Annotated in this window: 40 protein-coding genes and 3 tRNA genes (2 of these 43 cut by a window edge); 15 read left to right on the forward strand and 28 right to left on the reverse strand. The window is 57.8% G+C overall.

Going from position 1 to position 57671, the window contains the following annotated elements; genetic code table 11:
• The 4 genes from RQ593_RS05410 to purL all read left to right on the forward strand — a co-directional run.
• A protein-coding gene (locus tag RQ593_RS05410; protein WP_311450021.1) for a 3-methyladenine DNA glycosylase crosses the window boundary here: on the forward strand, nucleotides 1-362 show its 3' portion. The gene continues 589 nt to the left of window position 1, outside the view; 362 of the gene's 951 nt are visible here — the last part of the coding sequence; its start codon lies beyond the left edge, outside the window; it ends in the stop codon at nucleotides 360-362.
• A 122-nt stretch (nucleotides 363-484) separates the two neighbouring features.
• Entirely contained in the window at nucleotides 485-736 is a 252-nt protein-coding gene (gene purS / locus RQ593_RS05415; RefSeq protein WP_005507194.1) for a phosphoribosylformylglycinamidine synthase subunit PurS, read from the forward strand.
• Nucleotides 737-741: 5 nt separating this feature from the next.
• Nucleotides 742-1554 (forward strand): phosphoribosylformylglycinamidine synthase subunit PurQ, encoded by an 813-nt coding sequence (gene purQ / locus RQ593_RS05420; RefSeq protein WP_012904196.1) that lies wholly within the window; start codon nucleotides 742-744, stop codon nucleotides 1552-1554.
• 25 nt (nucleotides 1555-1579) lie between these two features.
• Nucleotides 1580-3898, forward strand: coding sequence for a phosphoribosylformylglycinamidine synthase subunit PurL (gene purL / locus RQ593_RS05425; RefSeq protein ID WP_060823960.1), 2319 nt, complete (start codon nucleotides 1580-1582; stop codon nucleotides 3896-3898).
• A gap of 130 nt (nucleotides 3899-4028) precedes the next feature.
• Here the strand turns inward: purL and RQ593_RS05430 are convergent, their stop codons facing one another.
• Complete coding sequence (locus RQ593_RS05430; protein ID WP_311450022.1) at nucleotides 4029-4691, reverse strand: biliverdin-producing heme oxygenase; 663 nt, start codon at nucleotides 4689-4691, stop codon at nucleotides 4029-4031.
• A 236-nt stretch (nucleotides 4692-4927) separates the two neighbouring features.
• On the opposite strand from RQ593_RS05430, the gene RQ593_RS05435 reads away from it, so the two are divergent.
• From RQ593_RS05435 to RQ593_RS05465, 7 genes are all read left to right on the forward strand, one after another.
• Complete coding sequence (locus RQ593_RS05435) at nucleotides 4928-7267, forward strand: HtaA domain-containing protein (protein ID WP_311450023.1); 2340 nt, start codon at nucleotides 4928-4930, stop codon at nucleotides 7265-7267.
• A gap of 184 nt (nucleotides 7268-7451) precedes the next feature.
• On the forward strand, nucleotides 7452-8615 hold the full coding sequence (locus RQ593_RS05440; RefSeq protein WP_096740814.1) for a hemin ABC transporter substrate-binding protein: 1164 nt from the start codon (nucleotides 7452-7454) through the stop codon (nucleotides 8613-8615).
• A complete protein-coding gene (locus RQ593_RS05445; RefSeq protein ID WP_070688105.1) occupies nucleotides 8615-9694 on the forward strand; it encodes an iron ABC transporter permease in 1080 nt (359 codons plus the stop codon). The genes RQ593_RS05440 and RQ593_RS05445 overlap by 1 nt, the downstream gene beginning before the upstream one ends.
• Nucleotides 9691-10461, forward strand: a complete 771-nt coding sequence (locus tag RQ593_RS05450) for a heme ABC transporter ATP-binding protein (protein WP_311450024.1) — start codon at nucleotides 9691-9693, stop codon at nucleotides 10459-10461. The genes RQ593_RS05445 and RQ593_RS05450 overlap by 4 nt, the downstream gene beginning before the upstream one ends.
• Before the next feature lie 257 nt (nucleotides 10462-10718).
• Entirely contained in the window at nucleotides 10719-13280 is a 2562-nt protein-coding gene (locus tag RQ593_RS05455; RefSeq protein WP_311450025.1) for an HAD-IC family P-type ATPase, read from the forward strand.
• Between the two features lie 570 nt (nucleotides 13281-13850).
• Complete coding sequence (locus RQ593_RS05460; RefSeq protein WP_311450026.1) at nucleotides 13851-15941, forward strand: glucose PTS transporter subunit IIA; 2091 nt, start codon at nucleotides 13851-13853, stop codon at nucleotides 15939-15941.
• Nucleotides 15942-16170: 229 nt separating this feature from the next.
• Entirely contained in the window at nucleotides 16171-17205 is a 1035-nt protein-coding gene (locus tag RQ593_RS05465) for a dihydrodipicolinate synthase (RefSeq protein ID WP_311450027.1), read from the forward strand.
• A 216-nt stretch (nucleotides 17206-17421) separates the two neighbouring features.
• Here the strand turns inward: RQ593_RS05465 and RQ593_RS05470 are convergent, their stop codons facing one another.
• The 11 genes from RQ593_RS05470 to RQ593_RS05520 form a co-directional block, all read right to left on the reverse strand.
• On the reverse strand, nucleotides 17422-19125 hold the full coding sequence (locus RQ593_RS05470; RefSeq protein ID WP_311450028.1) for an ABC transporter family substrate-binding protein: 1704 nt from the start codon (nucleotides 19123-19125) through the stop codon (nucleotides 17422-17424).
• Nucleotides 19126-19379: 254 nt separating this feature from the next.
• Complete coding sequence (locus RQ593_RS05475; RefSeq protein ID WP_311450029.1) at nucleotides 19380-21080, reverse strand: ABC transporter family substrate-binding protein; 1701 nt, start codon at nucleotides 21078-21080, stop codon at nucleotides 19380-19382.
• A 332-nt stretch (nucleotides 21081-21412) separates the two neighbouring features.
• Complete coding sequence (locus RQ593_RS05480; protein ID WP_311450030.1) at nucleotides 21413-23122, reverse strand: ABC transporter family substrate-binding protein; 1710 nt, start codon at nucleotides 23120-23122, stop codon at nucleotides 21413-21415.
• Between the two features lie 443 nt (nucleotides 23123-23565).
• The gene (locus RQ593_RS05485; RefSeq protein ID WP_311450031.1) at nucleotides 23566-25266 is read right to left on the reverse strand and encodes an ABC transporter family substrate-binding protein; all 1701 of its coding nucleotides are present in this window, start codon (nucleotides 25264-25266) and stop codon (nucleotides 23566-23568) included.
• Nucleotides 25267-25705: 439 nt separating this feature from the next.
• Nucleotides 25706-27439, reverse strand: a complete 1734-nt coding sequence (locus RQ593_RS05490; protein ID WP_311450032.1) for an ABC transporter family substrate-binding protein — start codon at nucleotides 27437-27439, stop codon at nucleotides 25706-25708.
• 366 nt (nucleotides 27440-27805) lie between these two features.
• The gene (locus tag RQ593_RS05495) at nucleotides 27806-29503 is read right to left on the reverse strand and encodes an ABC transporter family substrate-binding protein (protein ID WP_311450033.1); all 1698 of its coding nucleotides are present in this window, start codon (nucleotides 29501-29503) and stop codon (nucleotides 27806-27808) included.
• 430 nt (nucleotides 29504-29933) lie between these two features.
• Entirely contained in the window at nucleotides 29934-32027 is a 2094-nt protein-coding gene (locus tag RQ593_RS05500; protein WP_303979609.1) for an ABC transporter ATP-binding protein, read from the reverse strand.
• Nucleotides 32027-33028, reverse strand: coding sequence for an ABC transporter permease (locus tag RQ593_RS05505; RefSeq protein WP_005507216.1), 1002 nt, complete (start codon nucleotides 33026-33028; stop codon nucleotides 32027-32029). The genes RQ593_RS05500 and RQ593_RS05505 overlap by 1 nt, the downstream gene beginning before the upstream one ends.
• On the reverse strand, nucleotides 33025-34020 hold the full coding sequence (locus RQ593_RS05510) for an ABC transporter permease (protein ID WP_005507218.1): 996 nt from the start codon (nucleotides 34018-34020) through the stop codon (nucleotides 33025-33027). The genes RQ593_RS05505 and RQ593_RS05510 overlap by 4 nt, the downstream gene beginning before the upstream one ends.
• Before the next feature lie 526 nt (nucleotides 34021-34546).
• On the reverse strand, nucleotides 34547-36289 hold the full coding sequence (locus RQ593_RS05515) for an MDR family MFS transporter (RefSeq protein WP_311450034.1): 1743 nt from the start codon (nucleotides 36287-36289) through the stop codon (nucleotides 34547-34549).
• Between the two features lie 132 nt (nucleotides 36290-36421).
• Entirely contained in the window at nucleotides 36422-37093 is a 672-nt protein-coding gene (locus RQ593_RS05520) for a TetR/AcrR family transcriptional regulator (RefSeq protein ID WP_230457276.1), read from the reverse strand.
• A 113-nt stretch (nucleotides 37094-37206) separates the two neighbouring features.
• Here RQ593_RS05520 and cls point away from each other — a divergent pair, with 113 nt between their 5' ends.
• Nucleotides 37207-38685 (forward strand): cardiolipin synthase, encoded by a 1479-nt coding sequence (gene cls / locus RQ593_RS05525; protein WP_049340251.1) that lies wholly within the window; start codon nucleotides 37207-37209, stop codon nucleotides 38683-38685.
• Between the two features lie 115 nt (nucleotides 38686-38800).
• Here the strand turns inward: cls and RQ593_RS05530 are convergent, their stop codons facing one another.
• Both RQ593_RS05530 and RQ593_RS05535 read right to left on the reverse strand, forming a co-directional pair.
• Nucleotides 38801-39901, reverse strand: coding sequence for an ElyC/SanA/YdcF family protein (locus tag RQ593_RS05530; RefSeq protein WP_311450035.1), 1101 nt, complete (start codon nucleotides 39899-39901; stop codon nucleotides 38801-38803).
• A 252-nt stretch (nucleotides 39902-40153) separates the two neighbouring features.
• A complete protein-coding gene (locus RQ593_RS05535; RefSeq protein WP_311450036.1) occupies nucleotides 40154-41350 on the reverse strand; it encodes an RNase H family protein in 1197 nt (398 codons plus the stop codon).
• Nucleotides 41351-41644: 294 nt separating this feature from the next.
• Between RQ593_RS05535 and RQ593_RS05540 the strand changes: the two genes are divergently transcribed.
• Entirely contained in the window at nucleotides 41645-41923 is a 279-nt protein-coding gene (locus RQ593_RS05540; protein ID WP_005509231.1) for a putative quinol monooxygenase, read from the forward strand.
• A 114-nt stretch (nucleotides 41924-42037) separates the two neighbouring features.
• On the opposite strand, the gene RQ593_RS05545 is transcribed toward RQ593_RS05540, so the two are convergent.
• Nucleotides 42038-43072 carry a 2-oxoglutarate dehydrogenase gene (locus RQ593_RS05545; protein ID WP_311450037.1) on the reverse strand — a complete coding sequence of 345 codons (1035 nt, stop codon included), beginning with the start codon at nucleotides 43070-43072 and terminating at the stop codon, nucleotides 42038-42040.
• Nucleotides 43073-43337: 265 nt separating this feature from the next.
• Complete coding sequence (ilvD, locus tag RQ593_RS05550; protein WP_311450038.1) at nucleotides 43338-45182, reverse strand: dihydroxy-acid dehydratase; 1845 nt, start codon at nucleotides 45180-45182, stop codon at nucleotides 43338-43340.
• Between the two features lie 427 nt (nucleotides 45183-45609).
• Here ilvD and RQ593_RS05555 point away from each other — a divergent pair, with 427 nt between their 5' ends.
• Nucleotides 45610-47457, forward strand: a complete 1848-nt coding sequence (locus RQ593_RS05555) for an alpha,alpha-phosphotrehalase (RefSeq protein ID WP_311450039.1) — start codon at nucleotides 45610-45612, stop codon at nucleotides 47455-47457.
• 144 nt (nucleotides 47458-47601) lie between these two features.
• Here the strand turns inward: RQ593_RS05555 and RQ593_RS05560 are convergent, their stop codons facing one another.
• From RQ593_RS05560 to RQ593_RS05590, 7 genes are all read right to left on the reverse strand, one after another.
• Nucleotides 47602-48582, reverse strand: coding sequence for an ABC transporter substrate-binding protein (locus tag RQ593_RS05560; RefSeq protein WP_311450051.1), 981 nt, complete (start codon nucleotides 48580-48582; stop codon nucleotides 47602-47604).
• 5 nt (nucleotides 48583-48587) lie between these two features.
• On the reverse strand, nucleotides 48588-49286 hold the full coding sequence (locus tag RQ593_RS05565; protein WP_311450040.1) for an ABC transporter permease: 699 nt from the start codon (nucleotides 49284-49286) through the stop codon (nucleotides 48588-48590).
• Nucleotides 49287-49289: 3 nt separating this feature from the next.
• On the reverse strand, nucleotides 49290-50069 hold the full coding sequence (locus RQ593_RS05570) for an ABC transporter permease subunit (RefSeq protein WP_311450041.1): 780 nt from the start codon (nucleotides 50067-50069) through the stop codon (nucleotides 49290-49292).
• Entirely contained in the window at nucleotides 50066-50995 is a 930-nt protein-coding gene (locus RQ593_RS05575) for an ATP-binding cassette domain-containing protein (RefSeq protein WP_311450042.1), read from the reverse strand. The genes RQ593_RS05570 and RQ593_RS05575 overlap by 4 nt, the downstream gene beginning before the upstream one ends.
• A gap of 248 nt (nucleotides 50996-51243) precedes the next feature.
• Nucleotides 51244-51316: transfer RNA gene (locus RQ593_RS05580), tRNA-Phe, on the reverse strand.
• 73 nt (nucleotides 51317-51389) lie between these two features.
• A tRNA-Asp gene (locus tag RQ593_RS05585) sits at nucleotides 51390-51463 on the reverse strand.
• A gap of 68 nt (nucleotides 51464-51531) precedes the next feature.
• Nucleotides 51532-51604: transfer RNA gene (locus tag RQ593_RS05590), tRNA-Glu, on the reverse strand.
• A gap of 938 nt (nucleotides 51605-52542) precedes the next feature.
• Here RQ593_RS05590 and RQ593_RS05595 point away from each other — a divergent pair.
• Nucleotides 52543-53124 carry a hypothetical protein gene (locus RQ593_RS05595; protein ID WP_005507238.1) on the forward strand — a complete coding sequence of 194 codons (582 nt, stop codon included), beginning with the start codon at nucleotides 52543-52545 and terminating at the stop codon, nucleotides 53122-53124.
• 368 nt (nucleotides 53125-53492) lie between these two features.
• Here the strand turns inward: RQ593_RS05595 and RQ593_RS05600 are convergent, their stop codons facing one another.
• The 5 genes from RQ593_RS05600 to RQ593_RS05620 form a co-directional block, all read right to left on the reverse strand.
• A complete protein-coding gene (locus RQ593_RS05600; RefSeq protein ID WP_311450043.1) occupies nucleotides 53493-54896 on the reverse strand; it encodes an FAD-dependent oxidoreductase in 1404 nt (467 codons plus the stop codon).
• Between the two features lie 276 nt (nucleotides 54897-55172).
• The gene (locus tag RQ593_RS05605; RefSeq protein WP_311450044.1) at nucleotides 55173-55562 is read right to left on the reverse strand and encodes a DUF2218 domain-containing protein; all 390 of its coding nucleotides are present in this window, start codon (nucleotides 55560-55562) and stop codon (nucleotides 55173-55175) included.
• A 161-nt stretch (nucleotides 55563-55723) separates the two neighbouring features.
• Nucleotides 55724-55930, reverse strand: a complete 207-nt coding sequence (locus RQ593_RS05610) for a hypothetical protein (RefSeq protein ID WP_257604973.1) — start codon at nucleotides 55928-55930, stop codon at nucleotides 55724-55726.
• Between the two features lie 239 nt (nucleotides 55931-56169).
• On the reverse strand, nucleotides 56170-56922 hold the full coding sequence (locus tag RQ593_RS05615) for an ATP-binding cassette domain-containing protein (protein ID WP_311450045.1): 753 nt from the start codon (nucleotides 56920-56922) through the stop codon (nucleotides 56170-56172).
• A gap of 6 nt (nucleotides 56923-56928) precedes the next feature.
• Nucleotides 56929-57671: the 3' portion of a hypothetical protein gene (locus tag RQ593_RS05620; RefSeq protein WP_311450046.1), read on the reverse strand. Its footprint extends 1228 nt past the window's final position; the window shows 743 of its 1971 coding nt (coding positions 1229-1971); the start codon falls outside the window, past its right edge; the stop codon is at nucleotides 56929-56931.

The raw sequence follows: 57671 nt of genomic DNA on the forward strand, positions 1-57671 counted from the left end.
TGCCGCAGGCGGCACCGATGAACGAGCTGCAGCCGACCCGCGAGACGCAGCGTGTCCTGGAGCAGCCGGCATGCCTGCACGCGAACATGGACGTGTACAAGTGGGCGTACAAGCTGCTGCCGCTGGTTGATTCGACCCTGGTCATGGATTGTTTCGACCTGGCGTGGGATGCGCGCGAACTGGATATGCGCGCGGCCCCCTACGATATTCGTGACTGGGGGTATGAGCCGATTCCGGTGGAGACGACCGAGGGTAAGGCTGAGTACGTGCGGATTCAGCGTGGGCTGTCGGAGCGTTCGATTGAGCTGCGTGAGCGTCTGCTGCGGGTGTGCGAGCGCTATCTTCCACCCCTCGAGGCGTAAAAGACGTGATTCGAGCCTCTTAGGGTATCCACCAACCGAACACATACCCCCGTTACGGTCGTTAGTACGGTAAGATGAGATACGGCTCATACAGAACCCACGCACCCAAGGAGTGCCCACACATGGCCCGTATTGTTGTTGATGTTATGCTCAAGCCCGAAATTCTTGACCCGCAGGGTAAGGCTATTTCTCACGAGCTGCCCCGTATCGGCGTTGATTCTTTCGTTGATGTTCGCCAGGGTAAGCGCTTCGAGCTGACCGTCGAGGGTGAGGCAACCGAGGAGCACCTCGCAGCTGCCCGCAAGGCTGCTGAAGAGTTGCTGTCGAACCCCGTCATCGAAGATGTTGTGAACGTTTCGGTTCTGGAGGACTAATACCTATGGCAGAGTCCCTCGCACCTACTGAAGTCCCCCTGGTTGGCGACTTTTCTACTTACTCCCCGAACCCCGCTTTCGCTGATGCACGCGTTGGCGTGGTGACTTTCCCCGGCACTCTGGATGACCGTGACGCTGCACGTGCTGTCCGTTTGGCTGGCGGTACCGTCGTTGAGCTGTGGCACGACGACGCTGATTTGAAGAACGTTGATGCCGTCATTATTCCTGGCGGTTTCTCCTACGGTGACTACCTGCGTGCTGGCGCTATTGCTGCGAAGGCTCCTGTGATGCGTTCGGTGATTGATGCCGCTAACGCTGCTGGTACCTCCGGTTCCGCACCTCTGCCTGTTCTGGGTATTTGCAATGGTTTCCAGATTCTGACTGAGTCTCACCTGCTGCCCGGTTCGATGATTAAGAACGATCACCGCAAGTTCATTTGCCGTGACCAGATTCTGCGCATTGAGAATAACTCCACCTCCTGGACGAGCAACTACGCTGCTGGCCAGGAGATTGTTGTTCCTCTGAAGAACCAGGACGGTCAGTATGTTGCTGACCAGAAGACTCTGGAGGCGCTGGAGGCTGAGGGTCGCGTGGTGTTCCGCTACGTTGGTTTCAACCCGAACGGTTCCCGTAACGACATTGCTGGTATCAGCAATGAGCGCGGTAACGTAGTCGGTCTGATGCCGCACCCGGAGCACGCTGTGGAGCCTGGCTTCGGTCCTTCCTCTTCTGGTTTTGGTGAGGTTTCTCTGCGCGGTGGCGCCGATGGTCTCGGCGTGTTCACCTCCGTTCTTGCCAACCTGATTAACGCCCGCTAACGCACGACAAGGATTCAAAGAAGTTATGAGCGAAAAGCAGTTTAACCTCGACACCGTCGAGCACGCGGCGGCAACCCCGGACACCGAACTCCCCTGGGCTGAGCTGGGCCTGAAGGAGAACGAGTTCGAGGATATTAAGGAGATTCTTGGTCGCCGTCCTACCGCGGCTGAGCTGGCAATGTACTCGGTCATGTGGTCCGAGCACTGCTCCTACAAGTCTTCTAAGGTTCATCTGAAGCAGTTCGGTGCGAAGGTCACCGATGAGATGAAGAAGGACCTGATGGTCGGTATCGGTGAGAACGCCGGTGTGACCGATATTGGTGACGGCTGGGCTGTTACCTTCAAGATTGAGTCCCACAACCACCCCTCGTACGTGGAGCCCTACCAGGGTGCTGCGACCGGTGTGGGCGGTATTGTGCGTGACATTATTTCCATGGGTGCACGACCGATTGCTGTGATGGATCCGCTGCGTTTCGGCGCGATTGATCACCCGGACACCGCCCGCGTTATTGGCGGCGTGGTTGCCGGTATTGGTGGTTACGGCAACTCCCTGGGCCTGCCGAACATCGGCGGCGAGGTTGAGTTCGACTCCTGCTACCAGGCAAACCCGCTGGTCAACGCACTGGCTGTGGGCATTATGCGCCACGAGGACATCCGCCTGGCGAACGCATCGGGCGTGGGCAACAAGGTTGTTCTGTTCGGTGCACGCACCGGTGGCGACGGTATCGGCGGTGCGTCGGTGCTGGCGTCCGAGTCTTTCGATGACACCAAGCCCTCGAAGCGTCCTGCCGTTCAGGTGGGCGACCCCTTCGCAGAGAAGGTTCTGATTGAGTGCTGCCTGGAGCTGTTCAAGGGCTCCGTGGTGGAGGGTATTCAGGACCTGGGTGCTGCGGGTATTTCCTGCGCAACCAGCGAGCTGGCTTCTAACGGTGAGGGCGGCATGCACGTGGACCTGACCAAGGTTCTGCTGCGTGACCCCACCCTGACCCCGGGCGAGATTCTGATGTCTGAGTCTCAGGAACGCATGATGGCTGTTGTCTCCCCCGAGAACGTGGAGCGCTTCGAAGCGATCATGAACAAGTGGGGCGTGGAGTACTCCTTCCTCGGTGAGGTCACCAACTCTGGCCGCCTGGTCATTGAGTGGGACGGCGAGGTCATCGTGGATGTTGATCCCCGCACTGTTGCACACGACGGCCCGACCTACGAACGTCCTTACGCACGCCCCGAGTGGCAGGATGACGTTCAGGCTAACCACTTCACCGGTTCGGCTGCTGACGATTCCCGCCCGCGCGGTAAGGAGCTGGGCGAGGCAATCAAGGCGTTCATGGCGTCCCCGAACATGTGCTCCAAGTCCTGGATCACTAACCAGTACGACCGCTACGTTCAGGGCAACACCGCCCTGTCCATGCCGGATGACGGCGGCGTGGTGCGCGTGGACGAGAACACTAACCTCGGTGTTGCTCTGGCGACCGACGCCTCCCCGCGTTTCACCTACCTGGATCCGTACGAGGGTGCTCGCGCGTCCTTGGCTGAGGCGTACCGTAACGTTGCGACCGTTGGTGCACGCCCCGTTGCTGTGTCTGACTGCTTGAACTTCGGTTCTCCCGAGGATCCGGACGTCATGTGGCAGTTCGCTGAGGCTGTTCGCGGCCTGGCTGATGGCTGCATGGAGCTGGGTGTTCCGGTGACCGGCGGTAACGTGTCCCTGTACAACCAGACCGGTGGCAAGGCTATTAACCCGACCCCCGTGGTGGCGATGATGGGCGTGATGGATGACGTCACCCGCCGTACCCCTTCGGGTTGGGCCCCTGAGCATGACGGTCAGGCTATCTACCTGCTGGGTACCACTCGCGATGAGCTGGACGGCTCCGAGTGGGCTCGCTTCAAGGGTCACCTGGGCGGTCAGCCGCCGAAGGTTGATCTGGCTCTGGAGCGTCAGCTGGGTGACATGCTGGTGAACATGTCTCGTGACGGCATGATTGATGCCGCGCATGACGTGTCTGCTGGTGGTCTGGCTGCGGCGCTGTCGGAGGCTTGCCTGCGTTTCAACACCGGTGCCCGCATTGGTCTGGGTGAGGTTGCTGAGCGTGACGGCCTGGACCTGTTCACCCTGCTGTTCTCGGAGTCCCTGGGCCGCGTTGTGGTTTCGGTTCCGCGTTCTGAGGAGGTGCGCTTCAAGGATATGTGCACCGCTCGCCAGTTCCCCTTCGCACGTATTGGTGTGGTGGATGCTGAGTCGAACGCTCTGGACTTCCAGGATGAGGTTTCTATTGACCTGGATGAGCTGCGTGCAGCTCACGAGGGTACTCTCGCTTCTTACTTCGGTGAGGTTGCGAAGGGCTAGTCTTCGGCTAGTTTGAGACAAACGCCGAAAGGGGCGGATGCTTGTGAAAGCATCCGCCCCTTTTGTTATGCCCGCAGGCTTGTGCCCGCGAACTTGTACGTTGGGTGTTTAGGCGTTGAGGCGTTTAGGTTTATGCCTCGGCGACCTCGCGGCCCAGCTGCGCGAACAGGGAGGCGTTGATGCGGAAGCCTTCGATGCATTCGTCGATGAGGGCTTCGCGCTGTTCGTCGGTCATGGGTGCATTGTCGAGCAGTTCGCGGTAGCCGTCCTTGAAGACCTTGGGCTTGGGCAGTTCGGTGAAGCGGTACATGCTCAGTGCTTCGGCGGGGATGCCGTAGTGGCGGCTGACCAGCGCTGCGACTGCCTGGCCGCCGGAGAGATCGCCAAGGTAGCGCAGGTAGTGGTGTGCGAGGTAGCGTTCGGGGGAGTTGACGGTAGCGCGGATGCGCTCTACGTATTCTGCGGTTGCGGGCAGGGGCGCGTCGATGTCGCCGTCCTGGCCGAGTGCGCGGATGTCTGCGCGGATGTATTCTGCGCGGTCGAGGCCGGGGTGGGTGAAAGGTTCGGTGATGGGGTTGGGTTCTGCGCGGTAGTGTGCGGAGACTGCTTCGAGTGCTTCGTAGATGTGCACGTACTGGTTGATGAGGCGCAGGTATGCCTCGGTGTTGAGGGAACCGCCCATGAGGTCTTCCATGAAGGTGGAGTGTTCGGCGTTGTCGTGGACGTGCTTGGTGCTTTCCTTCAGGCGTGCGGAGAAGCGTTCCTGGGTGGTTTCGGGGGCGGTCACGGTCATTGTGAGTTCCTAAAGTGGGTTGTGGGTGAACAATAAATGTTTTAGTGACATGATGTCACCAAAACCTGATAATGACATATTGTCACCAAAAACCGGTTTTGGCAATAGTTTTCAAAAACTTTTGCTAAGGTATACCTCATGCACAAGTCACCCTAGGCATTAAGTTACACAAACATAGGCTAATAGGGCTAGACTTGATACGAACACCACAATCACAAAATTCAAGGAGACACCGAATGTCTACCCCCTCTCTCACCAAGCGCACCTGGGCGTTCTTGGCTTCAGCAACCATCGGTCTCAGCGGCGTCGCTGGCGTACCCGCGGCCTTCGCAGCTGAAACCAACTCCCACATCAGCGCCGGTGAGGTAACCGCAGCCTCAGAGCAGAGCCTGCAGGACGTCACCGTCAACTGGGGCCTGAAGAAGTCCTTCCGCTCCTACATCAACGGTCCCTTCTCCCAGGGCTCCCAGAAACTGACCGGCGTCACCACCAACGAAGACGGCTCCTACCACTTCACCTCCGCCGAAGGCACCGTAGCCAACGGCGAATACTCCGTCACCTTCACCGGCTCCTCGATTCACTACACCGCACACCACGGTCTGCTGGAAGTCATCATCTCCGACCTCTCCGTCACCATTAAGGACGGCGTGGGCACCGTGCGCGCCAACGTTCAGTCGCGCCCCTACAACGGCAACACCACCCCGAATGACCTGCTCGAGACCAAGAACATGACCATTGGCACTTTCAACGCCTCCGGTCTGAAGGTTGAGGGTAACACCATCACCCTGCCCAGCGTTGACGAGGAAAATGGCACCCGCGTCAAGCTTTCCGAAGAGGCAACCGGCGCCTTCGCGGGCTTCTACAAGGCAGGTCAGGAGCTGGATGCACTCGGCTTCTCCGCAACCATCGTGACCAAGGAAGCACCCGCGCCGAGCCCTGAGCCCAGCAACGAGCCGACCGCAGCGCCCTCCTCCGCGCCGACCAGCGAGGCGCCCAAGCCCGCTGACCCCAAGCCCGCAGAGCCCACTTCTGCTGCGCCGAGCGCAGCACCCACCTCCGCGGCGCCCTCCTCCCCCGCCGCAACCACCGAGCCCAAGCGTGACGAGAAGGTCACCGGCAACGTCGTCGAGTCCGGCACCCTCAGCTGGGATATCCGTGAGTCCTTCCTGAAGTACCTGACCGGCTTCGCGCACGGCTCCGTGAACGTTGAGGGTATGGAGAAGACCCCGGCTGGCGGCTTCAAGTACACTCAGGCATCCGGCGTGTACAACCCCGAGACGAAGACCGGTCAGATCAACTTTGCGGGCACCGCAGAGTTCACCGGCCACAACGGCCAGCTCAAGAGCACCATCAAGAACATGCGCCTGGTCGCCGTCAACGGCAAGGGCACCCTGGTCGCTGACGTGGACGCGCTGACCCTCGACGGCAAGTCCGTTTCCAAGACCGGTCTGGTATTCGCTGAGGTGGACCTCTCCGGCGCGAGCGTGAAGGACGGCGTCTTCTCGGCGCAGAACGCGGCAGTCACCCTCACCGATGAAGGTTCCACTGTGCTCTTCGCGGGCCAGTACCGCGGTGCCGACAAGGCCATGGCACCGCTGAGCTTCTCCGTAAAGCTCAGCGAACGGACCGCAGAGAACACCGTTGAGGTTCCCCGCGTCTCTGAGAACAAGTCCTCCGATAACAAGGGTTCTGAGAACGGCTCCTCCGATAACAGCTCCTCGAACTCCTCCGATAACTCCGGCGCTAACGGCTCCGGCTCTAATGGTTCGGCAGGCACCTCCGGCAGCGTTTCTAACGGCGGTTCTTCCTCAAACGGCTCTGTCAGCAACAACCCGGCACAGCCGGTCTGCGTACCCGTCACCCGCACCCGCGAGGTGCAGGAGCAGGGCGCATCCGACGGCACCATTAAGAGCGCAAACCTTGGCTGGGGCGTGCGTGATTCCTTCCGCAACTACGTGCGCGGCGGCATCGCAAACGGCAGCTGGGAGCTGAACGGCACCTCCTACTCTTCGGATGCGTTCAACTGGTCTAACGGCACCGGCACCTTCAAGGGTGGTAAGGGTTCTATCTCCTTCAGCGGTTCGGTTCGCTTCACCGGTCACCACGGCATTTTGGACACCACCATTGCGAACCCGCGCCTTGAGATTAACGGCAATTCCGGCACTCTCTACGCAACCATGAACAGCAATGACCCCTCCGGCAAGGCAACTAACTATGGTGAGGTGGCACTGCTGAAGGTGGATCTTTCGGGTCTGCAGAGCTCCTCTGACGCTGTGAGCGTCAACGGTGCGGCAACCACCCTGACCGCTGAGGGCGCGAAGGCGTTCGCTGGCTTCTACGACGCCGGTAAGGACATGGCTCCGCTGAGCTTCTCCGCGGCGATTAACGGCGCGAAGACCACCACCAAGACCGTGTCCGAGACCGTCTACGAGGGTGAGGGTTGCGACCCGGTCACCGGCAAGCCTCTGGCTTCCACCGGCGCCTCCGGTGTTGAGGGCACCCTGGTTGCAGGCTTCATCGCTGTTGCAGCCGGCGCGGGTACCGTCGTGTACACTCGCCGCCGCAAGAAGGCATAACGGCACCTCACGAGGATGCCCACACTGTCGGCTCGCCTGTGAGACTCAACCATGAGGTTCACCGGTGAGCCGACACGGTCCGTGCGGGGGTGCAGATTTTCACTGCGCCCCCGCTTCAGGTGCCAGGTTTTGCCCCGGCGCCTACTCCAGTTTTTCTAGCTCCCCTTTTTTCTACGAGACTACGATGTTTTCTTCCCTTTCCTCTTCTGCCCTGAACCGCCGCGATGCAATGAAGTATGCGGCATTCTCCATCACTTCCGCGTTCCTGCTGAGCTCATGCGGTGTGGGTACTCAGAACCCGGCCGCTTCTTCAAGCACTTCGCAGGCTGTGGTGGATGAGCAGAGCACCCGCACCGTTTTGGAGAACCTGGCGGATCAGCTGCGTTCTTCTATTGCCCCTGATCAGAAGGCTCTGCGCGGCCCCAACAGCGCCGCGGACACCCCCGAAATTCAGCCGATGGTCGACACCCCCACTCCGGCTTTCCCGGTGACGTTCAAGGATTTCAACGGCACTGAGGTGACCGTTAAGTCCGCTGACCGTGTGCTGGCGCTGGATCTGTACGGCACTCTGGCTCAGCAGATGATTGCGCTGGGTCTGGGCGGTCGCCTGGTCGGTCGTGTCACCTCCTCGACCGAGCAGTCGCTGGCTCATCTGCCGCTGGTGACCCAGAACGGTCACGACCTGAACGCTGAGGCGATTCTGGCGACCTCCCCGGACCTGGTGCTGTGGGATAAGAGCAACGGCCCGATTGAGATTGTGGATCAGCTGCGCGCAGCGGGTGTGACCGTCGTGGTCTTCGATCATGAGCGTCGTATGGATAAGATCATTCCGCAGCTCAAGGCTGTTGCGCAGGCACTGGGTGTTCCGGAGGCGGGCGAACAGGTTGCTGCCCGCGTGCAGAAGGACCTGGATTATGCTCTGCAGGTGCTCAAGGACGTTGCCCCGAAGGGTGAGCAGCAGGTGTCGTTCGCGTTCCTGTACGTGCGCGGTACCGCTGGCGTGTTCTTCGTGCTCGGCAAGGGTTCGGGCGCTGACGATTTGATTCAGGCTATTGGCGGCAAGGATGTGGCGTCTGAGCAGAACGCAACGAATATTATTCCGGCGACCAGTGAGGCGCTGGTGAAGCTGAACCCGGACGTCATTCTGACCATGAGCGGCGGCATTAAGTCCACCGGCGGTTTGGATGGTTTCTTGGCTCGCCCGGGTGTGGGTGAGACGACTGCCGGTAAGAATAAGCGCATTATCGATATGGGTGACGGCCAGATTCTGTCCTATGGCCCGAATACTCCGGCGGTGCTTTTGTCGCTGGCTAAGGCTGCGTACTCGACTCCTGCGGGGGGCCAGTAGTGGCTACCGTAAAGAGTGCGGCGGGTGCGCGGGATTATCGTGCGTCGCGTCGGCGTCGTGCCGGTCTGACGTTTACGTTTTTGGCGGTGGCACTGTGCGTTGTGATGGTTCTGTCTGCGGGTTTGGGTCAGTACAATATCCCGACTGATCAGGTGGTTGCTTCTGTGGGCCGCCGCCTGGGTCTTGCGCCGGAGAACCCGGCGATGCAGCTGGCGGATAGCACTCTGTGGAATATCCGTTTCCCGCGTGTGCTGTTGGGCGTGCTGGTGGGTGCCGCTTTGGGTACTTCCGGTGCGGTGATGCAGTCGGTGTTTGGTAACCCGTTGGCTGAGCCGGGCGTGATTGGTGTTTCCTCGGGTGCGGCAGTTGGCGCGTGTTTGTCGATTGTGTTGAACCTGCAGTTCTTCGGTATTTTCACGACTCCTGCATTCGCGTTTGTGGGTGCGCTGGCGGCTACCGCGCTGGTGTATTTCCTGTCGCGATCTTCGGGCCGCGCGAAGGTTCTGTCGATGATTTTGACGGGTATTGCGGTGACTGCGGTGGCGAATGCGATTATTGCGTTCCTCATGTTTATTGCTGATACGACGAGCCGCGATCAGATTGTGTTCTGGCAGATGGGTTCGCTGAACGGCTCCACGTGGAAGGCTGTGGCGAGCGTGTGGCCGGTTATTCTGATCGGTTTGGTGGCGTGTTTTGTGATGGCTTCTTCGCTGGATGTTCTGGCGTTGGGTGAGCGTGCGGCGCAGCATTCTGGCGTGAATGTGGAGCGTCTGCGTGCGGTGTCTATTGCGGCGACGGCTTTGTTGACAGGTGCTGCGGTGGCGTATGCGGGCATTATCGCGTTTATTGGTCTGATTATTCCTCACCTGTTGCGCATGATTTTGGGTCCGTCGAACCGTGTGTTGTTGCCGGCTTCGGCCTTGGGTGGCGCCCTGTTGATTGCGCTGTCTGATTTGGGTGCGCGTACGCTGGTACCTTTTGCTGATTTGCCGATTGGTATTTTTACGGCTTTGGTGGGCGGCCCGACGTTCTTCGTGTTGTTGCGTCGTTCCCTGGGTCAGGGCGGAGGTGCTTCGTGAGTGAGTTGTTGAGCCTGTCCGGTGTGTGTTTTAACGCTGGTGGGCGTCAGATTTTGAATGATGTGTCTCTGTCTGTTGCTGCGGGCGAGGTTGTGTCGCTGATTGGCCCTAATGGTGCCGGTAAGTCGACTCTATTGGGTGTGATTGCTGGTGATATTGCGCCCAGTAACGGTGAGATTCTGCTGGATGGCGCCCCTCTGGGTTCGATTCATGCCCGTCAGATGGCGCGTCAGCGTGCGATGCTGCTGCAGAAGTTGAATGTGGCGTTTTCGTACACGGTGCATGAGGTGGTTCAGATGGGCCGCACCCCGTGGAAGGGTACGGAGCGCGCTGAAGAGGATGACGCCGTGGTTGCTTCGATGATGGAGCGTACGTCGGTGACTCATTTGTCGGATCGCGATATTACGACTCTGTCCGGTGGTGAGAGTGGTCGTGCGCATTTGGCGCGTGTGTTTGCTCAGCAGACTCCGCTGATTCTTTTGGATGAGCCGACTGCGGCTCTGGACATTACGCATCAGGAGCAGACGTTGCGGGTGAGCCGTGAGTTGGCTGCTGAGGGTGCTGCGGTGCTGACGGTGCTTCATGATCTGGATGTGGCGGCTGCGTATTCTGACCGTATGGTGTTGTTGCGTGGTGGTGAGGTGGTTGCTTCGGGCGCCCCTGAGCAGGTGTGTTCGGCGGAGTTGTTGTCTGAGGTGTATCAGCATCCGATTGAGGTGTTGAGGCATCCGGTGACGAATCGTTTGTTGATTCTGCCCGAGCGCTGATTCTGCCGGAGCGCTAACTCTGCTAGCGCGCTGATTCTATGGGGCGTTAGCGAACTGTCCCGCATACACTTTCCACCTCAAAATATACCAGTATTCGCATATATTAAATCTCCGTTCTGGAATGACTGAAATATCAGCTCATTCCAGGGCGGAGATTATCTTTATCCCCTTCTACACGGATACACTGAAAGGTAGTGTCCGCAATACTGAACTCTATTCAGTTCAGCATTCCATCCATTCGAGAAAGAGACCCCCGCATGGATCCTCAGCAGAAAACGGCAGCGTCTGCCGTTGCCGGCTACATTCCCGAATATTCTGAAACACCGCACAGCGGATCTTTCGATATCGCCCAGCACGGTTTAAGCAGCGATGATGTCGCTCGCCTGACTGCTGAGGGTAGAGTCAATACCCAGAACAATAAGTCTTCTCGCACGCTGTGGAGCATTATGCGTGCGCACCTGTTCACGGTCTTCAACTTTGTGTTGGGTGCCTGTGGCGCTGTGGTGATTATGTACCAGCGTTGGGCTGATTTGCTCTTCCTGGGAGCCGTGATTGCTAACGTGGTGATTGGTTTTGTGCAGGAGTACAAGGCGAAGCTTGAGCTGGACCGCATCTCCCTGCTGGATCGTTCCCCCGCTACTGCCGTGCGTGACGGTAAGAGCGTTGAAGTTCCGATGGAGCAGCTGGTTGAGGGTGACGTTGTCATCCTCAAGCGCGGCGATCAGGTTCCTGCGGACGCTATTGTGCTCACCTCCGATTCTTTGGAGCTGGATGAATCCCTGCTGACCGGTGAGAACGACCCGATTGCTAAGCGCCCCGGCGATATGGTGCTGTCGGCGTCGAGTGTGCTGGGTGGTACCGGCCGCGTCCTGCTGTCTCATGTGGGTGCGAATTCTCGTGCAAGCAAGATTTCTGATGAGGCGCGCCAGTTCTCGCGTATTCAGTCTGAGCTGCGTGATGCGCTGAACCGTGTGGTCCGCTGGATTACGGTGGGTCTTGCGGTCATTATTCCTGTGGTGTCGTGGGGTCAGATTCAGGCGGCTGGCGGCCTGGAGACCGTGCAGCAGAACCACCTGTGGGAGCAGGTTTCTATTGCTGTGGTGTCCTCGGTTGCTTCGATGATTCCGCAGGGTCTGGCGCTGATGACTACCCTGGCGTTTGCGGCGGCGGCTGTGGCGCTGGGTCGTAAGCACAACATCCTGGTACAGGAGCAGCCTGCAGTTGAGGTTCTGGCTCGTGTGGATGTGGTCTGCTTCGATAAGACCGGCACCCTGACTGAGGGTGGCGTGATTTTTGATTCGGTGCGCCCGCTGGACACCGTTGCTGAGGCTGAGGGCCCGGATGCTGACTCTGCCGAGCATACTTCCTGGCGTGCTTCTCTGCCCGCCGGCTGGGATGAGGCGCTGGCGTGGTTTGGTCACGATGAGAACGCGAACCCGACCGCTGCGGCTCTGACCGGTGGTTTCCCGGATAACTCCTCGGCGTCGGTGAGCGGTATTGTGCCGTTCTCCTCGGCTCTGCGTTTTAGCGCGATTGAGTTTAAGGATTCAGGTGCGTGGCTTCTGGGTGCTCCGGAGGCGCTTCTCTCCAAGGGTACCGCTGAGCGTGAGCGTGCCGCTGAGCTGGCGGCGCTGGGTCTGCGCACGATGGTTTTGGCGCATGCTTCTGCGGTGGTTCGCAATGAGAAGGATGAGCCGATTCAGAAGATCCCGTCGGATGCTGCCCCGGTTCTGTTCGTGATTTTCCGTGAGAATGTGCGTGCGGATGCACCTCAGATTGTGGAGTATTTCCACCGTCAGGGCGTGACTTTGAAGGTCTTCTCGGGTGATAACCCGTTCACTGTGGCTGCGGCTGCAAAGACTGCGGGTATGGATACTTCTGCGGGCGCAGTTGACGCGTCGACTCTACCTGAGGACGGTCCGGAGCTCGCTGAGGCTGCGGCTACCCACAATATTTTCGGTCGCGTGTCGCCCGAGCAGAAGAAGAACATGGTGATTGCTCTGAAGGAGCGCGGCCATGTGGTGGCGATGACCGGTGACGGCATTAATGACGCTCTGGCGCTCAAGCATGCAAGCTTGGGTATTGCGATGGGTAACGCCGCTCCGGCGACGAAGGCTGTTTCTCGCCTGGTTCTGCTGGACGGTAAGTTCTCGTCTCTGCCGGCTGCGCTGGAGCAGGGCCGTCAGGTCATTACGAACATTGAGATGGTGGCGAACCTGTTCTTGACGAAGACTGGTTTCGCGATTCTTCTGGGTGTTCTGTTCAGCCTCTTTGGTTTGACCTTCCCGTTCTTGCCGCGTCAGTACTCGACTGCGGACTTCTTGATTGTGGGTGCGTCGTCCTTCGCGTTGACCCTGTTGCCGAATTCGCGCCGTTATGTGCCGGGCTTCTTGCGCCGCGTGCTGAATTACACGGTTCCGAACTCGATTATTGTGGTTGCGATGCTGTTGGCGGTGACGTTCACGGCTCGTGGCATGGGTGTTGAGGATATCCGTCAGATTCAGACGGCTTCGTTCATTACTTTGGTGATGATGGGCCTGTGGAACTTGGCTGCGGTGGCTCGTCCGTTCAACCGTGCTCGTATTCTGCTCTTTGGTGCGTTGCTGGCGGTGTTCTTCGCGGCGCTGTTCGTGCCGGTTCTGGTGGAGTACCACCAGTTCGTTACGGTGCTTCCGCACCTGCTGTGGACGGCTCTGGGTGCCGGTGCTCTGGGTGCCGCGCTGATTGAGGTGAATGCGCATCGTAACCGCCGCTGGCAGAAGCGTCATTACCCTGAGCTGGAAGTTGCTCCGCTGAATTTCTTCCCGGCTAAGAAGTAGTTAGTCGGAGGGTAGCTGCTTCGGTAGCGTGTGGGCCCCGTATCCTGTGGATGCGGGGCCCTTTCGCGTCTTCGGAAAGCTCCCCGTCCGGTGCGTGTCGGGGTGTTTCAGTGAGTGTTGGAGTGTACCGGGGCACACCAAAGTCCTGCCGAAGTCCTACCGGGAGGCTCCCTACACGCGGTGCTGAGAGCGTGTCTCAGCTATCACTTGGATGAAACATTTAACAGCTTCTGATAGCTTTTGCCTCTCACCTTGCTCTTAACCTGGGAAAACCCTTAGAGTTACAGGGAACTATTTGAGAAGGGAAACCTTCTTCAGGGTTGTTACTGGTTTGGCAGGCAAGACCTGAGTTACTCAACACCGTATGGGACGGCAGTATTTACCTGCCGAGAATCCCCTCTATTTGCTGTACCGAAGCTCCATAGTGGGCACGAGTGTAGTGCTTCCGGTGGTCGAGAGACTCGGGTCTTTTGTGTTTTCTGGGTTTCCCCGCTTCTGGGGTTCTCTCAGCGAGCGCAGCCTCCTGTAGCAACGTTTGGTAGACATTGACCGCATATCTAAGGAAGTATCGTGAATAACCGCGAACTTGGCGAGAAGATTCTTGACGGCCTGGGTGGCCCCGAGAACATCGCGCACATTACTCACTGTGCAACCCGCCTTCGTGTCACTCCTGTGTCCAACGATGCAGTGCAGAACAAGAAGATTGAGGGCCTGCCCGGCGTTCTCTCTGTGATTGAGCAGTCCGGCCAGACTCAGGTTGTTCTGGGCGAGCGCGTTGAGGCTGTGTACAACGAGATCAACGCTCTGCCTTCTATGTCCGGCCACGCTGAGGGTGACACCAAGGTTGAGGCTGAGGGTAAGAAGTCCGGCTGGCTTACCAACGTCTTCGACGTTCTGTCTGACTCCTTCCGTCCTCTGCTGTGGGCACTTCTGGGTACCTCGATGATTCTGACCCTGATTGTGTTCCTGCAGCAGCTGGGCTTCTTCGGCCAGTACACTGACTTGACCGGTCAGAGCGTGAACATCGACATCATTAACGGTGCTCGTGTGGCTGACCCGGAGGCTGCTAAGGCCCTGAACACCCAGTGGATGCAGCAGTTCGCTTTCTGGTACATCCTGAAGGCTGCTTCGCTGTCGGTTCTGAACTTCATGCCCATCATGCTGGGCGCTACCGCTGCTAAGCGTCTGGGCGCGAACATGTGGGTTGGTGCGGCTATCCCCGCTGCGCTGATGACCGGTACCTTCACCGATCTGACCGCTCTGGCTGACCCCGCCACCAAGATTCTGAATGTTCCGTTCTTCGGTCTGGATCTGCCGCTGTACGCATTCAGCTACACCGGCCAGGTCTTCCCCCCGCTACTGGCTGTTGCTCTGCTGGCTCCGTTTGAGCGCTTCCTGAAGAAGGTTATTCCTTCGATGCTGCAGATGGTGTTCGTGCCGATGATTTCGGTCATCGTTCTGGTTCCGGTGACCGCGTTCCTGGTTGGCCCCATCGGTATCGGTGTTGCTATGGGCATCTCTGACTTCCTGAAGATGGTTAACGACCAGGCTCCGGCTCTGGTTGGTGCTCTGATTGCTGGCCTGTACCTGTTCATGGTTCCGCTGGGTCTGCACTGGCCGCTGAACGCTGTCATGATTAACAACCTGCAGACCATGGGTACTGACTTCATTCAGTCCCCGATGGGTGCTTACAACTTCGCTGTGTTCGGTGTTGTGACCGGTGTGGCTATTAAGGCTAAGCACGACCGCGAGCTGCGCCAGACCGCTGTTGGTGCGTCGATGTCCGGTCTGCTCGGTGGTATTTCTGAGCCGTCCCTGTACGGTGTTGTGCTGCGTTACAAGCGCGTGATTCCGATTATTCTGGTTCCCGCTGTTATTGGTGGCGCTACCATTTCCTTCCTGGGCGTTAAGTCCTACGCGTTCGCGTTCACCTCGCTGCTGTCGATTCCGGCGATGCAGCCTTCTCACCTGTACGTGATTGGTCTGGCTATTGCGTTCTTCGGCGCTATGACCGGTATTCTGCTGTTCGGTTACGAGTCAAAGGCTGATGCTGTGAAGCATGCTGCTCAGCGCGCGGCTGAGGCTGCTGAGGAGTCCGCTCCCAAGGCTGAGGCTGTTGCTGCTAAGGCTGCTCCGGCTGCTGCCGCTACTGCGACCACCGCTGTTGCTGCTGAGGCTGCTGCACCCGCTGCTTCCGCTGGTGAGGTCATTGAGCTGCACTCCCCGATTGAGGGTACTGCTGTTGCTCTGTCTGATGTTCCGGACCCGATTTTCGCTGCAGGCAAGCTGGGCGAGGGTGTGGCTATTGAGCCGACCGGTACCACTGTGGTTGCTCCCGCTGCCGGTAAGGTTGCTGCAACCTACCCCTCGGGCCACGCTGTTGGTCTGAAGCTGGAGAACGGTATTGAGCTACTGATTCACGTTGGTCTGGATACCGTGAACCTGGATGGTAAGGGCTTCAGCGTGAAGGTTGCTAAGGGCGACGTTGTTGCTGCTGGCGACGCTCTGATTGAGTTCGATCCTGAGGTTATCAAGGAGGCGGGTTACCCGCTGATCACCCCGGTTATCGTGACCAACACCCGCAAGTTCGCTGAGGTTAAGGGTCTGCCGGGCGTTGCTCACCAGAACCTGAGCACTGTCCTGAAGGTAACCACTAAGTAGTTCACTTTCTAAGGCTCTAAGGGGCCCCACCATTGTGGTGGGGCCCCTTTCCTTATGCCCTGTTTCTCCCTTATGCACTGCTTCCTTATGCGCTGTTTCTTTGGGCGCTGGTACATTGGGCAGTGATTCTTTGGGCAGGGTTTGCTTGGGCGTATCCACTAGCCGGGGGGTATTTCTGCTAATGTGATAATAAGCTCAACAAGGAAGTTCTCAAGTGATAGGGAGTACGATGATGTCTTCTGATACTAGGATGATGTCTTCTGATACTGGGGTGTGGGAAGAGCAGCAAGAAGAGTTACGCGCTCTTTCTCCTGTTCGGCGGCTGATGCGCCGGCTCAATCTTGAGGCGCTCGTCTACGAGTCCGCGCCGTTCCCGGTTCTGTTGCGTAAGCTCTCCGCGCTGATTCCAGCGTGCCTTCTGTGGTGGGTTATCTACGAGCCGCACCGGCTTGCTTCCTCCACCAGCCTCCCCGAGGGTGCTCACGCCATTACACTGCTCCCCGGAGCCTGGGGTGACCCCGCTACGGGGGCTTATGGGGGTCTTCCTGAGCTGCCGGGGGTCCTCTTGCGCTGGGTGCTGTGTATCGCGGCAATGGTGGCTGTCGTTCACCTCTGCGGCGTCAAGGCGAAGGGCCAGAGCTTCACGATTCCTCACGATGCGCGTTCACGGTTGATTGCGCTCATGCAAACTCTCGGTATTTTCGGTGCCTTTGCGCTGGTCGTCTGGATCGAATACATGATGACTCCGCTGACCCTCATGTTTGAAACCGTGTATGCGGGCCCCACCGCAGCCTATAGCGGCGACGGCATGATTCCCCTGCACCTATTCCTGTCCTCGTCGTTGAGCGCTATTTTCTTGGGCTATTTTTGTGTGAACATTCTTGCTTCGCTGAATATCCCCGGGTATCTGGGTATCCCCGCAATTATTTACGTGGGTGCGCTCCCTTGGGCGCAGGCGGAGCGGCACCAGTTCACCTTGGCGCTGGCGTGGGTCATTGCGGTGACGCTGGTGAGTTGGCTGGTGCGCGGCATGTGGGGTACTGTGCTGGCCTGCGTGGGCTATTCTCTGTGGATTGTGTTGGTGGCGACCAGCGGTGATCCTTTTGATCTGTCCGCCAATATGAGTCGTGTGCTCGTGATTTTGGGTTTCCCGCTGGCTTTCATCGTCGCTGGAGGCGGCATTTACCGCATCTTCTACCTGCGGCAGAACCCGAACCTGCTAAGGTACCTGCAGGAGCGCGCCCTGTATCTGGGCGAGTGGTAGCAACCGGTTAGGGCGGCGTTCCCCTCCCCCCTCGTTTTTTTGTAATTACATATCCCGCTAGAGGACACAAAAACTTAGAGGACGCAGAAACTTACAGGACACAGAAATTTAGAGGGCACAGCAAAATCCCGGGCACTCTCTCATGAGAGTACCCGGGATTTCGAGTCCTATAGGACGGCTAAAGCATTACCGAAAGCGGTATTACTTTCGCCTACTCTATTCCTGCCAGCCAACGTTGACCCAGTAGTCAGCGCTGGTGTAGCTCTGCTTGAACAGGGACGGACCGTAGTTCGCGACCTTTGCCTTCACAGCGGCGTACATCGGGCCGTTTGCGTAGGGCAGGTACACTGCGACCTTCTCGTAGTAGAGCTTCTCCGCCTCGTTAGCGATCTTGATGCGCTCGTCTTCCTTCTCGGTGTTCTGCAGCTTCTCGATGAGCTTATCAACTTCGGGGTCACCGACTCCGAACACCTCGGTGGTGAAGAAGTAGGGTGCCGAGGAAGCCAGGTCGGGCAGAACGCCCCAACCGGTGAAGATTGCTTCGTAGCTCTTCTGGCCGAGCACAGAGTTGGAGTTCGACTGCGGCTGGTTGTCAGCGCTCAGGCGGATACCTGCGGACTTCAGCTGCTGCTCCAGAATCTGGTAGACCGCCTGGTAGACAGCCTCGGAACCGAAGGAGGTCAGGGCGAAGCCAGCAACCTTGCCGTCCTTAGCGTAGTAGTCGCCGGACTTGGAGTAGCCTGCGGCCTCCAGAATCTTGCCAGCTGCCTGTGCACCGGTGTCACCAGCGTAGTTGTTCTGGTAACCCTTCTGGAACGGCATTGCGATGATGGAGCCGGGCAGCGGCTCGGTCCAGCCGAGCTGCGAGAAGTATGCCTTAGCGATCTGCTCGCGGTCCACAGAAGCAAGGATTGCGCGGCGCAGTGCCAGGTCCTCGATGCGCTTGGGGTTCAGCTGAATGATGTTAACGTTGGTGTTCTGGCTCTGGCGAATCTCAGTGCCTGCCTGGCCCTTCACAGCGTTGTAGCTGGTTGCACCCACAAAGGTGAAGGCATCCAGTTCGCCGTTCTTGAAGCTTGCACGGATTGCTTCGGAGTCCATCTGACGCCAGATGATGCGGTCCAGCACCGGCTTCTCGCCCCACCACTTGTCGTTCTTGACCAGGGTGAGAACCTTCTGGGAGGAGTTCCACTCGCCAACCTTGAAGGGACCTGCCCAGTACTGGTCGAGGGGCTTGTCAACGAAGCCTTCGTTGAAGAGGTTGACGTCTTCCAGTGCGGGGTGGATTGCGAAGGCGCACAGACCTTCGGAGGGGTAATACGGAGCCTTCATGGTGACCTTGACGTGGAAGTTGTCGCCGTCCACAGCCTCGATGCTTTCAACCTGCTGCCACATGGTGTTGTCGGTGATGTGGTAGGGGTTGTCGGTGGTTGCGCGGTAGACCTTCCAGCAAGCCTGCACAGCCTTCACGTCCATGGGGGTGCCGTCGTTGAAGACAGCCTTGGGGTTGATCTTGAAGGTCGCGGTCTGCACGCCGTTGACAGTTTCGGTCTTGTGCTCGAGGCAGAACTCGGGGTTGAGGGTACCTTCACCGTCGGGGCTCATGGTGTAGAAACCCATGACAGCGGGGATGTTGCAGGGTGCCAGCGCATCCAGGTTGCTGGAGGTGTAGCCGCTCTGGGTCTGCAGGTTGAAGTTGGGGCCCAGCGCAGTAGCTGCGAGGGTCAGGGTGCCGCCCTGCTTGAGGGAGGAACGGTCCTGCTTGTTGACCTGAAGGTTCTTCAGAATATCTTCAGCGTTGTTAGCGGCGTTACCGCCGACCTTTTCCTTCGAGCCACCGCAGGCGGCCAGCAGACCGACGGTGCCTAGGGCAACGGTGCCGGTCAGGAGGGTACGGCGAGAGACAGACATGCTCTTCATGGAATTTCTCCTAGAGTATTCGCAGTGTTGTGAAGTCGGTACGCGAACGGTGCGTAGCCAGCACTCCAACCCGGCGGGAGGACAGTCTCTGCCGGGGTGGGCAGAATGCCCACATTTGCTTTTAAGTATATCCTTGCTGCTCTCTAGGGCATGGAAAAGCGGCGTGCTACAGAAGGTTTTAATCCTTTTGTAACACGCCGCGGCAGCACTTTTGCCCTTATAGGGCGTGTGAGCTGTGCTCAGCGCTTAGATTTTTACTTTTCCCAACCGACGTTGATCCATACGTTCGGGTTGTAGTAGGGCAGACCGAAGAGCATGGGACCGTAGTTCGCCAGACCCTTACGGCATGCCTTGAAGTTCGGGCCGTTGTTGGTCGGGACGTAGATTGCGACTTCGTCCAGGTGGCGCTTCTCCAGCTCGTTCATAATCTTGAGCTGTTCCTTCGGGTCCTCGGTGGACATCATGGTTGCAGCCAGCGAGTCCAGGTCCTTACCGTGACCGTTGTTGGTCGCGGAGATGTAGAAGTAGTTCGCTGCATCCACCGGGGAGGTGGTGATGCCGTAGCCGCCGCTCTTGATGGTGAAGTTCTTCGCGGAGATGATGCTTGCCATTTCGGATGCACCGTGGTTGTCGATGCTCAGCTCAATACCGATTTCCTTCATCTGCTGGGTGAGGAACTGTGCGGTGGAGCTGACGACCGGGTCGGTACCGAAGGTGGTCACCGAGTAGGAAGCCTTAACGCCGTCCTTCTCGTAGTAGTCGCCATTCTTGGTGTAGCCGGCGTCTTCAAGGATCTTGGTGGCAACGTCCTTGCCGAGCTTGGTCGGGTAGTTATCCTGGTAACCCTCCTGCATGGGCAGCATGCACATGGAGCCGGGCAGGGGTTCCTTCCAGCCGAGCTTCTCGTAGCGTAGCTTCAGCAGCTGCTCGCGGTTGAGGGCTGCGACGAATGCGCGGCGTACGGGCAGGGGCATCTTTTCGGGGTTGATTTCGTAGTTACCGACAGCCAGTGCGCTACCCTTGCGGATGTCGATGTTGCTGAGGCTGGAGAGCTCGTTGTAGGAGCTGAGGGTGCTTGCGTCAGCGTAGTCGATTTCGTTGTTCTTGAATGCTGCCTGCTCTGCCTGAGAGCTCATTTCACGCCAGGTGATGCGCTCGAGCAGAGGCTTGGTGCCCCACCACTTCTCGTTGCGGACCACGGTGAGGACCTTGCCGGAGGAATCCCATTCGCTGACCTTGAAGGGGCCTGCCCAGTACTTGTCCAGGGGCTTGCCGTTCATGCCGTCGTTGAAGAATGCGACGTCGACGAATGCCGGGTGCAGGAAGGAGGTGAAGCTACCTTCGATGGGGTACCAGGGCTTGGACATGGTGACCTTGACGTGGCGGGAGTCGCCGTCGACCTCTTCGACGCTTGCGACCTGTTCCCACAGCGGCGCGGGGGTGATCTGGTAGTCCTTACCCTCTGCTAGGCCGCGGTAGATGGTCAGGTAACTACGGACAGCAGCGATGTCGATGGGGGTGCCATCGTTGAAGACTGCCTTCGGGTTGATCTTGAAGGTCACGGTCTGCACGCCGTCAACGGTCTGAGCCTTGTACTCGGTGACGTAGTCCTCGTTCATGTGGCCTTCACCGCGGAAGTCAGCGTAGTAGCCGCCGGTGAATGAGGAGTTAATTGCCGCCTGAATGTTCAGGTTACCTGCGGTGTAGCCGTTGGTGTTGAGGATGTTGAAGTTCGGGCCAATGCCGTCTGCGCTCAGTCGCAGCTCGCCGCCGTCCTTGAGGGTGGAGCGGTCCTTCTCGTTGTAGGAGACTGCCTTGGACAGGTCGTCGCCAGCGGAGAGAGCGCTGTTCTCGTTCTTGGTGGAGTTGCCGCCGCAGGCTGCGAGCAGACCGACGGCACCCAGGGCAACGGTGCCGGTGAGCAGGGTACGACGGTTGAGGGAGAAAGTGGTCATTAGTTTTCCTCAGTTAGGTGGGATGCTGCTTTGCTGTACGCGGGGGAACACAACCCGCACACCTTTGTGACAGCACGCACATTTTGCATTGGCAATAGTATACACACATTTCCCACCCACTATGACCCAGTTCACCGTTTCAGGGAAAATATTTCAGTTAATTCCCGAAACCGCCCCACCACAGAACCATCCATCAAAAACACAGAAAAGTCCCGCAGCACCCTGCCTCTGAGGCGGAATACCGCGGGACTTTACCCTTCCGGAGCCTTATACCGGCGCCTCCAAAAATTCAGAAACTACCGAATAGGAATCCAAAAAATTAACCTGTGGCTTTAGTTCTGCCAACCCACATTGACCCAGCGCTTGGGGTCGGTGTAGCTGGTCGCAAAGAGGGAAGGACCGTAGTTAGCCAGCTTCTCCTTCACAGCAGCGTAGCTGGGGCCGTTAGCGTAGGGGAAGTAAATAGCAACCTTCTCCATGTGCTGCTTCTCAGCCTCAGCAGCCATCTTCAGCTGCTCATCGTGAGATTCCTTCTCGTAGATGGACGCAATGTACTTATCCAGTTCAGGATCGCCCACACCCTCGTTGATTTCGCTGGTGTAGAAGTACTGCACGCTGTCAGCAGGGTCAGCACCAATACCCCAACCGGAGAAGGCGCAGTCGTACTGCTTAGCACCCATCACGGAGTTGAACTGGGACTGCGGCTGGTTATCCTGCTCGAGCTTAATACCTGCTGCCTTGAGCTGCTGCTCGAGGTTCTGGAACTGAGCCAGAGAGGTTGCATCCGAACCGAAGTAGGTAATGGAGAAGCCAGCGGTCTTGCCGTCCTTGGCGTAGTAGTCGCCATTCTTGGAGTAGCCTGCTGCTTCCAGGATCTTTGCCGCAGCCTCGGGGCCGGGGTTGGTGGGCATAGCATCCTGGTAGCCCTTCTGGAAGGGCATAGCAATCATGGAGCCGGTCAGCGGCTCATCCCAGTTAATCTGGCCGAACTTGACCTTAGCCAGCTGGGAGCGGTTAACCGCGGCGAAGACTGCACGGCGCAGGGCGGTGTCGGTCACGCGGGTCGGGTTGAACTGCAGGTTAATCACGCCGACGCTCTGGCCGGAGCGAATCTGGACGCCAGGCTGGTCCTTGACAGCGTTGTAGGTTGCCAGACCAGCAAAGCCGATGCTGTCCAGCTCGCCGTTCTTGAACGCTGCACGCTCTGCCTCGTCACCCATTTCGCGCCAGATAATGCGATCCAGCAGCGGCTTCTCGCCCCACCACTTGTCGTTGGGCACGAGGGTCAGGGTCTTAGCCGAAGAGTTCCACTCGCCCACCTTGAAGGGGCCAGACCAGTACTGATCCATGGGCTTGTTCACGAAGCCATTATTGAAGAGCTCCTTGTCGGTCAGTGCGGGGTGCAGGCCGAGCAGGCCGAGGGTTTCAGCGGGGTAGATCGGCTTAGACATGACGATCTTGACACGGGTCTTGTCGCCATCCACGGGGTCGATGGATGCTACCTGCTGCCAGAAGGGGGCAGCGATGACGTTGTAGCCGTCATCGGGGTTGCGGTAGACGGTCCATGCCGCGCGGATTGCCTCAATATCAACGGGGGTGCCGTCGTTGAAGACAGCCTTAGAGTTGAGCTTGAAGGTAATGGTCTGAACGCCGTCGACGGTCTCTGCCTTGTAATCGGAGACGTAGTCGTCGTTGAGGCTGTAGTCGCCAGCGGGGCTCAGGGAGGTGAAGCCGATAGCGGAGGGAATGTTGCAGGCGCCACCGAATGCGGTGAGGTTTTCGGTGGTGTAGCCGCTCTGGGTCAGGATGTTGAAGTTCGGACCGATTGCGGAGACGCTACCGCGGAACTCGCCGCCCTGCTTGAGGGAGGAGCGATCCTGCTTGTTGATTTCGAGGTTCTTGACGATTTCCTCGGTGCTCGAAGCAGCCTTACCGCTAATCTTCTTATCCGAACCGCCACCGCACGCAGCCAGCAGGCCAACGGTACCCAGGGCAACAGTGCCGGTCAGCAGGGTACGGCGGTTAATACGCAGATGAGTCATGTGTTCTCCTCGTGCCGGAGGGCTCGGGTGTACTTCGTATGGCGCACGATGTTGTGCGCCAGTTTTTGCAGTGGCGACGAAGCCTCTGCCGATCACCCTTGTGAGAGCCCCCACATTGTTTGTGATTGAAACACAGTATACCCCCAAAAGAAGCGGCGCAGACCACATTCCAACCTCCACACAAACCGTACGGCGTATAAAAATGGTGCATACGGTATCTTCAGCCCGCGTCATTACACGGAACACATGCATAAAAACTAAAAAATAAAATATTGTGTTCGATCAGCATGCGAGCGCGTCACATCCGGCGCTTTGAGAATCGTTACACATTAAAAGCGCATCGACGGGCAGCTAAACCGATCTGCACTTTCCAAAAGAAAAAGCTCCCCGTCCCTATACGACACTGCGAAAACGTATAGGGGCGGGGAGCTTAAAACTGCGGCTTATGCCATCCAGCCAACCGAAGACCAGTCGGTGCTCTTGAAGAGGAACGCACCGTAGTTAGCGAGCTTCGGGCGGCATGCCTTGAAGTCCGGGCCATTGAGGAACGGGATGAAGAGGCAAACCTCGCGCATGTGCTTCTTCTCAATCTCGTTGCACTTCTCGGCGCGCTTAGCGTCGTCGAGGATGGTAATCATCTCGTCGACCATAGCGTCAATTTCGGGGGTTCCGACGCCGTCCCAGTTCTTCGAGGAGTAGAAGTACTCGGCAGCACTGGTCGGCTCGGAGCTCAGGCCGAAGCCCGAAATGCTCACGTCGTACTCGCGGTTACCAACAACCTTCGAGAATTCGGACTGTGCACGCGAGTCGAGCTCGAAGTTAATGCCGACTTCCTTCATGCTCTGAATGAAGGTCTGTGCCTGGCCCTTGGTGGTGGCGTCATCACCGAAGGTGGTCAGCTTCAGGGTGATGGTCTTGCCGTCCTTCGCGTAGAAGTCACCAGACTTGGTGTAGCCTGCCTTCTCCAGGACCTTGCGTGCTTCCTCCGGGTTACGTGCCGGGTAGTTGTCACGGTAGTGCTGGGAGGAACCCATCAGCATCATCGAGCCGGGAACTTCTTCTTCGTAGGGCAGACCCTGGAAGCGAATCTTTGCCAGAGCACCACGGTCGATACCCAGGAAGATTGCCTTACGCACGGCAGTATCAGTGATATGCTGTGCGTTCAGGTTCATGCCACCAGCGAAGAGGCGGTGACCGCGGCGGATTTCGGAGTTCGCGACGTCCTTCATCTCGTTGTAGGCGCTGAGGGTACGTGCTTCCACTGCGTCCAGTTCGCCGTTCTTGTATGCGGCACGAGCTGCGGGGTCTGCCATTTCGCGTACGACGATGCGGTCCAGCTTGGGCTTGTCACCCCACCACTTGTCGTTGGGGACTGCGGTGAAGGTCTTCTCGGAGGAGTTCCAGCCGTTGGGTGCCAGGGTGAAGGGGCCGCAACCGAGCTCGGGGTGGGGGTTGTCCACGAAGCCTTCGTTGAAGAGGTTTACGTCGAGCATTGCCGGGTGCAGGATTCCGCCGAAGAGCAGACCCTTGACGGGGTTGTGTGCAGTCTTGAAGACAACGCGTGCGTGGTAGCGGTCGCCGTCGATAGCTTCGACGCTTTCGATGAACTCGTAGATACCCGCTGCACCAATCTTGTATTCGCCGTCGGGGTCACGCTGAATCTGCCAGGTTGCCTTGAGGGCGTCGATGTCGATGGGGGTGCCGTCGTTGAAGACTCCCTTGGGGTTCAGGCGTACTTCGGCGGTGATCTTGCCGTCTACTTCCTTAGCTTCGAAGCCGAGGCAGTAGTTGGGGTCGAGCTCATCTTCACCCTTGTAGGTGCTACGCCAGATGCCCGCACCGGCGATAATACCCATAGTTTCGGAGACGGAAGTGCTCGAGCCGTTCTGGGAGAAGCGGTTGAAGTCCGGGCCCAGGGAGTAGGTGCTCAGGTTCAGGGTACCGCCCTGCTTGAGCTTCGAGGGGTCCTGCTCGTTGATTTCGTAAAGCGGGGTTTCGCTTGCCTTGTGCTCAGTCTTGGAGGATGAGGAGCCACAAGCGCTCAGTACGCCGGCAGCAGCGACGGCGGTTGCGCCGCCGAACAGTACGCGGCGGCTCATGATCGGGTTGAAACCGGAGAGGGAGGGGATGGGGTGAGGGCTCATGATGGGCTCCTTGTGGGTGTGGACTGCGCTGATGCAGTGTTTGCAGTGTAGAGTGGGTGGCTCGCATGCTCTGGAGGCGGGGTTTCCGTCTACAGGAGCGCCTGCCATCTGCGGTGATGGGCGGGCAGGTCAAGCCATGCAAAATAATGTGACCTAAAGCTATGTTCTAAGCCACATTTATTATTTTTAGTAGTGTACACCACACGCATCATTACAAGTGCGCAACACGATAAATATTTCTTAATTATTACGACAGGGCTTAAATCCGCACCGGCATCACCCCCAGTACCCGTCGCGCAGCACCCCCTCCCAGCTTCCCAAAACCCCGCCTCCCACAACCCAGCCCCCCCAACCCTGCCTCCCAAAATAGCTAACGGGCACAGCAAAGCGGGCCGAACGCGCACATACGCATTCGACCCGCTCACGAGACAGGCGTCTTTTAGGAGTTCATCCAACCCACAGCAGTCCAGTCAGTCGACTTGTAAAGACTCGGGCCGTAGTTAGCCAGGGTCTTCTTGACCATCACAAAGTCAGGACCGTTCGTAATGGTACCCAGGAAGGCAAACTCAGCCATGTGCTTCTTCTCAATCTCGTTGCAGGCGAGGTTACGTTCCTTGTCATCTTCCATAAGAGTCATGGCATCAATGAGGGCGTCAATTTCCTTGCTGCCGATACCTTCATTGTTCTCGGAGTAGTAGAACTGCTTGGTACCCGCGGTTGCATCCGGCGTAGAGACAGAATAACCACTGAAGGAAATATCGTAGTCCCAATTGCCCAGAATGGTGGCGAACTCACTATCGGAGTGCTGATCAATCCGAATCTCGATACCGACATCCTTCATCTGCTGAGTGAAGGTCTGAGCCTTACCCTTGGTGGTCGGATCATCACCAAAGACCACCACGGCGCAGCCAGCCTTTACGCCATCCTTCTCGTAGTAGTCACCCTTCTTGGTGTAGCCGGCGGCCTCCAGGATCTTCTGCGCCTCCGAAACGCTGTTATTCGGGGTCGGGTAAGAATCCTGGTAGTAGGGCGAGAAGGGCATGTGAATCATCGAACCGGGAATGGTTTCCTCGTAGGGCAGACCCTGGAACTGAATCTTCGCGAGTGCTTCACGGTTGGTGCCAACGAAGATCGCCTTACGCAGGGCAGCATCCTTGACGCGGCGGGGGTTAATATCCAGACCACCAGCGTAGAGGCGGGTACCCTTACGCAATTCGGTACCGGCAATATTCTTCACCTCGGCATAGGTGGAGGAGGTGCTTGCACCGATAGCGTCGATTTCATCATTCTTGAACGCGGCACGTGCAGCGCTGGACTCCATCTGGGTAAAGACGATCTTGTCCAGCAGGGGCTTGGCACCCCACCACTTGTCATTGGGTACAACACTGAAGGTCTTTGCGGTGGAGTCCCAACCCTTATCCGCCAGAGTAAAGGGGCCAGCCCAGTACTCGGGGTGAGGCGCATCCACAAAGCCATTATTGAAGAGCTCAGTGTCTTCCAGGGCGGGGTGCAGAATCTCGCCGAAGAGGCTCTGCAGCGGGTAGTAGGGCTTGGAGAAAGTGACGGTTGCACTGTAGTCATCGTCGCCCTTTTCTACAGATTCAACGAATTCGTAGATGCCGCTGGTGACAATGTTGTAGCCATTGTCCAGGCTCTTGAAGATGTTCCAGGTGGACTGAAGAGCCTTGTAGGTGATGGGGGTGCCATCGTTGAAGACAGCCTTGGGGTTGAGCTTGACGGCAACCTGAATCTTGTCGTCCTTCTTGCTGTGCTCGAAGGAGACAGCGAAATCGGTGTTCAGCTTGTAGGTACCGTCAAAGTCGAGGTTCCACAGGCCAGCCTGGCTAATGGTGCTCATAACATTGACGTTATCGCTGGTGTTACCGCTCTGGGTGTAGAAGTTGAAGTTCGGGCCGATGGATCCGGCGGGCAGGCGCAGGGTGCCGCCCTTCTTCAGGCTGTTTACATCCTGAGCGTTGATGTTGTAGAGGTCTTCGATATTGGCACCGGCGCCGGCTGCTTTGGTCTTTTCAGAGCTTGCGCTGCCGTTGCCGCAGGCGCTGAGCAGACCTACAGCTCCCAGAGCCGCGGTGCCGCCAATGAGGGCGCGGCGGCTGAAGCTGTTCTTGGTCGCTTCGTGGCTACTCGCGGTGTATGCGGTGTTGGCGGTCATGGGAGTGGTTTCCTTCTGTCTTGTGCGGGCGGGTGTATCCCGTATCCCCAAAGTAATGATTATTTATGCAGAGCACTGCATAACTTTGTATGACTCCACTGTAACGCGCCCCGGGAGTGGAAACCAAGCATTTTTACAATATTTCTTAATATTTATCGTGTTTTTTGAATATTCATACTATGAATACTCTGTTTTTGTGCAAATTCTTCGGATTTTTCCGGATAGCTATACCACCACTCCCCCACATAGGTACACAAAAGCACCTAAAGCCCCCTCCAGAAATGCAAAAAGTGTCCACCCGGATCATCCGGGTGGACACTTTCAATAGCTCTAGGCTATTCACCTAGGAGGTGAAGGGACGAGGACTTACTTAGCCCAACCGACCTTCTCCCAGTGAATACCATTGCCCTGGTAGAGGGAAACGCCGTAGTTGCGCAGACCCTTCTTGACGAACTTGTACTCGGGGCCGTTGAAGAGCGGAACCAGCACAGCAATCTCAGAGAGGTGCTTCTTCTCAATCTCGTTACATGCCAGGTTGCGTTCCTTGTCGTCAGCAATGAGCTTCATCTTCTCAATCATCTCATTGATTTCGTCGGTGCCAGCATCCTCGGGCTTCTCACGCAGGTAGAACTGCTGGGTAGCCTGGGTAGCATCCGGGTCGCTCAGAGCGTAGCCCGATGCAGTTGCGTCGTAGTCCTTAGCCTGCATTGCCTTACCGAATTCGCTTGCAGCACGGGATTCGAGCTCAACATTAATGCCGGCAGCCTTGAGCTGCTGAACAACGGTCTGAGCAACAGCCTTGGAGGTGGGGTCCTCACCGAAGACGGAGTACTTGAAAGCAGCCTGCTTGCCGTCCTTCTCGTAGAACTCGCCGTTCTTGGTGTAGCCTGCCGCTTCCAGAATCTTCGATGCAGCAGCTGCATCGTTGTTCGGGGTCGGGTAGATATCCTGGTAGTACTCGGAGAAGGGCATATGAATCATCGAACCGGGCTGCTTCTCTTCGTAATCCAGACCCTGGAAACGAACCTTGGCAATTGCCTCACGGTTCATGCCAGCGACCACAGCGCGGCGCAGAGCAACGTCCTGCATGCGGGCGGGGTTCATGACCATGCCGCCGGAGAAGAGGCGAACACCGCGACGCATCTCGGTGTTAGCAACTTCCTTCAGCTCCTTGTAGCTTGCAGCAGCGGTAGCGGGAGCAGCGTCGATTTCATCGTTCTTGAATGCTGCGCGCTCAGCAGCAGCATCCATCTGACGGAAGACAATGCGCTCCAGAACGGGCTTCTCGCCCCACCACTTGTCATTGCGGGTCAGGGTCAGGGTCTTCTCGGAGGAGTTCCAGCCACCCTCAGCTACGGTGAAGGGACCAGCAGCGTATTCGGGGTGCGGGTTGTCCACGAAGCCTTCGTTGAAGAGGTTCTTATCCAGCAGAGCCGGGTGCAGAATTTCACCGAAGAGGATGTTCAGGGGGTAGTAGGGCTTTGCGAAAGTGACCTTGACCTTGAAGTCATCACCGTCGCGCTCAACGGAGCCAACGCTGCTGTAGATACCGCTGGTCTCAATCTTGTAGTCGCCATCGACGCTCTTGAGGATGTTCCAGGTAGCTTGCAGTGCCTTGTAGTCGATGGGGGTACCGTCGTTGAACTTAGCCTGGGGGTTCAGCTCAATGGAGACAACGGGCAGACCGTTTTCCTCAGCGATTTCGAAGCTCTTTGCAAAGTCAGTAGACAGGGTGCGCTTACCCATGGGGTTAGCCTGCCAGATACCGCTGTAGTACATGGGGCTCAGAGCAGCCTGGGTGTAGGAGGTAACACCGGTGCCGAAGAGGTTGAAGTCCGGACCCAGTGCAGTCACAGACAGGCGCAGGGTACCGCCCTGCTTCAGGTCCGAAACAGCGGTCTCAGCAATGTCGTAAAGTTCCTTGGCATCGGTACCCGCGGTTGCTCCCTGGGTGGTTGCCTTGGAGTCCTTGGACGAGCCGCACGCAGCCAGTACGCCCACGGTACCCAGTGCTGCAGCGCCACCGAGAACGGTACGACGGTTCAGGATGAAATTCTTCTCCATGAGAGTGTCCTCTTATACGTTTGACCCTCAATAATCCTGCAGGAAAGCGTCAAGGGTTCCCTGCTCATGCGCCGCAATTAGGGTGCGGTGAGCGATGAATTAGTGCCGGTCTATGAATGTGTTCCTTGAGGTACGCCCCTAGCGGCGCACCCACAGGCTTAATTATGGCTTACTGCCAGCAGGAAAGCTCTTCCATAAATATTCATATCTTGAATGGTGAGAAAGGTTACGCCTAGTCAGTGCAGTTTCTCCTGTTTTCTTGCTGGTTTCAGTGCCTAGCGCCACATTCTGAGGCTCCCGCCGTCTCACCAGGTGACAACTTCAAGCCGTACGCGCCTCACCAGTACCGGGCATAAAAAACCCGAGGGGCGAATATTCAACGAATATTCGCCCCTCGGCACACACGCGACTTATTCAGCCGACTCTAGAGCTACACCGTAGCGGCCTCAGCCTCAGGGTAGTAGCAAGCATAACCGTGATCCTCACCCTCAACGTGGGTCAGTTCCGGCATCTCCTCCAGGCAACGACGCTTCTTGTCTTCAGGCAGCAGCTTGAAGACCGGGCAACGGCTCGAGAAGCCACAGCCCTTAGGCGCGTTCACCGGAGTGGGCAGGTCGCCCTCAAGCATGATGCGGTGGCGCTTAGCCTCAACCTCGGGATCCGGAACCGGAATCGCCGAGAGCAGTGCACGGGTGTACGGGTGAATCGGGTTGTCGAACACCTGGTCGACGTCACCAATCTCAACAATACGACCCAGGTACATCACCGCAACGCGGTCGGATGCGTGGCGAATCACCGCGAGGTCGTGAGCAACCATCAGGTAGCTCAGGCCCAGGTTTGCACGCAGCTCCTCCAGAAGGTTGATCACGCCAGCCTGGACGGACACGTCCAGTGCGGACACCGGCTCATCCAGAACCACGAGCTTGGGGTTCACGGCAAGCGCACGAGCAATACCGATACGCTGACGCTGACCACCAGAGAACTGGTTCGGGAAGCGGTTCACGTGGTCAGGCTGCAGACCCACAATGTGCATCAGCTCGATAACGCGCTTCTTGATGTCTGCCTTGTTCATGCCCTGGTTTTCCAGCGGCTCAGCAAGCACCTCGTAAACGGTGAAGCGCGGATCCAAAGCACCGGTGGGGTCCTGGAACACCATCTGCTGGTTCTTACGCAGCTCAAGAATCTCACCCGCGGACTTGCCGTCCTTGGTGGAGGTTCCGTTGATCAGAATCTCACCGTCGGTGTTCTTGTTGAACTCCATGATTTCCAGCAGGGTGGTGGTCTTACCACAACCGGACTCACCCACGATGGAGAAGCACTCGCCCTCACGAATATCGAAGGACAGGCCGTTCACAGCCTTCACAGTGCCCACGCGGCGCTTAATCAGCGCACCCTTCATGAGCGGGAAGTGCTTCTTGACGTTGCGGACCTCCAGGACGGGGGCACGCTCCTCACGCGGGATACCGTCGTACTTCGATACCGGGGGTTCCGGAACCGGGTACAGCTCGTCAGCGGTCTTACCGACCAGCTCCTGAGAGATGGTGCAGGAGGAGTAGTGACCCTCGCCAACGCCTTCCAGCAGCTGCAAATCGGGCTCGCCGTTGGAGTCCTGGCAGCACTGGCCACCACTCTTAGCGATGGGGCAACGCGGGCGGAAGGAGCACGCGGTCACCGGGTTAATCAGGTTCGGAGGGGTACCCTCAATCGGAACCAGGGAGACCTTCTCGGAACGGTCCACACGCGGGACCGCACCCAGCAGACCGATGGTGTACGGGTGGGAGGGGTGCTTGTACAGGTCCTCTGCCTTAGCAATCTCCACCGGCTTACCGGCGTACATCACCAGAATGTCGTCAGCCATACCAGCCACAACACCAAGGTCGTGGGTAATCATGATGGTCGCAGCGCCGGTCTCTTCCTGAGCCTTCTGCATAACCTCCAGCACCTGCGCCTGGATGGTCACATCCAGTGCGGTGGTGGGCTCATCAGCGATGAGCACGCGGGGGTCATTCGCAATCGCCATAGCGATCATGATGCGCTGACGCATACCACCGGAGAACTCGTGCGGGAAGGAACGCAGGCGGTCAGCCGGCGAGGGAATACCCACCATACGCATCAGTTCGATGGAACGGTCCTTGATAGCCTGCTTGCTCATGCCCTTGTTGTGGACCTTGAGCACCTCAGCAATCTGATCACCAATGGTGTACACGGGGGTCAGGGAGGACAGCGGATCCTGGAAGATCATAGAGATCTCCTTGCCGCGGTATGCGCACATTTCCTTATCGCTCAAGCCCAGCAACTCGGTGCCGTTGTACTTGACCGAACCGGTGATGTCAGCAGTAGTCGGGTGCAGGCCCATAATCGCCATGGAGGCAACGGACTTACCGGAACCGGACTCACCCACAATACCCAGGGTCTTACCGGGGTACAGGTCAAAGTTCACACCGCGAACAGCATGCACGATGCCATTCTCAGTGTTGAAGCGGACGTTGAGGTCCTTAACGCTCAGAACGGGAGAGGTACTCATTAGTTCTTCGCCTCCTTTGCAGCGGCAGCAGGTGCCTCTGCCTTCTCGTTCTTCTTGGACTTCTTGATCTTACCGACCGACATCGAAGTCGGGTCGAATGCGTCACGCAGACCGTCGTTCATGAGGGCCAGCGGACCAACCAGCAGGAAGAAGAACAGAACCGGGAACCAGAACATGTGCGGCAGGGTGTTAATCTGCTGCGAAGCATCCGAAATCAGCGAGCCCAGCGAGTAGTTGGGGTACTTAATACCGATGCCGATGAAGGAGTAAGCGACCTCAGAGAGCACAGCGCCCATGATGCCGCTGGTGAAGTTCAGAACCAGCAGGGAGCCAATGTTCGGAACCAGGTGGCGCATCACAATCTTGAAGGGGTGCACACCCATGTAGCGTGCAGCCTTCACGAAGTCGCGGTTGATGAGGGACTGCGCCATTGCACGAATAACACGGGCGCTACCCATCCAGCCGAAGGCAATCAGCACTGCAGAGAGCAGAACCCAGGTGGGGACGCTCTTCTGAATCTGCTTACCAACCTGACCGTTAATCAGAATTGCCAGAATCAGCAGCGAGGGAACCATGATCAGGGTCTCGAGGATGAACAGCATAATCTTGTCAATCCAGCCACCGAAGTACGCCATCACACAACCGTAAACTGCGGAGATGAACACAGTGGCCAAACCGACGACCACACCAATCTGGAGAGAGGTCCAGACGGCCTCAGACATCATGGCGAACACGTCATTACCCGCGATGGTGGTACCGAACCAGTGCTCGGCCGAGGGGCCTTCACCCAGCGCCATGTAGTCAATGTCGTTGGGCTTGTACTTGGTCAGGTACTTACCGAACAGACCGAACAGACCCATGCCGATGAACACGCACAGACCGAAGACTGCAGCCTTGTTACGCAGGAAGCGGCGCAGAATAATAACGCTCTTGTTGATGACCTTGAAGTCACCGTTCTCCTGTACCACCGGTACGGAGGAAGTTGCAGTTACCTGACTCATGAGATCCTCACTCGGGGGTCGACGATGGTGGTAGCGATATCAGCGATGATCGCACCGACAGCGAACAGTGCAGAACCGTACGCGAGGGTCACGGTCGCAGCGTTCACGTCCTGCGCGGAAATGGAGTCAATCGACCACTTACCGATACCGGGCCATGCAAAGACGGTCTCGGCGAAGAATGCACCCGCAAAAATCATCGGAATCTGGTACGCGATGGACTGTGCCACGGGGATGAAGGAGACGCGCAGTGCGTGGCGAGTAATCGCCTGGTTACGGGTCAAGCCCTTAGCACGAGCGGTACGCACGAAGTCAGCGTTCACGTTATCGAGCAGGTACTGACGCTGTGCAATCTGGTAACCAGCCCAACCGAAGATGGTCATACAGAAGGTCGGCACGACGTAGTGCGCCGCCATATCCATGGTGATTTCCCAGAATCCGGTCAGACCCGGAGTCGAAATACCGGTCACATAGAAAATCTTCTCTCCACCATTAGCAACGGCGATGTTGTTGATAGTGGTCGCGCCCTGCTGCACCACGAAGTAAGCAACGGGAGCGGGGATGATGTAGACCAGGTAGGAGTAACCGGTGATAACACGGTCAGAGAACTTGTACTGGCGAGCTGCCGAGTACACACCCAGGGCAATACCAATCACAATCGAGAGAATGGTAGCCACCAGCAGCAGGCGGGTAGAAACCCACACGCGCTGGCCAAATTCCTGGTTAATGTACGCGCCGTTGGGGCTACGGCCCCAATCGAACTTGGTGACCACATTGGTCAGCCACTGAACGTAGCGGTCCCAGGGGTTCATTTCGGGATCGAGACCCAGGGATGCGAAGTTACGGTTCACCTGCTCGGGGCTAGGCTTCGGAACCTTTTCCTGCTCCAAGAGGGCAGGCTTCAGGGCAGTAACCGCTGCAAAGTAACCCATCGTGGTCGTAATAAAGACCATGACGAGGTACGTCAGCGATCGCTGGAGGATGTACCTAAACATGGGACGGTTCCCCTCCTTGTGTAGATGTCGGTATTAAGGCATGTGTGTCATGCTGTCCTAGCGCACTGCTTCGTGATGACTGTCACTAGGAGCATATGTATTTTATCTTATATAGCCTGTAACACTTCCACCAAACCCACATTGGGCACTTTCACCCCTTAGAACAGCCTGTATGCAAGCTAAAAGGGAGCTGGGTAAAAAAATGCCCCGGAATACCGGGGAAAAGGGGCGGATTAACAATTTTTACGAAAATTTTACATCGGAAACAATTCTCTCGACATAGGGACGTAATAACCTTTTCGATAAGCGCTTTAATGGGGCAAAACACCACGTAAACCCACTATTTAAGGGACTAAACCAACACTTCCAACCCCTAAACCAAGCACTAAGGCACACCTCTTAAGCGCACTGGTTAAGGCAACTCAGCCAAAAGCGGCGCCCCGGCACGAGCACACGACTCGCACCGGGGCGCCGCTTATATAGGAAGGCAACGCCTCCGGCGCGCACCTTTTCGTTATCCCTCGTTCTAGGAACGCGAGGAGCCGCCATCCTCCGAAGAGCCCGCCTCATGCGAAGCATCCGAGCTCACTGACTCAGCAATCGTCCTGCGGTTAGGACCCTGCATGCTCTTCAGAGCCTGCGCATCCTTCGCCGCCATCTCCGGAGTAATCACCGGAATCGCACCGGTCGCCGCACGGGCAATATCAACAGCCGGCTCAGTCTCCAGGGTCGTCGCCAGCGCATCCTCACGAATGAAGAACAGAAGCAGCGTAGACACCAGGCCCAGCGGCACCAGGTACAGGAACAGCGGAATCAGCGCATCGTTATACGCATTCACAATGATGCCGTGCACCGGCTCCGGCAAAGACGCCACCAGCTCAGGAGTCAGAGACGAAGACGCATGGCTACCCGAAGACTGCAGCGCCTGCTGCGGCATACGCTCAGAAATCAGCGACGTCAGACGCGAGGTAAACAGACCACCCACCAGCGAGGCACCCACAGTAGCACCCACCTGACGGAAGAAGTTATTCGCAGCCGTCGCAGTACCCACAACAGTCACAGGAAACGCATTCTGAACAATCAGAGTCAAGAACTGCATGGACATACCCAGACCGGCACCCATCACCGCAAGGTAAATACAGAACAGCCAGGTCGGAGTCTCAACAGTCACGGTCGACAGCAGGAACAGGCCCAACGCCACAATTGCGGTACCGGTCGTCACATAGCCCTTATAGCGGCCAGTCTTCGACACCAGGCGGCCCGTCACAATCGACACCACCAGCATGACGCCCATCATCGGAATCATCAGCAGACCAGCCACCGTAGCACTCACACCCAGCGCCATCTGCAGATAGGTCGGGATGTACTCCACCGCACCAAACATCGCCACACCCAGCGCCAGCGAAGCACCCAGAGTCAGCAGGAAGTTACGGTTCTTGAACAGGTACATGGGCATAATCGGCTCAGCCGCACGGTTCTCCACCGGGATGAACACCAGCGCAGCAACCACCGAGAAAATCAGCAGACCAATAATCTGCGGCGAGGTCCACTCGTACTGGTTGCCGCCCCAAATCGTGGCAAGCACGAGCGCGCTCGTACCCGCCATCAGAATCAGCGAACCAAGGTAGTCGATACTGTGCTTCTCACGATTACGGAACGGGCGGTGCGGTAGCAAGAAAATCACCGCGAGAATCGACAGAATAGCCAGCGGCAGGTTCAGCCAGAACGCCCAACGCCAACCCGGGCCCTCAGTAATCCAACCACCAATCAGCGGACCAGCCACCGACGAGAACGCGAAAACGCCACCGATAATACCCATGTAGCGGCCTCGGTCGCGGGGAGGAATCACATCAGCAATCACCGCCTGAGAAAGAATCATCAGGCCACCACCACCCAGACCCTGCAGGGCGCGAGCAAAAATCAGCCAGTTCATGTCCTGAGCGAGCGCACCAACAATCGAACCCGCCATGAAAGCAACAATCGCAAAAATCAGGAAGGGCTTGCGTCCGAACTGGTCAGAAAGCTTGCCGTAGACCGGCATCGTAATCGTCGAAAGCAGGATGAAAATGGTAATCACCCAGCTCATGTGCTCCACGCCGTGAAGCTCACCAACGATCGTGGGCAGCGACGGCGCCAGAATCGTCTGGTTCAGCGAGGACATGAGCATCACAATGACCAGGCCCAGGAACATGGCGCGGATGCGGTTTTTACTTTCCTGCTTAGCCTCACCGGCTGGCGGCTGAGGTAGATTCTTTTCCTCTGTACTCATCGTTTAATCCTTAGTTACGTTCTATATATGTCTGTTGTGAGTATCCGCCGGGCTCTGGATTCGGTTACCTCGATTCGGGGCCTCCGATTCGGTTTCCGGCGGGCTTTTGTCATTTGTAGCAGTGAACCGCCGCTAGATTGCCGGTCGGTTCTGCTCAAAAAGCAGGAACTGGAAGGTCTTCACCGTCTGGCGGATATGGCGGGCGATATCCTCTTTGTCTTCCAGGTCGCGGGCAAACTCCAGCTGACGAAGCACCGCGGAGGCAAGCTGGACCTTTGCGCGCGATCGCTCGCGGAAGTGATCGGTCAGCGGGTCAGCCGGGTTTCGGCGCGGGAAGGGGCCGCGGCGACCAGCAGCATCAAAAGCCACCCAGTCGATGGTGTTCAGGTACTCGGTGAGCACCTGTTCGCACTTCATGTAGTGCATCTTCATTCGTTTCGCGGACTCGGGGAACTCCTGATAGGGAGCTCGAGGGTCCTTGCCCTTGGCGTAGTGGAAGCTCTGGAAAATGACCTCCCAGAGAAGGTGGGTTACACGAATGATCGTGTTGTCATCCTCGTGGGCACGGTCTGTTTCGAGGATTTCCTCGCTGACCACCGGTTCGCGCAGACCCAGGACGGCATCCTCTTTAGAGGGGAAGTAGTTGAAGAAGGTACGCGGGGAGACGCCCGCCTCCTGGGCGATTTCTTCAACGGTGGTTCCGCGCATCCCGTGTTCGCGGACGCGTTTGAGGGCTGCTTCGTGGATTGCCGTCCAGGTTTGTTCGCGGCGGCGTTCGCGAAGGCTCTGTTCCTTTTTCTGCATAACTGCAATTATTTCATCACTGCACACAATGCTCAAGTGCATTTTTGGCGTTAAGGCCCACAGCATAGCCAGCTAAGCTCCAGCCCCACACAAAACATCGGCATAATAGAGGGATGAACTTGTTTGCCCCCGCCTATCTCGATTTCCTGCCAGACTGGCTACGCCTCGCACTCGGCATCGCCGATATCCTCATCCGACTCGCAGCCCTCTGTTGGCTCCCCTACAACCGCAAACCCGTGGTTGCCCTGGGCTGGCTCATGGCCATCTTCTTCATCCCCTTCGTAGGGTTCATCGCATTCCTCGTCTTCGGCTCCTCGCGCCTGCCCGCCTACCGCCGCGCACGCCAACACGCCATGAACGACTTGATCCGCGAAGTCAGCGAGAACAAGCCCTTCCTCACCCGCACCGACGACCTCTCCGACCCCGCAAAGGCAGCCAGCCAGCTCAACTACACCCTGGGCTCACTCCCCCTGGTCGGCGGCAACCAATTCACCCTCCACACCGACAACCACGAGGCAATGGTCGCCATGGCGGAAGAAGTCGACCGCGCCACCAAATACGTGCACTTCGAGTTCTACATCACCGCCTACGACGAGGCGAGCGCAGTCCTCTGGGACGCCCTCTTCGCAGCCCACGAACGCGGTGTACAGGTGCGCGTACTCCTCGACCACATCGGCTCCCGCAAATACCCGTCCTATAAGAAACTCGTGAAAATGCTCAACGACTCGGGTATGCAGTGGCGCCTCATGCTGCCGCTCAAACCGTGGAAACTCAAGTGGCAGCGACCCGACCTGCGTAACCACCGCAAGGTCCTCGTCGTGGACGGACGCGTCGCGTTCTCCGGTTCGCAGAACGCTATTCACCGCTCCTACGACATGCCCGAAAACATTAAGAAGGGCTTGGAGTGGAAGGACCTGACCTTCTCCTGCACCGGCCCCATCGTTGAAGAGCTCAACGCCGTTTTCGTCTCCGACTGGTACTCCGAAACGAACCAGCTGATCCTGGCAGAAATTAACACCAATATCCCCTACTACAAGGATGGGATGCGCGCCCAGGTTGTGCCCTCCGGCCCCGGTTTTGAAACCGAAAACAACCTGCGCCTCATTAACTACCTGATCTACAACGCCGAGCGGCGTATTACCATCTGCTCGCCCTACTTCGTGCCCGAAGAGACCCTACTGCAGGCACTCACGAACGCCGCCTACTCCGGTATTGAAACCACCGTGATTGTGTGCGAGAAGGGCGACCAGTTCCTGCCGAACATGGCGCAGCGTTCCTACTACGAGCAGCTGCTGCAGGCGGGTGTGCGTATTCTGCAGTACCCCAGCCCGACCGTGTTGCACTCCAAGTTCATGATGGTCGACGACGAAATTACGTTCATTGGCTCGTCCAATATGGACCCGCGTTCCTTCTCACTGAACATGGAAGTGTCAACGTTCGTCATTGACCGCGGCATGGTCGCGATGCTGGATGAAGTATGCGCCGAATACGAGCAGGTCTGCACCGAGCTGCTGTACACCCAGTGGGCGGAGCGCCCGCGCCGCATCAAGATGGTGGAGAACCTCTGCCGACTGTGGTCATCGCTCCTCTAAATAAAACTGCCCACCCGGATAACCCCGGGTGGGCAATTTTATTGCATGAGGCGCTATCGCAGGATGCACCGGGCTACAAGCTAGAGCACGGATACGTATTAGAGCAGACCAGGGGCTACATCGGTTCGCCCGGGCCCACCAAACCGGCAGAATGCATCCACCACACGAAGAGCGCCACCGCAATGTAGAGGACCGTGCACAGGCTCAAAGTAATGATGTGGCGGCGGCGAGTCATGCTCAAATACCCAATAAACTCACGGATAAAAGCATTCACCGCAAAATACACCTTCGTACGAGCCCCCGCGCCCCAGCATTTCAGGCCCAGCGAACGCGCCAGCAGCAACGCACGGAACAGGTGGTAGCTGGTTGTTGCCACAGCAACTTTCGGGGTTTTGCCCTCGGCAACCTCCGGCATCAGGGCGTAAGAGAAGAGCAGATTCTCGCGGGTGTTCACCGCGCGGTCCTCCACAATAATGTCCGCCTCGGGAATACCACGGGATATAGCGTAGCGAGTCATCGCCACACCCTCGGGCACCTCTTCATCCGCGCCCTGACCGCCAGACATAATCAGCTTCGAGCCGGGGTTCTTACGGTAAATTTCAATGCCTCGATCGATACGACCCGCCAGCAGCGGAGTCACCTGGTCACCAATGAGGCCCGAACCGAGCACCACCACATAGTCAGCCTGCTGACGGAAATTCACCAGGTTCAACACTGCCGACACAGTAAAGCCCACCGCGTAGATGGTGAAATAGGTCAGCACCAGCGAAAAATAGAAATAAATAGTGCCCCACACGCCGCCCAACGGAGTGTTCTCCGCCGGACCGGGAACAAAGAACGGACCCACAATAAGGGCAATACCGGCAGCTAATGCCAAAGAATTAGTGAGCGAAAAACCCTCACGAACAATAAGACGCACACCGCTATAAAGGAAAAGACCGGTCAAACCCAAAGGCGTAAAAATCGAAAGGATCGCCGGAACGATAACAATGAAGAACGCCAACACCAGCAAAATCTGGTTTTCTGCCACAATCGCCGTTACGCCCAGGCTCGTACCCAGCAACCCCACGGTCGCAATCAGCAACCAGCCGACAAACACACTACGGCGTTCCCGCAGGTAGAGGCCAATAAAGCCGAGAAGGCACAGCGCCGTCAGGGCATACAGCACCACCAGCGGATTAAAGGGAGACGAGTCGGGAGGAGGAAGAAAAGACATATAAGGGTCCCAAAAAATAAGTGTGTGCCCGCTAAAAATCGGGAGAATCGAAAATTCTTCACACAATTCTATCCCGCCTCTATCCCCACCACCCTAAACCTGCTTTGGGTAGAAGCGCAGGTATAAGCGCCGGCAGAAACACACAGCCGCCAAAAGGGCGAAAAAGGCAAAAAGAAACACGCGACACCTCCGACATCGCATACCTTCGTATGCAGCGAATGTATCGCGCGTTCATTTCTACCCTGGACTAGTTTAGCGCCATAAACGGTTTCCCGTGTGGATTGAAGAAGGTTTAATCTGCAACCACTCCGGCGCAAGCAGGCGAACAGCCTTCGCACAACCCGACAAAGCAGTAATAATCGACTCGCAACGCTGATTAAACTCGCTCTGATGACGCTTATCCACAATCTGCCCCGGAAAATGGCGATGCATCTTCGACACAGAGTCGCTACTCTCCTGCAAACCGTGGCCCGTATGACCCGGAACATGCTTCACCAGCACACGCTTCTCGCGGATAGCCTCCGTCAAAGCACGCATCTGAGCCACCACGCGCTCATCCTGAATACCCTCAGAAACCCACGTCTCAAAAGCCCAACGGCTATGCGCCAAACGCAACACAAACGTCAACGCACCCAAAGAATCCGTATGAATAATCAGGCGGCGCGAACCGCTATGGAACACTGTATAAGCCGCTAACATCGCAGACAGCTCACCGGTCATAATGTTCACGCCATCATAGTGGGCATGAAAATAGAAGCCGTCCTCACTCACGCCGGCGATACCCATACGGCCGCCACGCTGATACTTCTTATTGTGAGTCGAACGGAACGAACAATCCGTGAAAACGCTATAGTCCTGCAGCTGATCCAGCGGTCGAGGGGTCAGTGCCTCCTCCACCATCTCATCCACGGCGGTACGTGCCGCACACACCTCAGCCTGCATCCGCTCATACGCGGGCGTGCCAGCAAGCTTCACATGCACTTCACCCAAAGAATGGTTATCGTACGGGTCCAGCACCTTCTCAAAGGCGCGGTACTCCATAATCCCCTTCAACTGGTCGCAATCACGGAAAAGATGCTTCAAATTCTTACGGTCAGCAGCAATCGTCACCAGGTTCTGACGGTACTGCTCAGGAACCACATCCCACGCAGAAAGCACGGCACGACCCAGCAGACGCGGATGCACCTCATCACAGCACTCCATCAGGGAATGAACGTGAGTGAAAAGCATCGGCTCCTCATTCACCACAGTGCGGGTGCCGTCCTGCTTAGAAACAAAAACCACCGTCGACAAGGCTGAATAGCAAAAACCCTGCGCCTTACGATGCTCCTGAGCCACCGCAATCACAGCAACACCCTGATCCGTGTACCCGGCAGGGTACGAGGCGCTATAGTCGGGCGCCTCCCAGGTCAGGGTGCATCGTTTGATGTGCGCCGGTGAAAATCCCATGAGTGTCACCCCCCATGCGTGCCATACCGCTTCTCCTTCCATTCATGCGGTGTATCGTCCTCATTCTTTTATAGGTCGAAAAGAAAGGGGCACGCAAATATAAAACACCTTTTTTACAGTTAGCGAATGGGTCAGCCGAAAATCCTCTCCCCCGCCACCACAACACAAAACCCAGCGTGAGAACACAGCGCGAGAAACCCCCGCGCATACCTCACTCGGGCCCGGGGGAAGGTGTACGGTAAAAGAGTCATATACGACGCGGCAACCGCCGCACCATCCGATAAGGAGAGCCCCATGATTGGTGTTTACGCCGGAGTATCCGTCAAGCCCGAGCACGTCGAAGAATTCCTCAAGACCATCGAACCGCTCGTGACCGCAAGCCGCCAGGACGAAGGCAACGTCAGCTACGACTTCGGTGCCGTCTCCGACACCGACTTCGCATTCATCGAGCGTTGGGAATCCCAGGCACTGCTCGAAAAGCACATGGGCACCGAGCACTTCCAGAAGGCTGTCGCCGCATGGGAGCCGCTGCTCTCCTCCGAGCTGGACGTTCGCATCGTCAACTTCCGCTAAACGACGTTAAATACCGAAGGTGCCCGGCACCCCCTAAGTGAGGGGTGCCGGGCACCTTCGTATATTCGTATATCAGCCCTGGAGGCGAGCGCGGCCACTAGCGGCGCGCCCTGTTTAGCGGCGCTCTACGCCAACCTCCACCGAATCAAGCGTGAAACCATTCGTCGCGCTCACGCAATGCACCTTACCGGTGTTCACCGACTTGCAGGTGTAACCGTACGCGGTCACCACCTGACCGGCAGGCAGCGCAGTAATACCCTCGGTGTTCACCGGCTCCGGGGTGGCGGTCTGACCGACCAGGCTCACCTCGGGCGCCTGACCCTGCACCATGTGCACGCGCTGCTGCGCCTTACCGGATGCGGCATCCCAACCCTCCAGGGTCACACCCACCAGCGCCTGGCAGTCCACACCCGACGGGGTCACCGAGCACACGACCTTAGAATCCGGGCTGGTGAAACGCAGCGCCTCAACGGTCTTTGCCGAATCACCCTGACCGAACGTGCCGCCGCCGTACGCTTCAGCAAAAGTCAGCACGCCCGAGAGCATGCGGGTCTGCGCCGGAATCAACGCCAGGCGAGGCTTCTCAGCGCTACCGCCCTGAGTGAAGCAGGCACCCGTAATGTACTCGCGGCCCTGCACCTTCGTAGCGCACTGGTACCACTCCACGCTCGCCGAACCGTCCTGGTTCTTGCGGCTGTTGAAGAGGCGCACCGCCTCCTGAGCCTTCGCGCAATCCGAACCGTCGTACACGTAGATACCGGCGGAACCACCCAGCAGGCTGGTCACGCCGCAACGGGTACCCGCATCAATGGTGTTCGCGGAGCCGCTCGCGGTGGCGTAAGCTGCCTCGTACTCGGCGTCGGTGCTCGGCTCATCGGTGGGGGTTGCTACAGCATCAAAAGTTGCCGGCGCATCCAGACCGGCAGAAATCTGGACAGTATTCGGCTTCCAGGAGCCGTCCGCCGCGTGGAACAGGGTCTTCGCGTCAACGGGCGCAGAAGAAGTCGCCACCTTCATCGGGGCGGTTTCAGACTCATCAGCCTGCGGCTGAGCAGAGCAAGAACTCAAAGCGAGTGCACCGATGCAGGCAAGAGCCGTCAGGGCACGACGAGTAAAGGCACGCTGTGCGCGCGCGGGCAGGGTAACCATGAATGCGTCCTCGTGAGGGTTGCGAATTGCGTTGTGTTTGAGTGGTTGTGCTGAGTCGGTGAATCGGGTACCTAAATACCTCCTTACACCCTACTGCAACACCACTGACAAGGCAATACGCCGCACCGGGTATCCCACGACAGTAGACAGAGACGCAGGCAAAGACGCGGATAAAGAACAGCGCCCCGTCCCGCAGAAAAACCGCGGAACGGGGCGCCAGCCCACAGGGCAAGAATATTAAATTCTCAGAAAATACGTGAGGGGTTTATGCGTCCTCGGGCAGGATGCGCACGCCGCCCTTATCAGCCGAAGCAGCCAGCATGCCGTACACCTTCAGGGCGTTCGACACCTGACGTTCACGCGGCTTGGTCGGACGCCACGGTGCAGCGCCCTTCGCCTCGCGGCGAGCAGCCAGCTCCTCATCCGAAACGTTCACACGCAGGATGCGGTTGTTCACGTCAATCTCAATCTCGTCGCCGGTCTGCACCAGGCCGATAGCGCCGCCAGCAGCCGCCTCCGGGGAGACGTGACCGATCGAAATACCCGAAGTACCGCCGGAGAAACGACCGTCAGTAATCAGTGCACACTTCTTACCGAGGCCCAGACCCTTCAGGTAGGAGGTCGGGTACAGCATCTCCTGCATACCCGGGCCGCCCTTCGGACCCTCGTATTGGATGACGACGACGTCGCCCTCCTTGACGTTCTTCGACAGGATCTCGTACACAGCCTCGTCCTGCGACTCAACCACGAAAGCGCGACCCTTGAAGTGGAACAGCTCCTCATCAATACCTGCGGACTTGATGATTGCGCCGTCCTGGGCGATGTTGCCGTACAGGACCGCCAGGCCACCGTCCTTGGTGTACGCGTGCTCCACGGCACGGATGCAGCCGTTCTCAGCATCAGTCTCGTGGGACTCGTACTTGTTGGCGGTGGAGAACGCGTGGGTGGTGCGCACGCCGCCGGGAGCTGCCAGGAACAGTTCCTTCGCCTTCTCGCTCGCCTTGCCGCCGCGGATATCCCACTCGTCCAGCCACTCGTCCAGCGAGTCAGCGTGAACAGAATGAACGTTCTTGTGCAGCAGGCCGGCACGGTTCAGCTCACCCAGCAGGGCAGGAATACCACCGGCACGGTGCACGTGCTCAATGTGGTACTTGGTGGAGTTCGGGGCGACCTTCGCCAGGCAGGGAACCTGACGCGAAATGCGGTCAATATCCTTCAGGGTAAAGTCAGCGCCCGCCTCGTGAGCAATCGCCAGGGTGTGCAGCACGGTGTTGGTCGAACCGCCCATCGCCACATCCAGCGCCATAGCGTTCTCGAACGCCTCCTTGGTCGCAATGGAGCGAGGCAGAACCGACTCGTCATCCTGCTCGTAGTAGCGCTTAGCCAGCTCAACGATGCGGCGGCCAGCATCCAGGAACAGCTCCTTACGAGCAACCTGAGTAGCCAGGGTGGTGCCGTTACCGGGCAGCGCCAGACCAATCGCCTCATTCAGGCAGTTCATGGAGTTCGCGGTGAACATACCCGCACACGAGCCACAGGTCGGGCAGGCGTTCTTCTCAACCTGAGCGAGCGCCTCATCGCTGACGCTGTCGTTAACAGCCATCACCATGGCGTCAATCAGGTCGAGGCGGTGCTCAACAACGCCCTCAATGCCCTCGCCGGACTCCATCGGGCCACCGGACACAAAGATAGTGGGGATGTTCAGGCGCATAGCCGCCAGAAGCATACCGGGGGTGATCTTGTCACAGTTAGAGATGCAGACCAGCGCGTCAGCACGGTGCGCGTTGACCATGTACTCAACCGAGTCAGCAATCAGATCGCGGGAAGGCAGCGAGTAGAGCATACCGTCGTGGCCCATCGCGATACCGTCATCAACGGCGATGGTGTTAAATTCCTTGGCAACGCCGCCAGCCTCTCGAATCGCGCCGGCGACCAGTTCACCCATATTCTTCAGATGCACATGGCCGGGCACGAACTGGGTGAAAGAGTTCGCGATAGCAATAATGGGCTTGCCGAAATCATCATCGCCCATGCCGGTGGCACGCCACAGGGCGCGGGCACCAGCCATGTTACGGCCGTGAGTTGAAGTACGTGAACGCAGTTCTGGCATTGTTTTACCTTCCGTAGTGATGCAAGTACTGATTTTACGCGCGGCGTCCAACGCTTCTCAGCTCAGGGTCACTTTGGTTTCATGCATCGAAACGCGCACGAGCCTGCAACCGCCTATCGGTGGGAGGGTTGAGGCCACGGGGATTGTGCCGGATCTGCGGCAGAATTGCCCCCTTCGGGGTAGATGGGGGACATCACCCCATTATGCCCCCTAATCTGGAATGAGCCCAGGCTGCGGGCGGCGATATTCAGTCGGCGAACGCACCGGGAGGCGGCGGGCTGCTGTGTCTGCCGCGTACGGGCCTCGCTGTGCACACGTAGCAGCACACGTAGCACCATACATAGCACCAGCGCGGTTCGTTTCCAACACACTGATTTATACGCAGATTTATACGCACTGAACCCTGCATACGATTCAGAAGGTTTCCATGACACAGGCACCCACCGCATCGCTCACCCTCACCCCAGCGACCAGCCCGGCAACCACCCCGGCAGGCGGCAAGGACTTCGCGTCCTCCGTCATCTACCAGGTGTACCCCAAGTCCTTCTACTCTTCGGCCGGTGGCGCCTACGGCGACCTGCGCGGCGTCATCGAGAAGGTTCCCTACATTGCTTCCCTGGGCGTGGACATGGTGTGGTTCAACCCGTTCTTCGCCTCCCCGCAGAACGACAACGGCTACGACATCTCCGACTACTACGCCATCAACCCCGACCTGGGCACCATGGAGGACGTCGAAGAGATGATTGCTGCCCTCGCCAAGCACGGTGTGGGCGTCATGTTCGATATGGTGCTCAACCATGTTTCGACCGAGCACGAGTGGTTCCAGCGTGCGCTCGCCGGTGAGCGCGAGTACTGGGATTACTTCTACATTCGCCCCGGTAAATACGCCGAGGATGGTCAGCTGCGCGAACCGACCAACTGGGAGTCGAAGTTCGGCGGCTCCTGCTGGTCCCGCTTTGGCGAGTACACGGATGAGCACGGCACTCCCCTGTTCTACATGCACCTGTACGACCGCACCCAGGCGGATGTGAACTGGTACAACCCTGTTGTGCGTGACGAACTGTTTAAGGTCGTGAACTTCTGGTACGAGAAGGGCGTGCGAGGCTTCCGTTTCGACGTCATTAACGTCATCGGCAAGGGTGAAGAGCTACTCGACGCCCCCGAAGGCACCGTGGACAAGGAACAATACACCGACACCCCGATTGTGCACACCCGCATTCAGCAGCTGAACCGCGCCTCCTTCGGTCAGTATGATGACACCGTGACCGTGGGCGAAATGTCTTCAACCAGCATCGAAAACTGCGTGGGCTACTCCAACCCGGCAAACCACGAGCTGGATATGGTGTTCAGCTTCCACCACCTGAAGGTGGATTACGAGAACGGTGAGAAGTGGTCAAAGGTGCCGTTCCGTTTTGCCGAGCTGAAGCAGATTCTGAACGATTGGGCGCTGGGCATGCAGGCAGGCGGCGGCTGGAATGCACTGTTCTGGAATAACCACGATCAGCCGCGCGCACTGAACCGTTTTGGTGACGTTGAGCGTTACCGTGCCGAGTCGGCGACCATGCTGGCGACCGTGATTCACCTGCTGCGCGGCACCCCGTACGTGTACCAGGGCGAGGAAATCGGCATGATTGACCCGGTCTACTCCTCGATCGAGCAATACGTGGATGTGGAGGTGCACAACGCCTACGCGATGCTGCGTGAGCGCGGTCTGAGCGAGCAGCAGGCCCTGGAGATCGTGGCGTCGAAGGCTCGCGATAATTCGCGTGTGCCGATGCAGTGGACCGCGGATCCGGCGACTGCCGGTTTTGGTTCCACGTCGCCGTGGCTGGCTCCCGCCCCGGTGCGTGATGCGGCGACCGGTGCCGGTATTTCGGTGGAGGATGAGGAACGCGACGGCGTGATTCTGCCCTACTACCGCAACCTGATTGCCCTGCGTAAGCGGTACCCGGTCATCTCTGCGGGTTCGTACGCACCCTACGCGTTGGATCACGAGCGGGTGTTTGCGTACCTGCGTGAGCTGCCCGCTGATGGTACCCGCCCGGCGCAGCGCCTGCTGGTGCTGACGAACTTCTACGGTGAGCCGACCGAGGTTGAGGTTCCGGCTGAGTTCGTTCGTTCCGGTCGCGTGCTGGTGTGTAATTACAAGAATTCTGCGGTGGATTCCATTGCGGTCGATTCCACCGTGTCTGATTCTGCTGCGGCGGATTCTGCCGAAACGGTGACCCTGAGCCTGCGCCCCTACGAGGCTTTGGCGTTGCTGATTGAGGGCTAAAAGCTACTGTATGCCTCTCCCCTGACGTGTGGGACGAGGTGATATAAACCGACCTGGCAATATTCTATTTCTAGAATATTCCCAGGTCGGTTTTGTTTATGCCCATTCCTATAAAGGAATTTATGGGGATTGCCAGGCAGATTCTTAGAAGCCGCGCTCGTTCAACCAGGCAGCCGCCGCCTGCGCGGGCTCCTGCTTAGAGGTACCCGAAACGCGGTCATTCAAAGTGCGCAAATCGGCGGTGGTCAGCTTCGCCGAGACACGGTTCAGAACCTCCGCCGCAGAGTCGGGAACTCGCGACGTATTGATAATGGGCAACACCTGCTGAGCCAGAATCATATTCTTCGGATCCTCCAGCACCACCAGCTGATTCTGCTCTATCGCGGGCGTGGTCGAGTAGAGGTCAACCACCTGCACGGTGTCATCGAGCAGGGCTTTGACGGTCAGCGCGCCACCACCGTCCGAGAGGGGCACGAACTCGGCGGGGACGCATCCGTACTTCTCTTTCAGGCCCGGGATGCCGTAGGCGCGCTCGGCAAACTCCGGGGCCGCGCCGAGCTTCAGATTCGTACAGCGGGAGGCGAGGTCTTCAAGGCTTCGCAGACCGTATTTCTGAGCGGTCTGGGCGGTAACGACGAGCGAGTCCTTATCCTCCGCCTCGGAGGCGTTCAGGGCGCGGATTTCAGCCCCGGAGCCACCCGTGGTAAGGGTGCCGAGGGCGGCGGGTAGCGCCTGCAGAATCTCCTGCGCAGTGTTAGCTGTAGCCTTCGGGTCTAGGTAAAGTAGCAGGTTGCCGGAGTAGTCCGGGATAACGTCCACCGCACCGGAGGCGAGTGCCCCCAGGTACGCCTCGCGGGCGCCGATGCTCAGCTGGGTGCGGGCATTGAATCCCGCCCGGGCGAGGGCTCCGGCGTAGATTTCGGCGAGGATTTGGGATTCGGCGAAGGCTGCTGAGCCGACGATGATTCCTTCGTGTTCGCCGCTGAAAACTTTGTCACCGCTGAGCCCGCAGGCGCTGAGAATACCCGCTATGCCGAGCGCTCCGGCGGCGGTGAGGGCAGTGCGACGAGATACGGCGCGGGGCGGTACAGTGCGGCGCGTGAAGGTTTGAGGCGTCTGATTCATCGGGTTCATACCTTCTTCCGGTTGATGGTGAGTCCCGCGGGGGTGAGCGCACGCTGCACGAAGCCCATGAGCGCGTCCACGGCGAAGGCGAGAAGCGCCACGAGCAGGGTTGCGACGAGCATGCGCGGGTAGTCACGCACGGCAAGCCCGTCGAAGAGGTACCTGCCGAGGGTTCCGCCGCTGAGGTAGGCGACGATGGTCGCGGTTGCGATGACCTGCACGAGGGCGGAGCGGAGCCCGCCGAGCATCATGTTGGCGGCGAGCGGGATTTCGAGTCGGGTCAGGATCTGCCATTCGGTCAGGCCTTGGGCGCGGGCTGCATCCACGAGGTCTTCCGGTACGGCGGCGAGGCCTTCAAGAACTCCGGCGAGCAGAGGTGCCGCCGCAATAATAATGAGCACGATGAGGGCGGGCAGGGTTGAGACGCCCAGCCAGAGCGCCAGGATGGTGAGCAGACCGAGCGCGGGTAGCGCGCGGGTGGCGGCTACGGCGCTCATGAGCAGGTTGCTGCGGCGGCGATTAGCGCCGTCGGAGGGTCGGTGGTGTCCAGCCCAGAGGCCGAGGGGCACGACGATGAGTGCCGCGCAGACGGTGGCGAGGGCGGTGACGCTTAGGTGTTCGAGCAGGCGCACGAGGATTCCGCCGCTTCCCTGCCAGTTGGCACCGTCCAGGAGGTAGGCGAAGGTTCGTTCTATGACGTTCACGGTTTATACCTTCCTTTCGGGGTTGCGGCGGTTTGCAACCGTAGCCGCCAGCCAGGGCGTAAGTGCCCTCGTCAGAAGGATAAGGAGCAGGTCGAGGACCAGTGCCAGCAGCAGGCTAAGGATTACGCCAGCCAGGATTTCCGAAGGGATATTGCGCGCGAGTCCGTCGGTGAAAAGCGTACCGAGCGAGGGCACACCGATGAGGGCACCCACGGATACCATCGCAATATTTGCCACGGTTGCCACGCGGATTCCCGCCATAATGACGGGCGTAGCGAGGGGCAGGTAGAGCTCCATCAGCGCCTGTCGGGGCGTGTATCCGAGGGCGCGTGCAGATTCGTGCACGCTATCGGGTACGGAGTCGAAGGCATCCACACCGGAGCGCACCATGAGCGAGAAGGAGTAGACGCTCAGGGCGACGAGCACGTTCAGCGGGGAAATAATGGAGGTTCCCAGAATAAGCGGCATCAGCACGAACAGTGCGATTGAGGGGATGGTGTACAGTAGCGAGGAGAGGTGCATGAGGGTTCGCGCACCGATGCGGCGTTCGGAACCGCGGTCGCGGCGACGGCTCGCGTAGTAGGCGACCGGTAGCGCGACGAGAGCACCAATCGTGACGGGCACGATGCCCTGGTAGAGGTGGCTGAGGGTCAGCTCGAGGATGCGCTGGCTGTTGGTGGCGACCCACTCCCAGTGCATATCGCTTGCTGCGAGGGGTGATGCCACTAGGGACTGCGCGGCGAGAGGTGGTACCGCGATCACACTATTTTCTAGAAGACTCATTCGCTTTTCTCGCCTTCTGCCGCACCATTCTGTGCTTCTCGGGAGGTGGCAAGTCGGCGTGCACGCGCTTGGCGCATCGTCTTCTCATCCAGCAGACCGGCAACGGAGCGGCTCACGAAGGAGCGCACGAAATCATCGGCGGGGCTGTAGAGAATCTCTTCGGGAGTGCCGAACTGGGCGAGGCGACCACCCTCCGCGAAGACGGCGATTGTATCGCCGAGCAGGAGCGCCTCATCAATGTCGTGAGTGACGAACACGATCGTCTTGGCGAGTTGCCCCTGTAGGCGCAGCAGCTCTTTCTGCAGGTCGGTACGCACCACCGGGTCCACCGCGGAGAACGGCTCATCCATGAGCAGGACGGGCGCATCGGCGGCGAGAGCACGCGCCACACCAACGCGCTGCACCTGACCACCCGAAAGCTGGGAGGGGTAGCGCTTCGCGTACGAAGAATCCAGACCGACCACTTCGAGCAGTTCGAGGGCACGCGCCTGCGCCTCCTTGCGGGAGGCGCCGAGCAGGCGCGGTACGGTGGCAATATTCTGCGCGACGGTGCGGTGCGGCATGAGTCCGCCCTGCTGCATCACGTAGCCAATGCCGCGGCGCAGCTCGTAGGGGTTCTTCTCGTGCACGTTCACGCCGTCAATGGTGATGGTGCCGCTATTGGGCTCCACCATGCGATTAATCATGCGCAGACTAGTGGTTTTACCGCATCCGGAGGGGCCGACGAACACGGTAATCTGACCGGCGGGAATGTGCAGGTTCAGGTTCTGCAACACCGTGGTGGGTTCACCGGTTCGGCTCGAGTAGCTCTTGGTGATGTTCTCGAAGCGGATTCCGCCCGCCTGAGCACTGACTGCAGCATTTTTTGCCCACGGAATCTGGGGTGAGCTCTCCGGAGGCTGTGTACTGAAATTCTGGGCAGTCATGGGTGCGGTAATCCTTTCTGCAACCCGTTGTATGCGCTCTTTGAGCAGAAATTATCGAGTAGCTTCCTGCTGGGCGTTTCTACAGTGAGTGTGGTGTACCTGTTCTGTACATAGACCGTATATAAAAAGGCGGCACCTCGGGGTTTTATTCCTAAGATACCGCCTTTTTGACGGGTTGCAGTATCTGCAGCCCTAAAGTTTTTAAAAACAAAACCCGCCCCACTGTAGAAGCCTGGAGGCGGATTTCGTGGCTCCGACCGGCGTCGATCCGGTGACCTTACGATTTTCAGTCGTACGCTCTACCAACTGAGCTACAGAGCCTTGCGTATTTACTTTTAGATACGCAATGACCGCGTCTTCGGATGAATAATCATCTGAACTTACGCGGCCAGAGCGACCCCGACGGGACTTGAACCCGCGACCTCCGCCGTGACAGGGCGGCGCGCTAACCAACTGCGCTACGGGGCCTTGTTGGAATCAACAGAAGTAAACTCTATATCATCTAACTTGGCTTTGCAAATCGTGAGATTTGCAAGTACCCCCAACGGGATTTGAACCCGTGCTACCGCCGTGAAAGGGCGGCGTCCTAGGCCGCTAGACGATGGGGGCCTAGTCGATCGAACAGGTTCCGTTTTCTTCATCCCGTCGTTCGAACCTCCACTAGTCTATGACAGGTTTGCGGAGGCGTGCAAACCGTTTTGTTCGATTTTGCCCGATTTTGACCCCCATTTTCGACCATTTATAGCCTGGCACATATGTGTTTAAGCTTGTCAATGAGGATTCAGAAAAACTTCAAAAAATTTTAAAATTTCTTCACAACACCCCATATCAGAGGCTTTTGGAAGGTTTTTAGACACGTTTGGGTACCTACAGGAGCCCAGAGAAAGACTTTTTCGCTACCTCCATTTCTACAGATTTTCTACAAACTCCTCCGAAATTTTGTTTCGAAGATGCCGGCATCAGTCCCGCAAGAATTCCAAAAACCCACCTTCACATCTCTTATACACCCCTCTTATGCGCATCGCAGCGGCCAAAAAACTCCACAATATCTCCAAAAAATTTTCGACAACTTTCTACGCGCTTATATAGGACATGCAGGCAAGACGCTACCCTGGGTGCAAATATCTGCAAGAGAGTGCACAGCAACACCTCTCTAGAGGGTTCACCCCAGCACCCCCGGAGCCCTCAAAAATGTGCCGCGCAAAGCAACTACAGGCCAGAATGCACGTAGATGCAAATATTCACTCTTGGGAATACAATAAACCGGCTTGTCAGACGCTTATTTTTCTCTCAGTGCAGATATCTACGCAATTATGACGACGCAGAAATATAAAGATTTGATAAACCTCTAGCGATTGACAAGGAGAGATGAAAGCCAGCTGAAAATACCCCCTGAAATAGCTTGAAGCCCCCTCTTTGAGCACCGTACTATAGAGGGCGTGAGGTCACTTCCGGACCTTGCACGGGGCCACTTCCGGAGCCCCAGACGTAAAGTCACCGCACATTACAGCACCGATAAACCGCATAGAGATCCAAAGGGGGATCCAGTGTCCGCAACGATGAATCGCCGCACGGCATTCCGTGCACTCGGCGTAGGCACCGCAACCATCGCTCTCGGCTGTGCAGCTGCACCCGCAGCGCAGGCACAGCAGATGGCGCACCCGCAGAAGGCAATGACTGCCGACCAGCAGCTCAAGCTGATTCTGCGCCGCCTAGAGCAGGTACCTGCCCGTTTGAAGTATGCGAAGCCTGGATCCTCCAACCGCGTTAATAGCGGCATTGAGAGCGCACTGGGCAACCTGACCACCGTCCAGGGCACTGACGCAGGCCGTCAGATTGCAAGCGCTAAGGCCGCTGTTCGTAAGTCTGATGGACGCGCCCACGCAGCGCTCTCCCCCGTTGGTGTTATTGCCTGCGTTGTCAGTATTGCAAAGTTTGTCATTCAGCTGGGCATCGCCATTTACAAGCTTATTAAGGCACTCGTTAACGCCTTCAAGCAGTGGAAGACCTTCAAGAACATCGTGAAGGCCGTCATTTCTGGTGAAGCCCGCAAGAAGCTGGGTACTGAAACTGAAACCGTACTCAAGGCCATTTTGGGCATTGAGGACGTCCTCAAAAAGTGTGCATAGTCTACACACCGTACGGCTATGCGCTTGTTTAGAGAGCTAATCTTGGTGTTTCTTTAGCTTTCTAGACCCCGTTAAAGGGATGCGCCGCACGTGGAGTCACTGCATGGGCTCGCTGCGCGTCCGGGTAGCCGGAGGGTATGTCCTCGAGTGTCTTCGGCGCCTACCCAGCCCACCCCGCATGACCTCATGGTGCGGGGTGGGTTTCTTTAACCGCTCTTTCGACGGCTCTTCCGGGCGAGCGCTTCTTGAGCTTCCTCCCCCGCTACTCCCCTACTTCTTATTACCTCCTTATATATAGACAAAAATCGACCCCGCACCGGTTCACGGTACGGGGTCGATTTCTATACTCTACGTACTCAACGTAAGGATTACTCGCCGCGGGAGACGTTAATCATCTCGTCGCGGTCCACAACCTTCACACGGGCGCGAGGCTCACCGGCTGCATCCTTGGATGCGGCGCCCAGTGCCTTCTCGTGGTCGTCCAGGCGGTGCCAGCCTTCCCAGGTGGTGTACTTGATGCCCTTGGAGTCCAGGTAGGCGCTGAATGCCTCTGCCTCCGGCTCGGGTGCGGTGTAGAGGTTCTCGCGGTCCTCGAGCAGGTGGGTGATGGTCTCGAGTGCGTCAGACTTGGTGGAGCCAATCAGGCCGACGGGGCCGCGCTTAATCCAACCGGATGCGTACAGGCCGGGAACGACCTCGCCGTTCTCGTCCACGACGCGACCCTCAACGTTGGTGATGACGCCGCGCTTGTCGTCGTAACCGATTTCGGGCAGTTCGGAACCGAAGTAACCGATTGCACGGTAGACAGCCTGTACGGGGTAGTCCACGTACTCGCCGGTGCCGATGATGCCGCCGTTGCCGTCGAGCTTGTTGCGCTCCATGCGCAGACCCACAACCTTGCCGTCCTCACCGAGAATCTCGTGCGGGGACTGCAGGAAGTGCAGGTGCAGGCGGCGGGATGCGGTCTGCTCGTTGTTCTTCTGGTCTTCCAGCCAGCCGCGCAGGGTCTTCATCATGACCTTGGTCTGGGCGTTCTTCTCCATTGCTTCCTCGGAAGCCTCGTCGAACTGGAAGTCCTCTTCGTACAGGACGATGTCCACGTCGCGGGAGTGTGCGAGTTCGCGCAGCTCGAGCGGGGTGAACTTCATCTGTGCGGGGCCGCGGCGACCGAAGACGTGCACGTCGGTCACGGGGGAAGCCTTCAGGCCCTCGTAGACGTTGTCGGGGATTTCGGTGACGAGCAGGTCGTCAGCGTGCTTGGAGAGGATGCGGGAGACGTCCAGGGCGACGTTGCCGTTACCGAGCACTGCAACCTGCTCAGCTTCGAGCGGCCAGGTGCGGGGGTAGTCGGGGTGACCGTCGTACCAGGAGACGAAGTCTGCTGCGCCGTAGGAGCCGTCCAGGTCGATGCCCTCAATGTTCAGGGGTGCATCGAAAATCGCGCCGGTTGCGAAGATAATGGCGTCGTAGTGTTCGCGCAGGTCGGCGAGGGTCAGGTCCTTGCCGTATTCGACGTTGCCGAAGAAACGGATGTCACCGCGGTCCAGAACCTTGTGCAGTGCGGTGATGATGCCCTTAATACGGGGGTGATCCGGTGCCACACCGTAGCGGATCAGGCCGAAGGGGGCGGGGTAGCGGTCGAAGATGTCGATGGCGACCTCGACGGCGCCGGTGCGGACCTCTTCAGACTTGGTGAGGATGTCGGCGGTGTAAATACCGGCGGGACCTGCACCAATAACGGCGACGCGCAGGGGGCGTGCTGCTTCAGACACGAAAATCTTCCTTTCGAAGTTCACCGCGGGGCGCCCGGTGCGGCGCGAACAGGCGGTGAGCTTAGTGTTCACTTCTTGCCTATTTTACCGGGGATTGACGGGTGTTCGGGGGCTTATATGTCTTCGCCCACTAAATAGGACAATTTTCTGTCACCTAATCCGGGCGGGGTGGCGCGGCCGGTTCCGGAACCCTGCGCACGCGGCGGGCATAAAAACTGCCCCGCCCTCCGAGATGCAGGAGGGTGGGGCAGGGTAACGAAGACTAGAAAGCAGGGACTAGGAGGCGGGTACCGCCTCAAAGGTTACAACCAGCTCCTCGCGTTCACCGAAGCGGACCAGGTGGCGGTCCAGCACATCCGCCAGACCAGCAGCCAACTCGTCGTTTTCGGCGCGCACCTCCATGATGAGTGCGCCGTCGGTTGCGCGCAGGTCACCGTAGCCGCGGAAGATGCCGTCGCGGTTGAAGGTGAGGCGCAGGCCGTCGGGCAGTTCTGCGGTGCCAAGTTTGCGGCCCATGTGCGAGCCGAGCTGCTTGATGTAGCGGGCGGGGCGGTCGGTTGCTACGATGGCGCGCTGGCGTACCGGCAGGGATTCTGCGGCGGGGTAATTCTCAGCAGACTGGTTTTCAGCGGGGGTAGCAGTGTTTTCCTGGGGAGTTTCAGTCACGGCGGACTCCTTCTCATCTATGCCGAAAAAGGCTCACCACACTGAACCCTGCATCCGGCGACGCGTTGTTTCACCTCGAATATAGCAGGAACTTAGGGTTCACTAACTTAATATGTCATCGTTGTTCGCGCAGGGGCGATAAACAACCGTTCGTTACGCGCCTACCTCTTGAGCTTAATCTCAGCAGCAGCACCCAGGTGAGCCGAAGTCACAGCATCGTTCAGACGCTTAAAATCCGACCGGTCAGTATACGTAATCGTCAAAACAGCCTTCTGCCCATCGCACAGAAGAGTCTGGGAGAACTCAACATTCTTCGCAGCCGAACGAATAGCATTAAGCTCTTCAGTCCGCGCGAGAGCTTGCTGCACATCCTCCGGTGAAGAAGCTGTTGCACAGGCTGGTGTAGTGGTCGAATACTCATTCAGCCATGGCTCAAAAGCCCCGCCCCAGTACAAGCCCAGCAGAGCACCAACAAACACCACGCAAGATACTAGAACGCCCACCACTTTTCGCGGCAGATGCCGCGATCCATTCTTTTGAGGAGCATCGCTTCCTGAATTTTCCGGCACACGATCATACTCTTCACGAGCTAGGGGGCTCCTGGTCGTCATGATTCTTTCTCCTTCCGATGAGAATTTACGTTCACATCCGCTAGCCCCAAATCAGGGATTCTGGTAGGGGCTTCAAGACGGCATAGCCTATCGCAGGCGGTCATCATATCTGCATCGTGAGTCGCCACAATAACTGTGGCTCCACGCCGAGCAGCAGAGCTCAACAACTCAACAACCAATGCCCGGTTCTCAGCATCGAGACTTGCCGTCGGCTCATCCGCAAAAATGTAGCGCACACCCTTGTGGATTGCCCGAGCGATACCTACCCTCTGCTTCTCACCACCACTCAGCAGGGCAGCCGAAGTACGTTCCTTCCCTTCAAGACCAATGACGCTCAGAAGCTCGCGGCTCTCATCCGTAATTCGAGCACGACCAAAGGTCTTACGATCAAGCAGAATATTCTCGATAACGCTCCATTCCTCAATAATTCCGTAATCCTGAAAAACGAAGGAAGCTTCATCAGCCCAGAACGCCAGACGCTCCTTCTCACGAGCACGTTCCATATGCCGGCCCCCAATAACAACCTCACCCGCATGAGGCGGCATCAGCAGACCCAACACATTCAAAAGCGTCGTTTTACCGCATCCGCTCGGACCCACAATTCCAGTTAATTCCCCCGCATATGCCTCAAAGTGGGGACTCTGGAGAATGGGCTGCCCCTGCGCATACACCACAATATTGCGGGAGGCGATAGTTACCTCAGGATGTTCCCCATTACTAGAAGAGGGATAAACAGTATTCCTCATCATTCACTCCTATACGTGACGACGGTGAACCGTCGCGGTGAAGATACGGCTAAAACTCAGTCTCAGCACCATTGCCAGAATAGTGCCGTACAACAGCGGTGCCGCCAACGCTGAAAAAGCGTACTCTGCTCCCTGCACCAGAAGAAGTACCAACGCCGCAGCAGAGCAAAGGCACACAATGCAGGTTTCTTTCAGAAGGTACCCACTAAAAATTGTTCTAAGAGGCAGACCAGCAGTACGTAAAACAAAATCATTACGAGCACGAGCCGCAAGGGTAATGTACGTATTAATTGCTGTACCAATAACGAGTGCCGCGCAGAGAATTGCTAGGCCCACAAGATACGCAACATACCGGTTACGTTCGAGCTGCGCGATATAGAGGTGTTCTTCTCCCGCGCGGTCCACAGAAAGTAGGGTCTGCCCAATTTCCTCAGCGTTGTAGGCAGCCCGTACAGACGCAGGCTGAGAGACCATGACGTTACCGGTAGTCAAGGCCGCAGAAATAAAGGAAGGTTGTAGATTCTGCGTCGCCGATTCGGTTACCACAAGAACAGGCTTTTTATAGTTCAGAAGCCGTGAATCCTGAGAGCTCAAAGCAGGCACCTTTACCCCCGACGAGTTGGTTTTATCCTCCACAGTGAGCAGAGTAAATCCGCGATCCTCCCGGTCTTTCTGGTGGAAAGAATACTCTGCACGCAAAGACTGAGATCCAGGGAAGTTGCTATCCTCAACGTTCTTGAACGACAAGCCAA

The sequence above is a fragment of the uncultured Rothia sp. genome (assembly GCF_963507905.1).
In the GTDB taxonomy this organism is placed as follows: domain Bacteria; phylum Actinomycetota; class Actinomycetes; order Actinomycetales; family Micrococcaceae; genus Rothia.

Bases quoted from the DNA above. Each gene is read 5' to 3' on its own strand.
- purS (WP_005507194.1), top strand. From the start codon at position 485: ATGGCCCGTATTGTTGTTGATGTTATGCTCAAGCCCGAAATTCTTGAC.
- purQ (WP_012904196.1), top strand. From the start codon at position 742: ATGGCAGAGTCCCTCGCACCTACTGAAGTCCCCCTGGTTGGCGACTTT.
- purL (WP_060823960.1), top strand. From the start codon at position 1,580: ATGAGCGAAAAGCAGTTTAACCTCGACACCGTCGAGCACGCGGCGGCA.
- RQ593_RS05430 (WP_311450022.1), bottom strand. From the start codon at position 4,691: ATGACCGTGACCGCCCCCGAAACCACCCAGGAACGCTTCTCCGCACGC.
- RQ593_RS05435 (WP_311450023.1), top strand. From the start codon at position 4,928: ATGTCTACCCCCTCTCTCACCAAGCGCACCTGGGCGTTCTTGGCTTCA.
- RQ593_RS05440 (WP_096740814.1), top strand. From the start codon at position 7,452: ATGTTTTCTTCCCTTTCCTCTTCTGCCCTGAACCGCCGCGATGCAATG.
- RQ593_RS05455 (WP_311450025.1), top strand. From the start codon at position 10,719: ATGGATCCTCAGCAGAAAACGGCAGCGTCTGCCGTTGCCGGCTACATT.
- RQ593_RS05465 (WP_311450027.1), top strand. From the start codon at position 16,171: ATGATGTCTTCTGATACTAGGATGATGTCTTCTGATACTGGGGTGTGG.
- RQ593_RS05470 (WP_311450028.1), bottom strand. From the start codon at position 19,125: ATGAAGAGCATGTCTGTCTCTCGCCGTACCCTCCTGACCGGCACCGTT.
- RQ593_RS05475 (WP_311450029.1), bottom strand. From the start codon at position 21,080: ATGACCACTTTCTCCCTCAACCGTCGTACCCTGCTCACCGGCACCGTT.
- RQ593_RS05480 (WP_311450030.1), bottom strand. From the start codon at position 23,122: ATGACTCATCTGCGTATTAACCGCCGTACCCTGCTGACCGGCACTGTT.
- RQ593_RS05485 (WP_311450031.1), bottom strand. From the start codon at position 25,266: ATGAGCCCTCACCCCATCCCCTCCCTCTCCGGTTTCAACCCGATCATG.
- RQ593_RS05490 (WP_311450032.1), bottom strand. From the start codon at position 27,439: ATGACCGCCAACACCGCATACACCGCGAGTAGCCACGAAGCGACCAAG.
- RQ593_RS05495 (WP_311450033.1), bottom strand. From the start codon at position 29,503: ATGGAGAAGAATTTCATCCTGAACCGTCGTACCGTTCTCGGTGGCGCT.
- RQ593_RS05500 (WP_303979609.1), bottom strand. From the start codon at position 32,027: ATGAGTACCTCTCCCGTTCTGAGCGTTAAGGACCTCAACGTCCGCTTC.
- RQ593_RS05505 (WP_005507216.1), bottom strand. From the start codon at position 33,028: ATGAGTCAGGTAACTGCAACTTCCTCCGTACCGGTGGTACAGGAGAAC.
- RQ593_RS05510 (WP_005507218.1), bottom strand. From the start codon at position 34,020: ATGTTTAGGTACATCCTCCAGCGATCGCTGACGTACCTCGTCATGGTC.
- RQ593_RS05515 (WP_311450034.1), bottom strand. From the start codon at position 36,289: ATGAGTACAGAGGAAAAGAATCTACCTCAGCCGCCAGCCGGTGAGGCT.
- RQ593_RS05520 (WP_230457276.1), bottom strand. From the start codon at position 37,093: ATGCAGAAAAAGGAACAGAGCCTTCGCGAACGCCGCCGCGAACAAACC.
- cls (WP_049340251.1), top strand. From the start codon at position 37,207: ATGAACTTGTTTGCCCCCGCCTATCTCGATTTCCTGCCAGACTGGCTA.
- RQ593_RS05530 (WP_311450035.1), bottom strand. From the start codon at position 39,901: ATGTCTTTTCTTCCTCCTCCCGACTCGTCTCCCTTTAATCCGCTGGTG.
- RQ593_RS05535 (WP_311450036.1), bottom strand. From the start codon at position 41,350: ATGGGATTTTCACCGGCGCACATCAAACGATGCACCCTGACCTGGGAG.
- RQ593_RS05540 (WP_005509231.1), top strand. From the start codon at position 41,645: ATGATTGGTGTTTACGCCGGAGTATCCGTCAAGCCCGAGCACGTCGAA.
- RQ593_RS05545 (WP_311450037.1), bottom strand. From the start codon at position 43,072: ATGGTTACCCTGCCCGCGCGCGCACAGCGTGCCTTTACTCGTCGTGCC.
- ilvD (WP_311450038.1), bottom strand. From the start codon at position 45,182: ATGCCAGAACTGCGTTCACGTACTTCAACTCACGGCCGTAACATGGCT.
- RQ593_RS05555 (WP_311450039.1), top strand. From the start codon at position 45,610: ATGACACAGGCACCCACCGCATCGCTCACCCTCACCCCAGCGACCAGC.
- RQ593_RS05560 (WP_311450051.1), bottom strand. From the start codon at position 48,582: ATGAATCAGACGCCTCAAACCTTCACGCGCCGCACTGTACCGCCCCGC.
- RQ593_RS05570 (WP_311450041.1), bottom strand. From the start codon at position 50,069: ATGAGTCTTCTAGAAAATAGTGTGATCGCGGTACCACCTCTCGCCGCG.
- RQ593_RS05575 (WP_311450042.1), bottom strand. From the start codon at position 50,995: ATGACTGCCCAGAATTTCAGTACACAGCCTCCGGAGAGCTCACCCCAG.
- RQ593_RS05615 (WP_311450045.1), bottom strand. From the start codon at position 56,922: ATGATGAGGAATACTGTTTATCCCTCTTCTAGTAATGGGGAACATCCT.